This window comes from Methylorubrum subtropicum (genome assembly GCF_038442325.1).
Classification (GTDB): domain Bacteria; phylum Pseudomonadota; class Alphaproteobacteria; order Rhizobiales; family Beijerinckiaceae; genus Methylobacterium; species Methylobacterium subtropicum.
Genome location: NZ_JBBXMW010000008.1, coordinates 1 through 55,994, shown reverse-complemented (window position 1 = coordinate 55,994; position 55,994 = coordinate 1). Strand labels below are relative to the sequence as shown.

The 55,994-nt window shown below is 70.4% G+C and carries 48 protein-coding genes and 1 pseudogene (1 of these 49 running past the window's edge); 28 read left to right on the top strand and 21 right to left on the bottom strand.

What is annotated here, in order from left to right; all coding sequences use genetic code 11:
- From AAHG03_RS12905 to speB, 3 genes are all read left to right on the top strand, one after another.
- A protein-coding gene (locus AAHG03_RS12905) for a putative bifunctional diguanylate cyclase/phosphodiesterase (RefSeq protein ID WP_412759744.1) crosses the window boundary here: on the top strand, positions 1-1,674 show its 3' portion. The gene continues 297 nt to the left of window position 1, outside the view; only the last 1,674 of its 1,971 coding nucleotides appear in the window; its start codon lies off the left edge, out of view; it ends in the stop codon at positions 1,672-1,674.
- Between the two features lie 105 nt (positions 1,675-1,779).
- The gene (locus AAHG03_RS12900) at positions 1,780-2,085 is read left to right on the top strand and encodes a hypothetical protein (protein ID WP_342151072.1); all 306 of its coding nucleotides are present in this window, start codon (positions 1,780-1,782) and stop codon (positions 2,083-2,085) included.
- Between the two features lie 103 nt (positions 2,086-2,188).
- Complete coding sequence (gene speB, locus AAHG03_RS12895) at positions 2,189-3,190, top strand: agmatinase (RefSeq protein WP_342151071.1); 1,002 nt, start codon at positions 2,189-2,191, stop codon at positions 3,188-3,190.
- A gap of 245 nt (positions 3,191-3,435) precedes the next feature.
- On the opposite strand, the gene AAHG03_RS12890 is transcribed toward speB, so the two are convergent.
- The 4 genes from AAHG03_RS12890 to AAHG03_RS12875 form a co-directional block, all read right to left on the bottom strand.
- Positions 3,436-4,617, bottom strand: a complete 1,182-nt coding sequence (locus tag AAHG03_RS12890) for a GGDEF domain-containing protein (RefSeq protein WP_342151070.1) — start codon at positions 4,615-4,617, stop codon at positions 3,436-3,438.
- Between the two features lie 202 nt (positions 4,618-4,819).
- A complete protein-coding gene (locus AAHG03_RS12885) occupies positions 4,820-5,938 on the bottom strand; it encodes an HD-GYP domain-containing protein (RefSeq protein WP_342151069.1) in 1,119 nt (372 codons plus the stop codon).
- A gap of 206 nt (positions 5,939-6,144) precedes the next feature.
- Positions 6,145-9,285: an efflux RND transporter permease subunit gene (locus AAHG03_RS12880; protein ID WP_342151068.1), complete on the bottom strand. Its 3,141-nt coding sequence runs from the start codon at positions 9,283-9,285 to the stop codon at positions 6,145-6,147.
- An 11-nt stretch (positions 9,286-9,296) separates the two neighbouring features.
- Positions 9,297-10,490 carry an efflux RND transporter periplasmic adaptor subunit gene (locus AAHG03_RS12875; RefSeq protein WP_342151067.1) on the bottom strand — a complete coding sequence of 398 codons (1,194 nt, stop codon included), beginning with the start codon at positions 10,488-10,490 and terminating at the stop codon, positions 9,297-9,299.
- A 193-nt stretch (positions 10,491-10,683) separates the two neighbouring features.
- Between AAHG03_RS12875 and AAHG03_RS12870 the strand changes: the two genes are divergently transcribed.
- Positions 10,684-10,866 (top strand): hypothetical protein, encoded by a 183-nt coding sequence (locus AAHG03_RS12870; protein ID WP_183570028.1) that lies wholly within the window; start codon positions 10,684-10,686, stop codon positions 10,864-10,866.
- A gap of 164 nt (positions 10,867-11,030) precedes the next feature.
- On the opposite strand, the gene mazG is transcribed toward AAHG03_RS12870, so the two are convergent.
- On the bottom strand, positions 11,031-11,861 hold the full coding sequence (mazG, locus tag AAHG03_RS12865) for a nucleoside triphosphate pyrophosphohydrolase (protein WP_342151066.1): 831 nt from the start codon (positions 11,859-11,861) through the stop codon (positions 11,031-11,033).
- A gap of 719 nt (positions 11,862-12,580) precedes the next feature.
- Here mazG and AAHG03_RS12860 point away from each other — a divergent pair.
- The 3 genes from AAHG03_RS12860 (at position 12,581) to AAHG03_RS12850 (ending at position 15,566) form a co-directional block, all read left to right on the top strand.
- Positions 12,581-13,666: a replication protein RepA gene (locus AAHG03_RS12860; RefSeq protein WP_342151065.1), complete on the top strand. Its 1,086-nt coding sequence runs from the start codon at positions 12,581-12,583 to the stop codon at positions 13,664-13,666.
- Positions 13,667-14,166: 500 nt separating this feature from the next.
- A complete protein-coding gene (locus AAHG03_RS12855) occupies positions 14,167-14,721 on the top strand; it encodes a winged helix-turn-helix domain-containing protein (RefSeq protein WP_342151064.1) in 555 nt (184 codons plus the stop codon).
- Between the two features lie 227 nt (positions 14,722-14,948).
- Positions 14,949-15,566 carry a BRCT domain-containing protein gene (locus AAHG03_RS12850; RefSeq protein WP_342151063.1) on the top strand — a complete coding sequence of 206 codons (618 nt, stop codon included), beginning with the start codon at positions 14,949-14,951 and terminating at the stop codon, positions 15,564-15,566.
- 54 nt (positions 15,567-15,620) lie between these two features.
- Here the strand turns inward: AAHG03_RS12850 and AAHG03_RS12845 are convergent, their stop codons facing one another.
- On the bottom strand, positions 15,621-16,919 hold the full coding sequence (locus tag AAHG03_RS12845; RefSeq protein ID WP_342151062.1) for a patatin-like phospholipase family protein: 1,299 nt from the start codon (positions 16,917-16,919) through the stop codon (positions 15,621-15,623).
- A 458-nt stretch (positions 16,920-17,377) separates the two neighbouring features.
- Between AAHG03_RS12845 and AAHG03_RS12840 the strand changes: the two genes are divergently transcribed.
- Positions 17,378-18,427 (top strand): HpcH/HpaI aldolase/citrate lyase family protein, encoded by a 1,050-nt coding sequence (locus AAHG03_RS12840; protein WP_342151061.1) that lies wholly within the window; start codon positions 17,378-17,380, stop codon positions 18,425-18,427.
- Positions 18,428-18,487: 60 nt separating this feature from the next.
- Positions 18,488-18,829 (top strand): heat shock protein HspQ, encoded by a 342-nt coding sequence (gene hspQ / locus AAHG03_RS12835; RefSeq protein ID WP_342151231.1) that lies wholly within the window; start codon positions 18,488-18,490, stop codon positions 18,827-18,829.
- 118 nt (positions 18,830-18,947) lie between these two features.
- Here hspQ and AAHG03_RS12830 read toward each other — a convergent pair whose 3' ends face one another.
- From AAHG03_RS12830 to AAHG03_RS12810, 5 genes are all read right to left on the bottom strand, one after another.
- On the bottom strand, positions 18,948-19,352 hold the full coding sequence (locus AAHG03_RS12830; RefSeq protein WP_342151060.1) for a DoxX family protein: 405 nt from the start codon (positions 19,350-19,352) through the stop codon (positions 18,948-18,950).
- Positions 19,353-19,355: 3 nt separating this feature from the next.
- Entirely contained in the window at positions 19,356-19,532 is a 177-nt protein-coding gene (locus AAHG03_RS12825; RefSeq protein ID WP_342151059.1) for a hypothetical protein, read from the bottom strand.
- Between the two features lie 55 nt (positions 19,533-19,587).
- Positions 19,588-20,934, bottom strand: coding sequence for a 30S ribosomal protein S12 methylthiotransferase RimO (gene rimO, locus AAHG03_RS12820; RefSeq protein WP_342151058.1), 1,347 nt, complete (start codon positions 20,932-20,934; stop codon positions 19,588-19,590).
- A 120-nt stretch (positions 20,935-21,054) separates the two neighbouring features.
- Positions 21,055-21,336 carry a type II toxin-antitoxin system YafQ family toxin gene (locus tag AAHG03_RS12815; protein ID WP_342151057.1) on the bottom strand — a complete coding sequence of 94 codons (282 nt, stop codon included), beginning with the start codon at positions 21,334-21,336 and terminating at the stop codon, positions 21,055-21,057.
- Positions 21,323-21,586 (bottom strand): type II toxin-antitoxin system RelB/DinJ family antitoxin, encoded by a 264-nt coding sequence (locus AAHG03_RS12810; RefSeq protein WP_342151056.1) that lies wholly within the window; start codon positions 21,584-21,586, stop codon positions 21,323-21,325. Before AAHG03_RS12810 ends, AAHG03_RS12815 begins: the two co-directional genes overlap by 14 nt.
- A 305-nt stretch (positions 21,587-21,891) precedes the next feature.
- Here AAHG03_RS12810 and pabB point away from each other — a divergent pair, with 305 nt between their 5' ends.
- From pabB to AAHG03_RS12795, 3 genes are read left to right on the top strand one after another with little or no spacing between them, the layout of a single operon-like run.
- Positions 21,892-23,277, top strand: coding sequence for an aminodeoxychorismate synthase component I (pabB, locus tag AAHG03_RS12805; protein WP_342151055.1), 1,386 nt, complete (start codon positions 21,892-21,894; stop codon positions 23,275-23,277).
- Positions 23,274-23,888 (top strand): anthranilate synthase component II, encoded by a 615-nt coding sequence (locus tag AAHG03_RS12800; RefSeq protein WP_342151054.1) that lies wholly within the window; start codon positions 23,274-23,276, stop codon positions 23,886-23,888. The genes pabB and AAHG03_RS12800 overlap by 4 nt, the downstream gene beginning before the upstream one ends.
- Positions 23,875-24,732: an aminotransferase class IV gene (locus AAHG03_RS12795; RefSeq protein ID WP_342151053.1), complete on the top strand. Its 858-nt coding sequence runs from the start codon at positions 23,875-23,877 to the stop codon at positions 24,730-24,732. Before AAHG03_RS12800 ends, AAHG03_RS12795 begins: the two co-directional genes overlap by 14 nt.
- A 195-nt stretch (positions 24,733-24,927) precedes the next feature.
- Here AAHG03_RS12795 and pncA read toward each other — a convergent pair whose 3' ends face one another.
- The 4 genes from pncA to AAHG03_RS12775 all read right to left on the bottom strand — a co-directional run bounded on the left by pncA (position 24,928) and on the right by AAHG03_RS12775 (position 27,146).
- The gene (pncA, locus tag AAHG03_RS12790; protein ID WP_412759743.1) at positions 24,928-25,548 is read right to left on the bottom strand and encodes a bifunctional nicotinamidase/pyrazinamidase; all 621 of its coding nucleotides are present in this window, start codon (positions 25,546-25,548) and stop codon (positions 24,928-24,930) included.
- A 61-nt stretch (positions 25,549-25,609) separates the two neighbouring features.
- Positions 25,610-26,584 (bottom strand): quinone oxidoreductase family protein, encoded by a 975-nt coding sequence (locus AAHG03_RS12785; RefSeq protein ID WP_342151052.1) that lies wholly within the window; start codon positions 26,582-26,584, stop codon positions 25,610-25,612.
- Positions 26,585-26,694: 110 nt separating this feature from the next.
- The gene (locus AAHG03_RS12780) at positions 26,695-26,940 is read right to left on the bottom strand and encodes a hypothetical protein (protein ID WP_342151051.1); all 246 of its coding nucleotides are present in this window, start codon (positions 26,938-26,940) and stop codon (positions 26,695-26,697) included.
- Positions 26,937-27,146, bottom strand: coding sequence for a hypothetical protein (locus tag AAHG03_RS12775; protein ID WP_342151050.1), 210 nt, complete (start codon positions 27,144-27,146; stop codon positions 26,937-26,939). The genes AAHG03_RS12780 and AAHG03_RS12775 overlap by 4 nt, the downstream gene beginning before the upstream one ends.
- A gap of 254 nt (positions 27,147-27,400) precedes the next feature.
- Between AAHG03_RS12775 and AAHG03_RS12770 the strand changes: the two genes are divergently transcribed.
- Positions 27,401-28,630 (top strand): UbiH/UbiF family hydroxylase, encoded by a 1,230-nt coding sequence (locus tag AAHG03_RS12770; protein ID WP_342151049.1) that lies wholly within the window; start codon positions 27,401-27,403, stop codon positions 28,628-28,630.
- A 491-nt stretch (positions 28,631-29,121) separates the two neighbouring features.
- Here AAHG03_RS12770 and AAHG03_RS12765 read toward each other — a convergent pair whose 3' ends face one another.
- On the bottom strand, positions 29,122-29,574 hold the full coding sequence (locus tag AAHG03_RS12765; protein ID WP_342151048.1) for a DUF488 domain-containing protein: 453 nt from the start codon (positions 29,572-29,574) through the stop codon (positions 29,122-29,124).
- A 199-nt stretch (positions 29,575-29,773) separates the two neighbouring features.
- On the opposite strand from AAHG03_RS12765, the gene AAHG03_RS12760 reads away from it, so the two are divergent.
- From AAHG03_RS12760 to AAHG03_RS12740, 5 genes are all read left to right on the top strand, one after another.
- Positions 29,774-30,625 (top strand): glycoside hydrolase family 25 protein, encoded by an 852-nt coding sequence (locus tag AAHG03_RS12760; RefSeq protein ID WP_342151047.1) that lies wholly within the window; start codon positions 29,774-29,776, stop codon positions 30,623-30,625.
- A gap of 224 nt (positions 30,626-30,849) precedes the next feature.
- Positions 30,850-31,611: a Crp/Fnr family transcriptional regulator gene (locus AAHG03_RS12755; RefSeq protein ID WP_342151046.1), complete on the top strand. Its 762-nt coding sequence runs from the start codon at positions 30,850-30,852 to the stop codon at positions 31,609-31,611.
- Positions 31,612-31,765: 154 nt separating this feature from the next.
- A complete protein-coding gene (locus AAHG03_RS12750; protein ID WP_342151045.1) occupies positions 31,766-34,561 on the top strand; it encodes a PAS domain S-box protein in 2,796 nt (931 codons plus the stop codon).
- Between the two features lie 103 nt (positions 34,562-34,664).
- Entirely contained in the window at positions 34,665-35,051 is a 387-nt protein-coding gene (locus tag AAHG03_RS12745; RefSeq protein WP_342151044.1) for a response regulator, read from the top strand.
- The gene (locus tag AAHG03_RS12740; protein ID WP_342151043.1) at positions 35,048-35,548 is read left to right on the top strand and encodes a GNAT family N-acetyltransferase; all 501 of its coding nucleotides are present in this window, start codon (positions 35,048-35,050) and stop codon (positions 35,546-35,548) included. Before AAHG03_RS12745 ends, AAHG03_RS12740 begins: the two co-directional genes overlap by 4 nt.
- Before the next feature lie 186 nt (positions 35,549-35,734).
- On the opposite strand, the gene AAHG03_RS12735 is transcribed toward AAHG03_RS12740, so the two are convergent.
- A complete protein-coding gene (locus AAHG03_RS12735) occupies positions 35,735-38,869 on the bottom strand; it encodes an efflux RND transporter permease subunit (RefSeq protein ID WP_342151042.1) in 3,135 nt (1,044 codons plus the stop codon).
- A gap of 132 nt (positions 38,870-39,001) precedes the next feature.
- Here AAHG03_RS12735 and AAHG03_RS12730 point away from each other — a divergent pair, with 132 nt between their 5' ends.
- Both AAHG03_RS12730 and AAHG03_RS12725 read left to right on the top strand, forming a co-directional pair.
- Positions 39,002-40,207: an efflux RND transporter periplasmic adaptor subunit gene (locus AAHG03_RS12730; RefSeq protein ID WP_342151041.1), complete on the top strand. Its 1,206-nt coding sequence runs from the start codon at positions 39,002-39,004 to the stop codon at positions 40,205-40,207.
- Positions 40,208-40,317: 110 nt separating this feature from the next.
- Positions 40,318-40,545: a hypothetical protein gene (locus tag AAHG03_RS12725; RefSeq protein ID WP_342151040.1), complete on the top strand. Its 228-nt coding sequence runs from the start codon at positions 40,318-40,320 to the stop codon at positions 40,543-40,545.
- A gap of 12 nt (positions 40,546-40,557) precedes the next feature.
- On the opposite strand, the gene AAHG03_RS12720 is transcribed toward AAHG03_RS12725, so the two are convergent.
- A complete protein-coding gene (locus tag AAHG03_RS12720; RefSeq protein ID WP_342151039.1) occupies positions 40,558-42,564 on the bottom strand; it encodes a calcium-binding protein in 2,007 nt (668 codons plus the stop codon).
- Positions 42,565-42,650: 86 nt separating this feature from the next.
- Positions 42,651-44,699 (bottom strand): methyl-accepting chemotaxis protein, encoded by a 2,049-nt coding sequence (locus tag AAHG03_RS12715; protein ID WP_342151229.1) that lies wholly within the window; start codon positions 44,697-44,699, stop codon positions 42,651-42,653.
- A 342-nt stretch (positions 44,700-45,041) separates the two neighbouring features.
- Between AAHG03_RS12715 and AAHG03_RS12710 the strand changes: the two genes are divergently transcribed.
- The 5 genes from AAHG03_RS12710 (at position 45,042) to AAHG03_RS12690 (ending at position 52,150) form a co-directional block, all read left to right on the top strand.
- The gene (locus AAHG03_RS12710) at positions 45,042-45,494 is read left to right on the top strand and encodes a cupin domain-containing protein (protein ID WP_342151038.1); all 453 of its coding nucleotides are present in this window, start codon (positions 45,042-45,044) and stop codon (positions 45,492-45,494) included.
- A gap of 188 nt (positions 45,495-45,682) precedes the next feature.
- The gene (locus AAHG03_RS12705; protein ID WP_342151037.1) at positions 45,683-47,005 is read left to right on the top strand and encodes a S8/S53 family peptidase; all 1,323 of its coding nucleotides are present in this window, start codon (positions 45,683-45,685) and stop codon (positions 47,003-47,005) included.
- An 8-nt stretch (positions 47,006-47,013) separates the two neighbouring features.
- Positions 47,014-47,274, top strand: coding sequence for a hypothetical protein (locus tag AAHG03_RS12700; protein ID WP_342151036.1), 261 nt, complete (start codon positions 47,014-47,016; stop codon positions 47,272-47,274).
- 325 nt (positions 47,275-47,599) lie between these two features.
- On the top strand, positions 47,600-50,671 hold the full coding sequence (gene uvrA / locus AAHG03_RS12695) for an excinuclease ABC subunit UvrA (protein WP_342151035.1): 3,072 nt from the start codon (positions 47,600-47,602) through the stop codon (positions 50,669-50,671).
- Between the two features lie 501 nt (positions 50,672-51,172).
- Positions 51,173-52,150: a transporter family protein gene (locus AAHG03_RS12690; protein ID WP_342151034.1), complete on the top strand. Its 978-nt coding sequence runs from the start codon at positions 51,173-51,175 to the stop codon at positions 52,148-52,150.
- Between the two features lie 186 nt (positions 52,151-52,336).
- On the opposite strand, the gene AAHG03_RS12685 is transcribed toward AAHG03_RS12690, so the two are convergent.
- Positions 52,337-53,071 (bottom strand): anti-sigma factor, encoded by a 735-nt coding sequence (locus tag AAHG03_RS12685; RefSeq protein WP_342151033.1) that lies wholly within the window; start codon positions 53,069-53,071, stop codon positions 52,337-52,339.
- The gene (locus AAHG03_RS12680) at positions 53,068-53,676 is read right to left on the bottom strand and encodes an RNA polymerase sigma factor (protein WP_342151032.1); all 609 of its coding nucleotides are present in this window, start codon (positions 53,674-53,676) and stop codon (positions 53,068-53,070) included. The genes AAHG03_RS12685 and AAHG03_RS12680 overlap by 4 nt, the downstream gene beginning before the upstream one ends.
- Positions 53,677-54,105: 429 nt before the next feature.
- On the opposite strand from AAHG03_RS12680, the gene AAHG03_RS12675 reads away from it, so the two are divergent.
- The 3 genes and pseudogenes from AAHG03_RS12675 to AAHG03_RS12665 all read left to right on the top strand — a co-directional run.
- Entirely contained in the window at positions 54,106-55,080 is a 975-nt protein-coding gene (locus tag AAHG03_RS12675) for a S1C family serine protease (protein ID WP_342151031.1), read from the top strand.
- A 159-nt stretch (positions 55,081-55,239) separates the two neighbouring features.
- Positions 55,240-55,467, top strand: a complete 228-nt coding sequence (locus tag AAHG03_RS12670) for a hypothetical protein (protein WP_342151030.1) — start codon at positions 55,240-55,242, stop codon at positions 55,465-55,467.
- Positions 55,468-55,883: 416 nt separating this feature from the next.
- Positions 55,884-55,994, top strand: a pseudogene (locus AAHG03_RS12665) (ISAs1 family transposase); the annotation flags it as partial.

Below are 55,994 nucleotides of genomic sequence, written 5' to 3'. Positions count from 1 at the left end.
CACCTGCGCCTGACGACCGCACTGTCCCTCGTCTTCGCGGTCGGCTTCGTCGGCTGGGCGATCGCGCTCTCCGCCTTCGGCGGCCCCTACGAGCAGGGGCACGTGGCGATCTTCATCGCCATCACGGTGATCGGCTGCATCTTCTGCCTGACCCACCTGCCGGTCGCCGCCTTCGGCGTGACGCTGATCGTGACGGGGGCGTTCCTGATCCATTGCCTGACGAGCCACAACGGCGTGTTCATCGCCATCGCCCTCAACACGACCTTCGTGACGGTCGTGATGGTGCGCATCCTCGCCAACAACTTCCGCGCCTTCGTCACCCTCACCCGCGCGCAGTTCGAGGCGCAGCGCCTCGCCGAGGAGAACGCGCGGCTGGCGCTGAGCGACAGCCTGACCGGGCTGCCCAACCGCCGCGCCTTCTTCAGCGAGCTGGAGGCCCTGACTGAGGGCGAGGCCCCGTTCGCGCTGGCGATCTTCGATCTCGACCGCTTCAAGCCGATCAACGACACCTACGGCCACAAGGCCGGCGACCGGGTGCTGCAGGAGACCGGGCGGCGGCTCGCCCGCTTCGCCGATTCCGGGGTGAGCGTGGCGCGGCTCGGCGGCGACGAGTTCGGCGCGCTCATCCGCCTCCCGGCGGACGGTGCCGACGTCACGGCGGTCTGCGACCGGATCTGCGCGGCGCTACGGGCGCCGATCCGGCTCGGGGAGACCCTGGTGACGGCGGGCTGCTCGGCCGGGCTCGCGGTCTATCCCGAGGCCGGCCGCGGGGCGCCCGAGCTGTTCGACCGGGCCGACTACGCCCTCTACCATTCCAAGCTCAACCGGCGCGGCCACACCACCGCGTTCTCGCAGGAGCACGAGAACGCCATCCGCACCGAGCGCGCCATCGAGGCGGCGCTGCACAGCCCCGACCTCGCCCGCGAGATCGAGGTGCAGGTCCAGCCGATCCTCGACCTGCGCACCAACCGCGTCGTCATGGTCGAGGGGCTGGCCCGCTGGACCCATCCGACGCTCGGCCGGATCGCGCCCGACCGCTTCATCGCGGCGGCCGAGCGCTGCGGCGCGATCCACCGGCTGACGACGACGCTGCTGCGCCGGGCGCTCAGCGACGCCGCCCGCCTGCCGCCGGGGATCGGCCTGTCGTTCAACCTGTCCTCGCACGACCTCGCCTCCGCCGAGACCGTCATCGCCATCATGGAGATCGTGCGCGAGAGCGGGTTCGATCCGCGCCGCCTGACGCTGGAGCTGACCGAGACGGCGCTGATGCGCGACTTCGAGCGGGCCTGCGACGCCATCACCCTGCTGCGGGCGCTCGGCATCCGGATCGCGCTCGACGATTTCGGGACGGGCTATTCGAGCCTCAGCTACGTCCACCGCCTGCCGCTGGACAAGGTGAAGATCGACCGCAGCTTCATGGCCGACCTGCATGCGCCGCGCGGCGAGCGCATCGTCGCCACCATCCTGGATTTCTGCCGCAACCTCGACCTGCCCTGCATCGTCGAGGGCGTCGAGACCGAGGGCCAGCTCGCGATCCTGCGCCGCCTCGGCTGCCGCTCGGTCCAGGGCTACCTGATCGGCCGGCCCATGCGGATGACCGCGCTGCTGCAGCGCCTGCCCGAGATCGAGGCCGGCGCGGCGGAGGAGCGGCCTGCCCCGCGGCTGATCGCTTGAAGGGTTCTCCCCGCCAGCGGCAATCCGACGCCGCCGCCTTGCCGCCGCCGACCCTGCGTCCAGTTCCGGGCCCTCACGAACCCGTGAGCCAACAGGAGCGAGACCATGGCCAAGGCCGACCGGCACAGCATGGGGCCCGGCACGCAGGGCAAGGGCGACGGCAGCGGCGCCATGACCGAGCTGCCCGAGGGCGTGCTCGGCGAAAACGACGTGCTGAGCAACCGCGGCAAGTCCCGCCACACCGACGAGCGCGGCCTCGACAGCCGCAACATCCAGACCGAGCAGTATCACGACCATGTCGGCGCCCGGCAGACGGACGCGGATTCCGATGCCGCGAACACGAGCAGCGCGTCGGGCCCGATGACGGACGGCTCGGGGGAGGAGAGCAGCCTGCGCAAGCAGGGCGGCTGAGCGGGCGAGGGCGGGGGGCGCTTGGCCCCCTGCCCCGTTCCGGCGCGGCTTGCGGCCGGGCGCCCGTGGCGGCTTGATGGACCGCGCACGAAGGAGGCGCGGCATGGCGGCGAAGGCGGACGACACGCGGGCGGAGCGACGGGCGCGGTTCCGCCCGGCCTCGGGCATGGAGACGCCGCGCTTCTCCGGGCTGTCGAGCTTCATGCGGCTGCCGGTGCTGGCGCCCGAGGCGGCACCGGGCGCGGTCGAGATCGGGCTGGTCGGCATCCCGTTCGACGGCACCACCACCAACCGGCCCGGCGCCCGGCTGGGCCCGCGGGCCGTGCGCGAGGCCTCGACCGGCACGCGGGCGCTCAACCACGCCACCGGCGTCGCGCCCTACGCGCTGGCGGCGTGCGCCGACCTCGGCGACGTGCCGGTCAACCCCGTGGACGCCGCCGAGACCGACCGGCGCATCGAGGCGTTCTACCGGCCGTTGGCCGAGGCCGGCATCGTGCCGCTCTCGGTCGGCGGCGACCATTTCGTCAGCTTCCCCGTGCTGCGGGCGCTGGGGGCGGCGCGCCCGCTCGGGCTGATCCACATCGACGCCCACAGCGACACCGACGACAGCCAGTACGGCGGTTCGCGGCTGACCCACGGCACCCCGTTCCGCCGCGCGGTGGAGGCCGGCGTACTCGACCCGAGACGCTGCGTGCAGATCGGCATCCGCGGCAGCATGGATGCGGCGGACGAGCGCGATTGGGCGAAGAGCCAGGGCATCCGCATCGTCGAGATGGAGGAGGTCTGCGCCCGCGGCCTGCCGGAGGTGGCGGCGGAAGCCCGCGCCGTCGTCGGCGACGCGCCGACCTATCTCAGCTTCGACATCGACGCCCTCGATCCCGCCTTCGCCCCCGGCACCGGCACGCCGGAGATCGGCGGCTTCACCACGCGGGAGGCCCTGCACCTGCTGCGGGCCTTCCGCGGCCTCGACCTCGTCGGCGCCGACCTCGTCGAGGTCGCGCCGCCGCTCGATGCCGGCGGGATCACGGCGCTGGCCGGCGCGGGGATTTTGTTCGAGATTCTTTGTCTGCTGGCGGAGCGGGTCGCGGCGCGGGCGGCGACCTGAATCGGCTCGGTCCCCGCTGCATCCCCTCGCCCCGCACGCGGGGAGAGGGCTTCGGCGACCTCGTCGGCGCCGAAGCGAGGCGGCAGCCGAAGGTGAGGGGGCGGTTCAGGACCAGCCCTGTCCGTCGAGTCCCCCTCACCCCCGCTTCCGCTTGTCGCGCCGACGACGAGGTCGTCGCGACCCTCTCCCCGCGTGCGGGGAGAGGGGGTTCAACGGCACCCGAGAGTGCCGATTCGGAGACCGATTCAGGCCCGCCGCCGCTCCGCCTCCGACGGCTCGTCCAAAACATCCGCCGCCTTGCGCGAGGCGACGCTGCAGCGGCCCTTGCCGAGCGACTTGGCGCGGTAGAGGGCGGAATCGGCCGCGCGCATCAGGGCGGCGAGGCCGGTGCCGTGCTCGGGCGCCGTGGCGATGCCGACGCTGACGCCGACCGCCAGCGCCTGCCCTTCCGGCCCGATCGGGTGCGGCGCGGCGATGCGCGCGATCAGCCGCTCGCCGAGATCGATCAGGGCGCCGCGCGCCTGGCCGGGGCAGAGCACCACGAACTCGTCGCCGCCGATCCGGGCCGCCGCTGCGTCGGGGCCGGCTTCCTCGGCGATGCGCTCGGCGACGCTGCGCAGCAGCCGGTCGCCCATCGCGTGGCCGTGGGTGTCGTTGATCGCCTTGAAGCCGTCGAGGTCGAGATAGAGCAGGCCGGGCGCCCGATGCCCGTGGCGCTCGAACGCGGCGTTCAGCCCGGCCCGGTTGGCGAGCCCGGTCAGCCCGTCGTGGAGTGCCAGCGCCGCGTTCTCCCGCTCGGCACGCATGGTGGCGACCAGCATCCCGTTGAGCCGGTAGGCCGCCCGCGTCATCGCCAGGAGGTAGCCCGGAATCTGCACGAAGGTGACGGCGAGCAGCGGCTCGCCCGACAACGCGGCCCCGAGGCAGCAGGGCCCCAGCGTCAGCGCGATCATCACGGCGGTGAGCCGCGGGGCGGAGAAGTTGCGGAAGCACGTGCCGCCGACCATCGCCGCCGAGGACAGGCAGGCGAGCGTCGCCGCCACCCAGTCGCCCGAGACGAGGCTGACGAAGGTGCCGTAGCCGAGGCTGCCGGCCCAGGCGACGGCGAGCATGAGGTTGAGGTCGGTCGGCGTCGGGCGGCCCGCCCGCGCGGCGCGGTCGGCGACGATCAGCACGGCGAGCCGGCCGAGGCAGATCGCGACCTCCAGGGCGAGCCAGGCCAGGATCGGCGGCGTCGGCAGGCGGGCGGCGATCACCGCGGCGACCAGAATGGTGTTGGCCACGCCGCCGACGAAGATCGGCAGCGTGCCGTAGAGGTTGGCGATCAGGGCGAGCCGGATCGGCTCGGGCACATCGGCGCCGGGCTCGGCGAGCCAGCGCGCGATCCGGGTTCGCGGCGGGGAATAGACCTTTTGGGTGTCGCGCATGGAAGGCCCGGACGGTGCTCGGCTCGGGCTTCCCGGCAAACGGCCGGCCCCGTGTCGATCCTAGGTCGGGGTCGTTACGAAAAGGTATTTTGCAAGGTTGGGCGGCGGCATGACCGGCACAGAGCTGCCGCTTCACGCACGACGCGAAGCAAAGGCCCCGTGAGTCGGTCCCGGTTGCCGACGAAGACGGGGTCTGATCTGGTCAGCCGCCGGCGGCGATGGCGAGGCTCGGAGCCCCGGTCGCGGCGCGCTCGACCACGGGGCGGTAGGCCCGCAGCAGGTCGGGGTCGAGCTGCCCGGCCTGTTCTTCCATGATCGCGAAGGCCTGCGCGTGGGTCATCGCCGGCCGGTAGACCCGGCGCTCGGTCAGGGCCGAATGCACGTCGCAGATCGCCACCAGCCGCACGAGGTCGCCGATCCGCGGCGCGGTCAGGCCCTCGGGATAGCCCGAGCCGTCGAGGCGCTCGTGGTGGTGGCGCACCACGTCGAGGATTTCCGGCGCGTAGGCCGCCTCGCGGCCGAGCAGGTCGGCGCCGAGGTCGGCGTGGGTCTGCATCACCCGCGTCTCCTCCGGAGTCAGCGGGCCGGGTTTTTCGAGGATCGCGCGGGGGATCAGCGCCTTGCCGACATCGTGCAGCAGGGCGGCGCGGGCCAGCCGCCGCCGGTCGGCCCCGGACAGGCCGAGTTCGGCGGCGAACGCCGCGGCGAAGCCCGCCACGCTCAAGGAGTGCTGGTAGACCGAGATATCGTGGCGCCAGACGAGGTCGAGCCAGCCGCGGATGCCGACCTCGGACACGGTGTCGAGCACGATCTCGGTGCCCTCCTCCGCCACGGCCGGGCTCGGCGGCCGGTTGGCGGCCGCCGCGTCGAACAGCCGGGTGACGAGGCGCGTGGCGGTCCCGACCCGCGCCCGCGGCCCGCCGACGGAAGCCCCCGGATTCGCGCGGGCCTGCGCCTCCTCGACGAGGCGCAGCAGCGTCGGCACGATGCCCGCGGAGCGGGGATCGATCATCGCGGCGGCGCCGAACAGGCGCCGGGCCGCCGCGTCCTGCACGGCGTTGCCGCGGGCGAGATAGAGGCAGGGCACCGCCCGCGCGCGGATCAGGCCGGCGAGCCGCCCGATCCAGGCGGCGCTCTCGGCCTCGGCCCGGTCGGCGGCCATGTCGATGACGAAGGCGACCGGATGCCCGCCCGGCAGCGCGGCGCCGGGCTCGATCGTCCGGCAGGGCTGGACCAGGGCGATGCCCGACGCCAGACGCTCGGCCCGCTCCCGGCGATCCGAGACGAGGCAGACGTATCGGTCCTGTGAATCGACCTTCATGGTTCATCCGTCCGCCGCGCACCCTCCGACTCGGGCAAGCGGCAGCGGTGAGTCTGTAATCAATGTGTTGAGAAAAACTTGGTGTTTTCTACGTAAGTCGCCCCCGAATGCATTCGCGCGGATCGGGGGAGCCGCGCGCCGATACAACCTTGACGGCACGTTCTCGCGATTCGGCCTTTATTTTAGACATCTCGGGACCGCCGCCGCTACTCGGCGGCGACGCGTCGCCCGAACGAAGCGGGCTCGTTGGCCGGCGGGTGCGGACGGTAGGGCTCCGCCTCCGGGCCGGGCTCGTCGGTGGCGCCGACGAAGCGGCCGAACAGGCGCACGAACAGCCGCGAGAGGTCGTCGACCAAGAGATAGATCGCCGGCACGAACACCAGCGACAGCACCGTCGAGACGATGAGCCCGCCGATCACCGCCACCGCCATCGGCGCGCGGAACTCGCCGCCGATGCCGAGCGCCATCGCGGACGGCACCATGCCGGCCGCCATGGCGATGGTGGTCATGACGATGGGCCGCGCCCGCTTGCGGCCCGCGTCCACGATGGCGGTGACGCGATCCACGCCGCGGGCGGTCTCCTCCACGGCGAAGTCCACCAGCATGATCGCGTTCTTCGTCACCACGCCCATCAGCATCAGGATGCCGATGACGACGGGCATCGAGATCGGCATGTGGAAGATGAGGAGCCCGAGGATCGCCCCGCCGATGGAGAGCGGCAGCGAGAACAGGATGGTCAGCGGCTGGAGGAAGTTGCCGAACAGCAGCACCAGCACCCCGAACACCATCATCAGCCCGGCGCCCATGGCGAGCGCGAAGCCCTCGAACACCTCGCCCATCACCTCGGCGTCGCCCGTCTGCTTGATGGTCACGCCGTCCGGCAGGTGGGTCGCGGCGGGCAAAGCCATCACCTGCTCGATGATGGTGCCCAGCGCGTCCGAGCCCTGGAGGTCGCCCTCGATGGCGACGCGCACCGTGCGGTCGTAGCGTTCGATCGCGGTCGGGCCCCGCCCGAGCTTGAGGTCGGCGACCGTGGCGAGCGGCACCGCGGCGCCCGCCTTCACCGGCACCTTCAGGGTCTCGATCTCGGGCAGTTGCCCGCGCAAGGTCTCGGGCAGCATCACCCGGATCGGGATCTGCCGGTCCTTCGCGTTGAACTTGGCGAGGTTGGCCGCGATGTCGCCGATGGTGCCGACGCGGACCGTCTCGGCGATGAGGTCGGTCGAGACGCCGAGATCGGCCGCGACGCCGGGCTTCGGGGTGATGCGGATCTCGGTGCGGTCGAGGGGGGCCGTCGACATCACGTTGACGAGGTGGGGCACGCCCATGGCCTCGCGCTGGAGCCGGGCGGCGACCTCGGCCACCACGTCCTTGTCCGGCCCCGACACGATCAGGGCGAATTCGCGCTGCCCGCCCTCCTGCAGCGACCAGAAGCGGATGTCCGGCACCTGTCGCAGGATGTCGGAGATCTTCAGATCGATCTGCTTCTGGGTGAGGTGGCGGGTGTTCTTCGGCGTGAGGTTGATGGTGAGGCTCGCCAGCCTGACCTCCTTCTTGCCCGGCAGCTGGCGCCCGCCATCGACGAAGACGGACTTCACCTCGGGCATGGCCCGGATCGTCGCAACGATGCCGTCGGAGACTTTTCTGGTGTCGTCGAGCCGGGCGCCGGGGGGCAGTTCCACCACGAACATGGTGCGCGCCGCATCCTCCGCCGGCAGGAAGCCCGCGGGCAGGAGCTTGGTGGACATGATCGAGCCGGCGAAACAGGCGAGGCCGAGCACCAGCGTCACGTATTTGTGGCGCACCGACCATGCCACGATCCGGCCGTAGAGCCGCATCACCGGCCCCTCGCGCTCGTCCTCGGGGCCGTGGTCGCGCAGGAAGTAGGCGGCCAAGAGCGGGGTGATGAGCCGCGCGACCAGCAGCGACATGAACACGGCCGCCGCGATGGTGAGCCCGAACTGCTTGAAGTACTGGCCGGCGATGCCCGGCATGAACGAGACGGGGGCGAAGATCGCGATGATGGTCGCGGTGATGGCGATGACCGCGAGCCCGATCTCGTCGGCGGCCTCCAGCGCCGCCCGGTAGGGCGACTTACCCATCCGCATGTGGCGGACGATGTTCTCGATCTCGACGATGGCGTCGTCGACGAGGATGCCGGTCACCAGCGTGATGGCGAGCAGGCTGACCGCGTTGAGCGAGAAGCCGAGCGCGCTCATCACCCAGAAGGTCGGCAGCACCGAGAGCGGGAGCGCGATGGCGGCGATCAGCGTGGCGCGCCAGTCGCGCAGGAACAGGAACACCACGATCACGGCGAGCGCGGCCCCTTCGAGCAGGCCCATCATCGCCGAGTGGTAGTTGCCCACCGTGTTGACCACGCTGGTGTCGATCAGGTCGAAGCGCACGCCCGGGTTCGCCGCATGCAGCTCCTCGATGCGCTTGGCGACCGCGACCGAGACCTCGGCGTCGCTCGCCCCCATGGCCCGCGAGATCGCGAAGCCCACCACCGGCTCGCCGTTGAAGCGGGCGAAGGTGCGCGGCTCCTCGGCCGAATCCATCAGGGTCGCGAGTTCGTCGAGCCGCACCTTGCGCCCGCCCGGCACGACGATGGAGGTGGCCCCCAAGGTCTCCAGGCTGGCCGAGCCGCCCAGCGTCCGGATCGACTGCTCGGAGCCGGCCAGTTCCCCGCGTCCACCGGCCATGTCGGCCGATGTCAGGCGCAGTTGACGGTTCACGTCCGCCGCGGTGATGCCCAGCGCGAGCAGCCGGTCGGGCTTCAAGGTCACGCGAATCTCGCGGGCGACGCCGCCCAGCCGCTCGACGCCGCCGACGCCCTTCACCCCCTGGATCTGGCGCGCCACCACGTCGTCGACGAACCACGACAGGTCCTCCGGCGTCATGGCGGGCGCGGAGGCGCCGTAGATCATGATCGGCAGGCCGGCGATCTCGACGCGGCTGATGATCGGCTCGTCGATGGTGCGCGGCAGGTTGATGCGGATCTTCGAGACCGCATCCTTCACGTCGTTGACGGCGCGGTCCTGGTTCGTCTCCAGCCGGAACTCGATCGTCGTGACCGACGAGCCCTCCGAGATGGTCGAGAGGATGTGCTTGACGCCCTTCACGCCGGCCACCGAATCCTCGACCCACTTCGTCACCTGGGTCTGCAGTTCGGAGGGCGCGGCGCCCGATTGGGTGATCGTCACCGAGACGATCGGGATGTCGATGTTGGGAAACCGCGTGATCGGCAAGCTCCGGAAGCTGACGAGGCCGAGCACCATCAGCACGAGGAACAGGACGAGCGAGGGGATCGGCTTGCGGATCGCCCAGGCCGAGATGTTGAGGCGCATGGCGGACCTCCTCAGCGGGCCGCGGCGGTCGCGGGCAGGACCGGGCGCACCCGGTCGCCGTCGCGCAGGAACGAGCCGGCCCGCGCGACGACGGTCTCGCCCGCGTTCACGCCGGAGCGAATCTCCGTGAACCCCTCGGCCGAGAGCCCGGTCTCGACCCGGCGGGCGGCAACGCGGCCCTCGGTCACCGCCAGCACCGTGGCGGTCCCATCGGCGGCGTAGAGCACCGCGGCGAGCGGCACCGCGACGCCGGAGCGCCGCGCCACCTCGACCCGGCCGCGGGCGAAGGCGCCGATATGCAGTGCAGGATCGGGCTGCAGCCGGATGCGGACCTTACCCAGCCGCGTCGCGCGATCGACCTCCGGATAGACGCGGCGTACCGCGCCGGGGATCGCGCGCCCGTCCTCCAGTTCGAGCCTGGCCGGATCGCCGGGATTGAGCCGGGGCAGGGCGGTCTCCGGCACCTCCCCTTCGAGTTCGATCTCGCCCCGCGCGATCAGCCGGAACAGCGGCTCGCCGACCGCGCTCGCGGTGGCGCCGACGCGGGCCGTGCGGCGGCTGACGATGCCGGCCTCGGGTGCGCGGATCTCGGTGCGGGCGCGCCGCAACGCGATCTCTCGGCTTTGAGCCTTCGCCGCCGCGAGGTCGGCCTGGGCGAGCGCGAGGCCCGCGCGGGCCGCATCGAGCCGCCCGTTGGCGCCTTCCGCCGCCGAGACCCGCTGCTCCAGGGTGACCGCGGTGGCGTTGCCGGTTTTGACCAGCGACTGCGCCCGCTCCAGCGCTTGCCGCGCCTCGACCTGCGCCGCCTCGGCCTGGACGATCTGGCTCTTCGCCTGCAGGATCGCCGCCTCGGCCTTGGCGGTCGCGGCGGCGTTGGCGGCTTCCTGCGTCTCGATCATCTCGAGCGACAGGCGGGCCAGCACCGCGCCCTTCTCGACCCGGTCGCCCTCCTCCACCGCGAGTTCGACGATGCGCAGGCCCTCGACCTCGGGGGCGACCAAGATCTCGTCGCGGGGCACCAGCGTGCCGGTGACGATCGCCCGCTCGACGATCTCCCGCCGCTTGGCCGGCACCACGCTGACGGCCGGCAGCAAAGCGGCCGGGTCCGGCACGGCGGCGGCGGGCGGCGCCGGCTCGGCGCGCAGGGCCGCGGGCGCGAAGCACAGGCAGGCCGCGACCGGCAGGGCGAGGAGGCGGGCGGACATGGGGCTTCGCTTCGACGGAGGAGGGGCAAGGGCCGCCCTCCCCTTGTCCACGAGGGCAGGCGATTTGATGGCGCGCCCCAACGTCGCAGTGCAACCGCGGCCGCGCTCGCGGGTTGTCCCGTCACAGGATTCGCCGCGCCTCCTGGTGAAGCGCGGGCCGAACCGCCGACCCCTTCCCGACGAGGTTCCCGGCATGAGCATCTTCCAGATCCGCCAGAAGACCAGCGGCGCCGTCCTCTGGACCGGCAGCGCCGACGACGAGCGCACCGCCCTGGACGCCATGGCCCGCGAGGCCGGCTACGCCGACTACGCCGCCCTCCCCGACGGCCTGCGCAGCGCCGGCTTCGAAACCGCCAAGCTCGACCTGATCTCCTAAGTCCGGGGATCCAAGGGCCTCAGGCCCTTGGTGGGGTGTCGGGGCAAGGCCCCGACGATCGCAGGGCTCTGCCCTGCACCCGCGAAAGGACTCGTCCTTTCGAAACCCATGACGGGGTCGAAGACCCAATGAAGAGCGCCGGGGCGGGTACGCCCCGGCGCTCTTCATGCTTCCGCGCGCTTCACGGCCTGCCACGCGGCTTCCATGGTGGCGAGGTCGCTCGCCTCCAGGCCGCCGTCGAGGCGGGCCGCCATGGCGGCGAAGCGCCGCTCGAACTTGCGCGTGCCCCGGCGCAGCGCCTCCTCCGGATCGACGCCCGCGTGGCGGGCGAGGTTGGCCACCGAGAACAGCAGGTCGCCGATCTCCTCGGCCACCGCCTCCGCGTCGCCCGCGCACAAGCTCTCCTCGACCTCGTCGGTCTCCTCGCGCACCTTGGCGAGCACTTGGCCTGCGTCCGGCCAGTCGAAGCCCGTGGCGGCCGCCCGCCGCGAGACCTTGTCGGCCCGCGCCAGCGCCGGCAGCGCCCGCGGCACGTCGGCGAACGGGCCGGGCTCCGCCTTCGCTTTGCCGGAGGCCGCCTTGGCCGCCCGCTCCTGCGCCTTGATCCGGGCCCAGGCCGCCTCGATCGCCGCCGGATCGTCCGGCCGCTCGCCGGGCTGCAGGAACGCGCCGTCCGCGTCGAACACGTGCGGATGGCGCCGGATCAGCTTGGCACAGATCGCCTCGACCACGTCGTCGAAGCCGAAGGCGCCGGCCTCTTCCGCGAGGCGGGCCTGGAACACGACCTGCAGCAAGAGGTCGCCGAGTTCGTCGCGCAGATCGTCGGCATCGCCGCGCTCGACCGCGTCGGCGACCTCGTAGGCCTCCTCGATCGTGTAGGGCACGATGCTCTCCGGCGTCTGCGCGAGGTCCCACGCGCAGCCCCGTTCGGGATCGCGCAGACGCGCCATCAGCCCCCGCAGCCTGTCGATCGCCGCCCCGTCCCGCTCCGCCATCCGCCCGGCCTCCGGCTGTACTTTCGGAGTCGCTCATAGCCGCTCCCGCGCCGCTGCGGCAGCATCCCACGGCGGGGACAAACCGGGGCGAATCCCGTCCGGGCCTGTGCAAAATTCCTTTCATTCCTTTTGAAAATCAGAGTGTCCGGTCTGTTCGGTTTGCCGAACGCTGCTCCAACTCCCTTAGGAAAGCTATCTGTAAAGGATTCTTCGAGAGTCAGTTCGGCAAGTTATAGGGGGCGCCGAATTCCCCTGTCCGGCCCGTGGCTTGGACCCTGTTCGCGCATCGAACTCTGCGTGGATGCGCATCGAACTCTGCGTGGACCCGCATGGGATTCTGCGCGCGGCGAACGGGGAATCGCATCGGATTCTGCGTGGGTACGCACGGGATTCGGCGTGGATCGCGGGGCTCGCCGGTGGATCGTGGGGACAAGGCGGGCCGCGGGGGCGTATCGAACTCTGCGTGGGCCGGTTTGCCCCCGTATCGAACTCTGCGCGGTCACTTCTCGCCTCGCCTGTGCAGAGCGGGCCGGGGATGCGTGAATTGCCGGGAAAACTCGTTCGACGCCTGGGACTCCGCGGAGCCGAATCGCGACAGGGTGGTTGGCGGCAGAAGCGCGGATCGAAGCTCGGCCGCGGTGGAACCTCAGGATTGTCGAACCCGTGATCTCCCCTTCCCTTCTCACCCGCGTTCCGGCGGCGGGGCTTTAGGCGCCGGCATGTCCGGGCTCGACGCCAAGATCGATCAGATCCGCGACGCGGACCTGCGCGCCGAGCTGGAGGCGGCGCGCGGCGGCTTCCTGTTCGCGCCGATCGTCGAGCATCTGCTCTACCGCCAGCGCGAGCGCGACGCCGAACGGGCCGCCGCCGGCGCCCAGGCCGAGCGCCGCGAGGCCATGGGCCGCGACCGCCGCCGCCGCGAGGCCGTGCGCGAGGTCATCGAGAACGAGCCGACCGCGCCGGAAAACCTCCAGCATCTGCACTCGGTGCTGGCGCTGTGCGGCCTGCCCTACCGCGATCCCGGCGGGGCCCGCGAATTCGTGCGGGAATACGGCCGCAACTCGCTCAGCCTCATGGCCGGGCGCTTAAAAAACCCGGTGACCGGCGAGATGGAGCCGCAGGGCCTCCCCTACGGCCCCAAGGCGCGACTGGTGCTGCTGCATCTCTGCACCGAGGCGGTGCGCCAGCGCAGCCCCACCATCGAGGTCGCCGACAGCCTCTCAGGCTTCATGAAGGCGATGGGCTTCGCCGTCACCGGCGGCGAGCGCGGCACCATCGGCGCCTTCAAGGACCAGCTCAATCGGCTTGCCGCCTGCTCGATGCAGATCGGCCTGTGGGACGGCGAGGGCCAGGCCTCGACCCTCAACGTGCCCCCCTTCCGCGCCCTCGAACTCTGGCGCCGCGGCGACGACGGCCTCGTCTGGCAGAAAACGGTCTCGTTCCATCAGGACTTCTACGACAGCCTGATCCGCCACGCGCTCCCGGTCGATATCCGCGCCGCCCGCGCCTTCTCCGGCTCGGCGCGCAAGCTCGATCTGCTGTTCTGGACCGGCTATCGGCTCCGCGCCCTCCAGCGCCCCTTGCGCCTCACCTGGGAGAACCTGCACCGCCAGTTCGGGGCCGAGAACGCCAGCCTGCGCAGCTTCCGCCAGGCCTTCAAGGCCGACCTCGCCGGCCTCTTGGAAGTGTTTCCGAAGCTCCGCATCGACCTCGACGAGGGCGGCCTCCTCCTCCACCCGGCCGACCCCGGCAGCCTGCTGGTCCCGCCGAAGGCGGCCCGCACGGCCAAGGCCGCGCGGGGGTGAGCGGGTGTTCCGTTTCTTCAAGGAATGGAACAAATGATATCCCGTAATGGAATATTACATCATTTATTTGCTTTCGCGGAATACGAGGGAATAAGGAATATTCCTACCCCACCTCGCCTCCATAGCGCCTGCGTCGTTCCATCGAAACATTCCGTCATTGCGAGGCGGAGCCGAAGCAATCCAGGGCTCCGCATCGTCCGGAAGAGGCGCACCGTCGATGACGGGACGGCCGTCGCCGTCTCGCCCCATTCTGCGATGTTCGCGCCCTGGATCGCTTCGGCACCGCCTCGCGATGACGGCGGGAAGCGGAAGGCATGGCGGAAGGTGGATAAGGATTGCGCGGCGTTTCACGGAACACGGAATGCTAGGAAATCCGGAAATTCCAATTCTGACGGAATGAAGCGGAATCCAACGATCCCTACATTCCATTCCGTTCCGTCCTGGGTTATCTTCCAATCCTCGCCCCGTTCCGTATCGGGGTCCGTCGGAGCATTCGGAACATGGGGCTGTCGGAAGCGCAGGCCGAGGCGAGGTTGGCGGAGCTGCGCCGCCGCCGCGACGCCATCGAGCGGGAGATCGCCGACCTCGTCCTCTATCTCGATCTCGGCCGCCGCCTTGCGGGGCAGGGGGACGCGGCGGATTTCGCAGAGGCGGACGACGCCCCGCCCCCTCCTGTCCCGCCTCGTCCCGCCGCTGAGCCGACTCGAGCCGCTTTTCCCGAGCCCTCGGCCGCACCGTGGGCGCCAGGACCGCCCTCCCCGCCCCCGGCGGCTCCCCGGACGGAATCCGAGCCCGGCGGCCTGTCGGAGACGGTGCAGGCGCGCCGCTACGGCCGGGCCCTGATCGAGGCGGCGCTCGCCACCCTGGAGGAGGCCGGCCGCCCGCTCCACGCCGGCGAGATCTGGGCGCGTCTGGTCGACCAGGGCTTCGCGCTCCCGGGCGCCGATCCGGTGGCGGCGCTCAACACGCGCCTCTGGAAGCGTTGCGGCCCCGGCGGCCCGCTGCGCCGCCTGGGCGACGCCGTTTACGCCCCGGCCGAGGCGGAGGAGGGGTGAGGGGCGTCCCCTCCCCGCTCGATGAAAGGGCGGCGTCCGGGCCGCCGCAGGTCGGCATCCGATTCTCCCGTGCAGGCATTCGGATGCCGCTCATCGGAGTCGATGCATCCCGTTTCTTGAAGATGCTTGAAGCCGAAAATCGATCGTGTATTGTTGTTGTATTGAATGCGTCGGCCTGATTCGGTCGAGATCGTATTGCGTGATGTGAGTTTCGAGGAGTTGAGTCGATGAAGGATACGGCGGTTCTCAATCGCATCTGCGCCGAGCGGATCGATGATCGTCAAATCGCCGAGGTGATAGGTATCGCCCACGGGATCATCGCGGACGGAGTTATTAACCAATCCGAGGTCGAGTATCTTCAGAAGTATCTGAGTACGCGTGAGCACGTCACCCGCAATCCCGTCGTCCGTCTTCTCAAGGATCGGGTGGATTGCGTTCTCGCCGACGGTATCGTCGATGCCGACGAGGCGACCGACCTGATGGCGACGCTGACAGCCTTCGCGGGCGGCGACTTCGAGTTGGGGGAGGCCACCAAGGCGACGAGCCTGCCGCTGTGTGCGCCGGCCCCGGTGATGGCGTTCCGCAATGCGCCGATCTGCTTCACCGGGACCTTCGCATTCGGCACGCGCAGCACCTGCGAGGATGCGGTCCGCACCCTCGGCGCCAGTCCCGGAAGCCTCACGATGAAGACCCGCTATCTCGTGATCGGGGCCTACGCGACGGACAACTGGTCGCAATCTGCCTTCGGCCGGAAGATCGAGCAGGCTGTCGCTTGGCGAAAGGCGGGCAAGCCCATCCACATTGTCGGCGAGGCGCACTGGGTCGAGCAGATGCGCGCCCACTGACGCGCTCGCGCCCGGCCGGGCGCGCGAAAGCCGTCCGGGGCTCTTTTTTCTGCGTCACCGTCCGGCGACGGCCCCCACCGAGCCCGAACCCTCCGCATGCCCGCCGTCGTGGCGGGGCGTCTCGGCGAACGCGGTGCCGGTGCGGCCCAGCGCTTGGCCGTGGGCGAACAGGGCCTGCATGTAGGGCCGGTCGAACGGGCGCTCCGAGGTCTGGGTGAAGCGCTTGTCGATCAGCGCCACCTGCAGGTCGAGGCCGGTGCGCTGGGCGTAGGAGCGGGTCAGCGCCAGCGCCGCGCGGGTCTGCGCCTTGATCGCCGCCGACATGGTCCGGCCGAGCACCGACAGCACCGAGCGCCCCGCCATCTGGAAGTCCGGCTCCAGCCGGTTGTTGACCACGAGGTAGATGCGCGAGGCCGGCAGGATCAGCCGGGTCTCGCCCGCCACGGCCGCCGCGGGGGCGAGGAAGAACGGGCCCATGGCGCCGCCGTCGTCGTGCATCTCCTCGAACTTTTTGTCCCCGGCGCTCGCCGGGATCAGCACCGGCGGGAACACGCCGGGCACCGCGGTCGAGGCCAGCACGATCTCGCGGAACAGCTTGAGGGCGCGGGCGTCGCCTTGAGCGTTCAGCGTCGCGATCGCGCCCATGTCCCACAGGGTCGGGCGCTCGCTGTCGACCTGGGTGGTGGCGATGAACAGGCGCCGGCCCTTGGCGTGCTCGGCCGCCACCGCCTTGAGCAGCGCGGGCGTCACCGCGCGGTCGATCCGCTCCTTCAGCGGCCACGTGTCGGTCAGCGAATCCCGCGTGCCGCCGAACTCGAACACGTCGGCGGCCGAGATCTCGGTGTAGTTCTGCTTGAGCGCGCCGTCGGCCTGGGGCCCGACAAAGGCGAAGGGGGCGATCAGCGCGCCGGTCGAGACGCCGGTGACGACGCCGAAGACCGGCCGGTCGCCGCGCTCGCTCCAGCCCGTCAGCAAGCCGGCGGCAAAAGCGCCGTTCTCCCCGCCCCCCGACAGCACCAGCCAGGGATCGGAGGCCCGGTCGGCCGTCTCGATCAGCGCCTTGAAGGCGGTCGCGTCGTCGCCCGCGATGCGCACGGACGCCGGCAGACCCTCGGGCCGGGCGATGGCGGCCTGCGCGGCGGTGTAGTCCGGCCGCTCCTCGGAGGATTTCTCGGCAGGCTTTTCGGCCTGCATCTTCTCCGCCTGCATCCGCTTGGCGGCCGGTCGCTCGGCCGCCAGGGCCGGCGAACCCAGCGCCATGGCGGTGCCGAGCAGGGTCAGCACGAGCCCCCGGCGCATCCGCCCGGCGGCCGGCAGGCCCGGTTCGTTCGAAATCGTGATCCGTTCCGGCATCGACGCACGTCCCTTGACGGTGTTCGATCTGCGTGGACCCCCGATGCATCCGCTCACCGGATGTCCCCCGCCGGCCGCGCGCGACCGGCAGGAGTTTTCGTGAATCCACACGCCCGCCTCGGCCGGAAAACACGGCCCGGCCCGGAGCGTTCCAGGCCGCCTTGCTTTGCCGGACCAGCAATCCTCGCCAATCTGATGCGGACGGGACCCGGACGCGGTGCGCGGGCACACCCGAATCCTTGGCCGAATCTTGCCCTGCCCCGCCGATCATCTTCGCGAACACGGTTTCGCGCAATGCTCGAATGCGTTCCGCGCAACGGTTGTCCGCGCCTGTTCTGTTTTTCGCTGGCTCACCCCTGCGGCCCCTCGCCGCCCTCCGCCCAAAGCCCGGCTTTACGCCGGGGGCCGGGGTGCTCTAACCCGTTCTCCAGACGCCAGAACCGGAGCGAAGACATCCGATGAAACTGCCCCGCCGCTTCTTCCAGCCGCTCGCCGCCGGCGCGCCCGAGCCGTTCCGCGAGCTGCCGATCAAGCTCGAGCGGATGATCCACTTCGTGCCGCCCCACAACGACAAGGTCCGCGCCCGCGTGCCGGAGCTGGCCAAGACCGTCGATGTCGTGCTCGGCAACCTGGAGGATGCGGTCCCCGCCGACCAGAAGGAGGCCGCGCGCAAAGGCTTCGTCGAGATGGCCAAGGCCACCGATTTCGCGGCCTCCGGCACCGGCCTGTGGACACGCATCAATGCCCTGAACTCGCCCTGGATCCTCGACGACCTGTTCACGCTTGTGGCCGAAGTCGGCGACAAGCTCGACGTGGTGATGGTGCCCAAGGTCGAGGGCCCGTGGGACATCCACTACATCGACCAGCTGCTGGCCCAGCTCGAGGCGCGGCATAACGTCAAGAAGCCGATCCTCGTCCACGCCATCCTCGAGACGGCCGAGGGTGTCGCCAACGTCGATGCCATCGCCTGCGCGAGCCCCCGCATGCACGGCATGAGCCTCGGGCCCGCCGACCTCGCGGCCTCGCGCGGCATGAAGACCACCCGCGTCGGCGGCGGCCACCCGGACTACAAGGTGCTGTCCGATCCCAAAGGCGACGCCGAGCGTTCGTCCGCCCAGCAGGATCTGTGGCACTACACCATCGCGAAGATGGTCGATGCCTGCATGGCCAACGGCATCAAGGCGTTCTACGGCCCGTTCGGCGACTTCTCGGATTCGGCGGCCTGCGAGGTCCAGTTCCGCAACGCCTTCCTGATGGGCTGCGCCGGCGCCTGGACGCTGCATCCGAGCCAGGTGGCGCTCGCCAAGACCGTGTTCGCCCCCGATCCGGACGAGGTGAACTTCGCCTCCCGCATCGTCGAGGCCATGCCCGACGGCACCGGCGCGGTGATGATCGACGGCAAGATGCAGGACGACGCCACGTGGAAGCAGGCCAAGGTCATCGTCGACCTCGCCCGGCTCGTGGCCGACAAGGACCCGGACCTCGCCAAGGTCTACAATCTGCCCTGATCGTCGCGCATGGTGGCCTCGCATTGGCAGGGAGCGGGCGCGAGGCCTATCTTGTCGGGCATGACCCAGCAGACCAGCATGAGAACCGCCAAATTCGGCCTCGGTGCGGTGGTCCGGCACCGGATCTACCCGTTCCGGGGCGTGGTGTTCGACGTCGATCCGGAATTCGCCAACACCGAGGAATGGTGGCTGGCGATTCCGGAAGAGGTCCGGCCGCGCAAGGACCAGCCGTTCTACCACCTGCTCGCCGAGAACGCGGACAGCGAGTACGTCGCCTACGTCTCCGAGCAGAACCTCGTGCCCGACACCTCCGGCGAGGCCCTGCGCCACGCCGGCATCAACGAGGTGTTCGAGCGCGCCCCCGACGGCGGCTACCGCATGCGGCTCAGCCACGCGAACTGAGTCCGGGTTCCCAAAGGGATCATCCCTTTGGCGGGGTGCGGGGCGGAGCCCCGCTTCCCTTCAAACCAGGGCTCCGCCCTGGACCCGCGAAAGGACTTGTCCTTTCGAAACCGGGACTTCAGCCGCGCTTGCGGAACGGCCAGTCGATCACGCGCGTCGTGTAGAGCGCCCACCAGACCATCACCGGCTGAAACGCCAGCCGGGGGCCGTGGTACCACCACGTGTCGGGGATCGGCGGGACCGAAATCCCCTCGACCGCGTGCTTGATGTTGGCCGGAAACACGCAGACCGCGTAGAGCGCCAGCCCGATCCCCGCCGCCCGGCGCAGACCCGGCCACGGCAGCATCAGCGCAAGGGCCGTCGCGATCTCGCACAGGCCGGTGGCGATCACCACGAGACGCGGCTGCGGCACCCAAGCCGGCATGATCGGCAGGAAGCTCTCGGGCGCGGCGAGGTGGACCACGCCGATGAAGCCGTAGAGGCCGATCAGGCCGAAGCGCAGCCAGCGGCGGTCGTCCGTCATGGTTCAGGCGGAGCGGTCGGAATCCGGGCGCTCGCGCGTCTCGCCCGAGGGCGTGTTGCCGCGGGCGGCCTCCTCGGCCTCGGTGCCGGCCCGCTCCATCGGCCCTTCCTGCGACTTGACCCGGCCCGTCACCGGGTCCTTCGGCGAGACCGCGGCCTCTTTGTCCTGCTCGTCCGCCATGCTCGGCCTCCCGGTTGTCTCGGCGGGGCAACGCCGCGGCGGGCCGGCCGGTTCGTCAGACCGCGATGCCGTGCAGGTCGTGCGCCTCGGCCCGCTCGATCTTCACCGTGACGATGTCGCCCGGCCGCACCGGGCGGCGGGAGGCGACGTGGACCGTGCCGTCGATCTCCGGCGCGTCCGCCTTCGAACGTCCGCGCGCCACGGTCGGGCCGACCTCGTCGATGATGACCGGGATGCGCTTGCCCACCTTCGCCCGCTGCAGCCGCAGCGACACGACCTCCTGCGCCGCCATGAACCGGCGCTTGCGCTCGGCCTTCACCTCGGGCGGCACGGCGGCGCCGAGTTCGTTGGCGGCGGCGCCCTTGACCGGCTCGTACTCGAAGCAGCCGACCCGCTCCAGACGAGCCTCCTTGATCCACTCCAACAGCTCCTCGAACTCCGCGTCCGTCTCGCCGGGGAAGCCGACGATGAAGGTCGAGCGGATCGCGAGATCGGGGCAGATCTCGCGCCAGCGCCGGATGCGGTCGAGTTGGCGTTCCTGATTGCCGGGCCGGCGCATCCGCTTGAGCACCGACGGGCTCGCGTGCTGTAGCGGCATGTCGAGATACGGCAGCACCTTCCCCTCGGCCATCAGCGGGATGACCTCGTCCACGTGCGGATAGGGGTAGACGTAGTGCAGCCGCACCCAAGCGCCGAGTTCGCCGAGTTCCTTGGCCAGATCATAGAAGCGGGCGCGCACCTCGCGGTCCTGCCAGCGGCTCGGGCTGTATCGGGTGTCGAGGCCGTAGGCGCTCGTGTCCTGCGAGACGACGAGCAACTCCTTCACGCCGGCTTTGACCAGCTTCTCGGCCTCGCGCAGCACGTCCGCCGCCGGGCGGCTGACCAGATCGCCGCGAAGCGACGGGATGATGCAGAAGCTGCAGCGGTTGTTGCACCCTTCCGAAATCTTCAGATAGGCGTAGTGGCGCGGCGTCAGCTTGACGCCCTGCGGCGGGATCAGGTCGAGGAACGGATCGTGCGCCGGCGGCACCGCCTCGTGCACGGCGGCCACCACCGATTCGTAGGCTTGGGGGCCGGTGACCGCGAGCAGGTTCGGATATTTCTCGCGGATTTCGTCGGGCTGCGCGCCCATGCAGCCGGTCACGATCACCCGGCCGTTCTCGGCCATGGCCTCGCCGATCGCCGACAGCGACTCCGCCTTGGCCGAATCGAGGAAGCCGCAGGTGTTGACGATGACGACGTCCGCCCCGTCGTGGCGGCGGCTCAACTCGTAGCCCTCGGCGCGTAGATGCGTGAGGATGCGCTCGGAATCGACGAGCGCCTTGGGGCAGCCCAGCGACACGAACGAGATCCGCGGCGCGGCGGCGCTCTTGGTGTCCGAGGGAGAGGCGGTGGCGGTCATGACGGCTCGTCGTGGGCGGCGCCCCTTTTGCGGAAGAGGGCCGCGTGCGCTTTAAGCGAAGGGCGGTGAAGCCGCCGATATAGCCGCATTGGGGCGCGGTTGCGAGCGGAGCCGTTGTTTCTAGAAACCCAGTCCGGCATGCGAGCCGAGGCGCACGAGCTGAAGCGTCTCCGTGCCGACCAGCCGGTAGATCAGCACGAGGTCCGGCTTCACGTGGCAATCGCGGTGATCGTGCCAGTTGCCGGTCAGCGCGTGGTCGCGCAGGCGCGGGGCGAGCGGGCGATCCGCCGCGAGATCCGCGATCACCGCCGTCAGGTCGGTCGGGAGCGTGGTCCGGTGTCGTCCCTTCATCTCCCGCTTGTAGTCGCGCTTGAACTGCGTGGTCCGCTCAATCGTCCGCATCGAGGTCGGCCATCAGCGCCTCGACGCTGGTGAAGCGTGGCAGGTCGCCGGCGCGGGCCTCGCGCATGGCCGCGACCGTGGTCTCGTTGGGCACCAGCGGCTCGAACGGCAGCGCCTTCTCCCGCGCGACGCGCACGAGCATCATCCGCACCGCGTCGGAGACGGTCAGGCCCATCGCCTTGAGGACGGCGGTGGCCTCCTCCTTGGTCTCGGCATCGATCCGGGCCTGGATCAGGGGTTTTGTCGGCATCGCATCCTCGATTGCACGACAGTGTCGTGCAGCCTCCTAAGATACGCAAGCGGCCATCCCGCAGGCGCGGCGACCCGACGCCGCTCCGCGGCTCGTTGTTGCGATGCTCTGTACTTTGAAAGCCGTTGTATTGTAGTGTTTTGGGAGTCGCTCTTCATGCCCTGGGTGAAGAGCAGGTGAAGCCTCCGCATACCCCTCCCGCAGGCCCGAACCCTGCGAGGCGATTGACGGCGCGGGGCCGGACGCCCTTGGGTAGGGCGAGGCGCTGCGGCGACCGACGCCGAGACACGACACCCTAGAAGACGATGGTCTGGACCCGCCCGATTCCCTTCCTCGACCCGGTCGCGGCGGCCGCCCGCCTCGCCCGGCTGCCGGGGCTCGCCTTCCTCGACAGCGCCATGCCGCACGACACGCTGGGCCGTGTCTCGGTGCTCGCCGCCGACCCGTTCGGGCGCTTCCGGTACCGCGACGGGCAGGCGAGCCTCGACGGGCAGCCGGTGCCGGGCGCGCCGCTCGACGCCCTGCGGGCCTGCCTCGCGCCCTACCGGCTCGCGCCCCGGCCCGACCTGCCGGCCTTTCCCGGCGCGGCGATCGGCTACTTCGCCTACGATCTCGGCGCGAGCCTGGAGCGGGTCGTGCCGCCCGCCCGCCGGGCGGGGCTGACCGACGACATCGCGTTCAACCTCTACGATACATTGCTCGCGATCGATCACGCCAGCGGCACCGGCCTGCTGATCGCCACCGGCTTCCCGGAGACCGACCCCGAGGCCCGCGAGGCGCGCGCAAGAACCCGGCTCGACGCCTTCGCCGCTTTGCTCGCCGAGCCTGCGGAAACGCCGCCCGAATGGACCCCGATCAAGCTCGCGTGGCGCACGAACCTTTCGCGGCAAGCCTATGAAAAAGCTGTCGAAACCGTCAGGGACTATATCCGCGCGGGCGACATCTACCAGGCCAACATCGCCCAGCGCTTCGTCGCCGACCTGCCGCCCGGCTTCGACCCCTTCGCCTTCTACCGGCGCCTGCGCGCCACCAACCCGGCGACCTTCGGGGCCTATCTCGATTTCGACGATCTCACGATCGCCTCGTCCTCGCCGGAGCGCTTCCTGAAGTTGCAGGGCCGCGCGGTCGAGACCCGGCCGATCAAGGGCACGGTGCGGCGCGATCCCGATCCGGCCCGCGACGCCGAGGTGGCCGCCGCGCTCCAAGCCAACCCGAAGGAGCGGGCCGAGAACATCATGATCGTGGACCTGCTGCGCAACGACCTGTCGCGGGTCTGCGCGCCTGGCAGCGTCCGGGTGCCGGTCCTGTGCGGGCTGGAATCCTATGCCGGCATCCACCATCTCGTCTCGGTGGTCATCGGCACCTTGCGCGAGGACGCCGACGCCCTCGACCTCATCCAAAAAACGTTTCCGGGCGGCTCGATCACCGGCGCGCCGAAGCTCAGGGCCATGGACATCATCACCGAGATCGAGGGCGACGCACGCGAGCTCTATTGCGGGGCGATCGGCGCGCTCGGCTTCGACGGCTCGCTCGACACCTCGATCGCGATCCGCACCGTGTTCATGGACGCTGGCCAAGCCGTGCTTCAGGCGGGCGGGGGCGTGACGCTGCTGTCCGATCCGGCCTCCGAATACGAGGAGACGCTGACCAAGGCCGCCCGGGTCTTCGCCGCGTTCGAGGAGGCGCCGTGATCCTCGTCATCGACAATTACGACTCGTTCGTCTTCAACGTCGTGCGCTACTTCGAGGAGCTGGGCGAGACGGTCCGGGTCGTGCGCAACGACGCGCTGGACGTCCCCGGCATCCGCGCCCTGAACCCGGAGGCGGTGGTGATCTCGCCGGGGCCCTGCACCCCGGCGGAGGCGGGGGTGAGTCTTCCTGCGATCCGCGAACTCTCGGGCGAGCTGCCGATCCTCGGCGTGTGCCTCGGCCATCAGGCGATCGGCGCGGCCTTCGGCGGCCGGGTCGAGCGGGCGGGGCGCCCGCTGCACGGACAGGCCACGCCGATCCGCCACGGCGGCGCGGGGCTGTTCGACGGCCTGCCGCAGCCGATGCAGGTCGGGCGCTACCACTCGCTGATCGTGACGCCGACCCCGGAGATGGAGTGCCAGCTCAGCGTCGATGCGGTCTCGTCGGAAGGCGAGGTGATGGCGCTGTCGCACCGGGCACACCCGACCTGGGGCATCCAGTTCCATCCGGAATCGGTGCTGACCGAGAACGGCCACGCGCTGTTTTCCAACTTCCTGAAGGGCGCCCGCGCGTGGCGCGGCGCCGCGCAGAGGGTGCCCGATGCTGTGGGCTGACGGGCGCCTCGTCGAGGGCGGGACGCTTCCCTTCGACATGGGCGACCGCGGGCTGCTGCTCGGCGACGGCGTGTTCGACACCGCGCTCGCGGTTCAGGGCCGGATCGCGTTCGAGGCCGCCCATATCGACCGCCTCGTCGCCGCGGCCGCCACCCTCGGCTTCCCGGCCGACCCGGACGCGATCCGACAGGCGATGCGGGAACTGGCCGACACCCTGCCGCTCGCGGCGATCCGCACCACGCTGACCCGCGGCTCCGGCCCGCGCGGCCTCGCCCCGCCGAAAGAGCCCGCGCCGTTCCTGTTCGCCAGCGCCGCCCCGGCGCGGGCGGGCCTGTTCTTCGCACCCCTGCGGCTCCTGCCGACGGGAATCGCCCGCAACGAGACCTCCCCGGCCTCCCGGCTCAAGACGCTCGGCTATCTCGACGCGGTGCTCGCCGCCCGCGCCGCGACGGCGGCGGGGTTCGACGAGGCGCTTTTTTTGAATTCGCAAGGCCGCGTGGCCTGCGCCGGCACCGGCAATTTTTTCGTCATTTTCGGGGACGTGCTGGTGACGCCGTCCGCGGAGGAGGGCGTGCTACCGGGCATCGTCCGGGGCGAGATTCTCTCGATCATCGCGCCGGCTCTGGGACTGACGGTCGAGGAGCGCCCGCTCCCGCCCGCGGAGCTGGGCCGGGCGGAGGCCGTTTTCGTCACCAACTCCCTGCGCTTGATCGCACCCGTGGCGGCGATCGGCGACACGACTTACGACAGCGCCGGGCATGCGACCGTTCAGAGGCTGTGGGCCGCGTTGCGTGAGGCGGTGGCGGCTTCGTGCGGTGCCGCGCCGGATGCCTTGAACTCGTGATCCGGGGATGACGGAATCACAGGATCGCGGGACGCCGTGATCCCTTCATCCCACCCCTCCCCCTCATCCTGAGGTGCCCACGTCAGTGGGCCTCGAAGGAGGGCTCCAGAAGTCGCGCGATCCCTGGAGCCCTCCTTCGAGGCTACGCTTCGCTCCGCACCTCAGGATGAGGGGAAGGGATGGGAGACGCGTCGTTCAGCCGAACGCCGCACTCGTCACCCGCGCCACCCCGGCCCGCTCCATCTCGGCCCAGGCCCGCTCCGTGCCGTTGCGGTCGATGCCGCGGACCGCGTCTTCGATGACGGTCACGGTGAAGCCGGCGGCGCGGGCGTCGAGGGCGGTCCAGCGGATGCAGTAATCGGTGGCGAGGCCGGCGAGGAACAGGTGGGCGAGGCCGCGCTCGGCTAAGTAGCCGGCGAGCCCGGTGCGAGTGTGCCGGTCGGCTTCGAGGAAGGCGGAGTAGCTGTCGACCGCCGGGTGATAGCCTTTGCGGATCACCAGTTCGGCCCGCTCCGCGTCGAGGCCTGGGGCGAGGGCGGCGCCGGGCGTGCCCTGCACGCAATGGTCCGGCCAGAGCACCTGTTCGCCGTAGGGCATCGCGATCGTGTCGAACGGCCGGCGGCCCGGATGGCGCGAGGCGAAGGAGGCGTGGCCGGGCGGGTGCCAGTCCTGGGTCAGCACGACGTGCGGGAAGATTCTTGTCAGTTGGTTGACCGGCCCTGTGACGGCATCGCCGTCGGGCACGGCGAGCGCCCCGCCGGGCAGAAAATCGTTCTGCACGTCCACGACAAGCAGAACGTCGGTGTCATTGATCATTATGCCAAGTCCAAGGGTCCCGAGGGACAAGTCCCTCGGCGGGTCCGGGCAGAGCCCGGAATCAAGGCGTCATGATCGTGGCGCCCGTGGTCTGCCGATCCGCCAGATCGCGGTGCACCTGCGCGGCGTTCGCGAGCTTGGCGCGGGAATGGATCGGGATCTTCACCGCGCCGCTCGCCACCACCTCGAACAATTCGGCGGCGTTGGCGTCGAGCTGTTCGCGGGTGGCGATGTGGGTGAAGAGGGTGGGGCGGGTGGCGTAGAGGGAGCCCTTGGCGGCCAGGAGGCCGATGTCGAAGGCCTCGATCGGGCCGGAGGCCGAGCCGAAGCTGGCGAAGACGCCGCGGGGGCTCAGGCAATCGAGCGAGGCCGGGAAGGTCGCCTTGCCGACGCCGTCATAGACCACCGGCACGCCCTTGCCCCCGGTGATTTCCTTCACGCGGGCGGCGAAATCCTCGTCGCGGTAGAGGATGACGTGGTCGCAGCCGTGCTCCTTCGCCAGTTCCGCCTTCTCGGGCGTGCCGACGGTGCCGATGACGGTGGCGCCGAGATGCTTGGCCCATTGCGTGGCGATGAGGCCGACGCCGCCGGCGGCGGCATGGAACAGGATCGTGTCGCCGGGCTGCACCCGGTAGGTCAGGCGCAGGAGGTAATGGGCGGTGAGGCCTTTGAGCATCATCGCGGCGGCGGTCTCGTCGGGAACCGCGTCGGGCACGTGGACGACGCCCTTGGCGTCCACCACCACTTCCTCGGCATAGGTGCCGACGGCGCCGGCATAGGCGACGCGCTCGCCGACGCGGAAATCGGTGACGCCCTCGCCGAGCGCGTCGACCACGCCCGCGCCCTCCTTGCCGAGGGTGAAGGGGAGGGAGGCGGCCTTGTAGAGGCCGGAGCGGAAGTAGATGTCGATGAAGTTGACGCCGATGGCGGTCTGGCGGACGCGGATCTGGCCGGGGCCGGGCTCCGGCGTCGGGATGTCCTCGTAGACCATCGCCTCGGGGCCGCCGTACTGGTGCACCCGGATCGCCTTCGGCATTGCGCTCACTCCGTCCCTGTCGCCCGTCCTCTTACGGGCGGGAGATATCGGGCGCGGCGCCGGGGGCAAGCACTTTCACGTTGGATCGGGCGGTATTTCCCCGCCCTGCCCTATTCCCCCTCGACCGCGACGCGCATGCCGATGCCCGACAGGCAGCGGTGGATGCGCTCGGCGATCTCCGGCGTCAGTTGGTGGACGTGGACGTGCATCGTCGCGGTGTCCTCGGGCCGCACGATCACGCGGTAGCGCAGGCCCTCGTCGCGCATCTGGCGCAGCAGGTTGGTGCTGGCCGTGGTCATCGCCGCGATGTGCTGGTCGATCAGCTCGGGCCGCATGCCGGACTGTGTCCCGCTCATCCGCGCCCTCCCCGACTCGCCGCCGCGCCGCGCCGGATTTCGGCGTGGCCCCCGCTCGCCGGATTGTCGGCGCGGGCCGGGCCCGCCTGCCGGACCGGCGGAAACAGGCGCGACAGGCCCTGCGCCACGCCCGCGAGGACGGGATCGTAGGGAGAGCCGAAATCGCCCGAGGCGGCCTCGGGCCGGGTGGTGATGAATTTCCGCACGAACGCCCCCTCAGACGTGTCTTGCGCCAATCGACGATGCGTCGCCCCTGGCGCCCAACCGGTGCGACCGAGCCGAACCAACATTTGTTTGGCAATGCACGTGGGACGATTTGGTTTCATTTCGTCGCGTCGTCTTGTCGCCGCCGCGTCGGCGCCCAGCCCGCGCCGCGCGGCGGGCGCCGCCCTTGACCCGGCCCCGGCGCAACCTCTGTAGGAGACGAGAACCCCTTGCCGCCTTGAGGAGCCCTTTCGCCGTGACGGTCCCGGTCCCGCCCTCCCCCGCTCCCGCCCTCCCGCCCCGCTTCGAGGTCGCGGTGGTCGGCGCCGGGGCGGTGGGGCTCGCCGCGGCGCTGGCGCTCGCCCGCGACGGCGTGGCCACCGCCCTCGTCGGGCGCCACGCGCCGGTCGCCGACGGGCGCACCGTGGCGCTGCTCGACGGCTCGGTGCGGCTGCTGACGGCGCTCGGCGCCTGGAGCGAGATCGCCCCGCACGCCGCGCCGCTCGCCGAGATGCACCTCGTGGACGATACCGGCAGCCTTTTTCGGCCGCCGCCCGCCCGGTTCTCGGCGGGCGAGATCGGCCTGCCTGCCTTCGGCTGGAACGTCGAGAGCGCCCGCCTGGTCGAGACCCTGCGGCGGCAGGCGCGCGCCACCCCCGGCCTGACCCTGTTCGAGGCGGATTCCGCCGGGATGCAGCTCACCGAGGGCGCGGCGATCCTGTCCCTGGCCGATGGGCGGAGTCTGGCGGCGCAGCTCGTCGTCGCCGCCGACGGGGGCCGCTCACCCCTGCGGCAGGCGGCGGGCATCCGCACCCGCGAATGGTCGTATCCGCAGGCGGCGCTGACGACGCTGCTGGCCCACGAGCGGCCCCACCGCGACGTCTCCACCGAGTTCCACACCCGCAACGGTCCGTTCACCCTGGTGCCGCTGCCGGGCGGGCAGCGCTCCAGCCTCGTCTGGGTCACGGGCGAGCGGGCGGCCAAGCGCCTGTCCGGCCTCGACGACGCCGCGCTCGGGGCGGCGGTGGAGCATCAGGCCCGCTCGATGCTCGGCGCCATGCGGATCGACGGGCCGCGCGGCCTCGTGCCGATGCGGGGGCTGTCGGTCGCGAGCCCCGTCGCCGAGCGCCTCGCCCTGATCGGCGAGGCCGCCCACGTCTTCCCGCCGATCGGGGCGCAGGGGCTCAATCTCGGCCTGCGCGACGCCGCGGCGCTCCGCGACACGGTGCTGTCCGCCCGCGAGGCCGGGCGCGATCCGGGCGAGGCGGCCTCGCTCGCGGGCTTCGCCCGCGGTCGCGGCCTCGACGCCCGCCTGCGCGGGGCGGCGGTGGACATGCTCAACCGCTCGCTGCTGACCGACCTCGTGCCGGTCGATGCCCTGCGGGGCTTGGGCCTCGTCGTCCTCTCCTCCATCGCCCCGCTGCGCCGCCTCGTCATGCGCGAGGGTGTGCAGCCGCGGCTCGGGGCGCCCCGGTTGATGCGGTAAAATGTTTGCTTGATCGCGAGTGCGATCCTCGTGACTGGACGACGCGGCTTTTGTATGAATCGAATTTGCTTCGGGCAGGGCTACGTGCTTGGAAATATTGGATGAATTGCATGTCGATCGTAAGGACTTTGGATGAGGTGCGTACCAGAGGAGGGGCTGCCGGAGAAGATTCGTTCACTATGAGAAGAATTGCCATATTACAGAGACGGGATGGGCTTTATTCGGTATTGTTTCAATGTTATTTGATATCTGAATATGAGGGCGATATAATTTCTGAGGGATGGGTGGATAGTTTCACTGATGGAAGCTATGAAACTATGGAGATCGCAGAATTCGAAGGCGTGAAGAAGTTTAAGCGTATGTATAAAGTAAAATATTGGAATTATAATTAATACGATTATGCCAATCCCTCTGGCAACGCACGATTTGGGATTGATCAAAATTCATTGAGGAGAATTTTGCTTTTAGGCGACCTTTCAATCAGTGCATCATCATAGGAAATTGCCATACAGATCGACCGTCTCGAACCCCCGTTCCGCCAGCCGCTCGGCCAGCACCCTGCGGTGGCAGCGGGCGGGGTCGCGTTCGAAGCAGAGCAGGCAGGTGGGGGCGCGGGCGGCCAGCTCCGCCAGCGCGTCGAGGGCGAGCCCGCCGTCGGCGGTGTCGAGCACCTCCTCGCAGTAGATCTTGCGCATCAGCCCGGCATCGTGGGCGCGGGCGGCCTCGCGGCCGGATTTCGGGGTGCCGAGGCTGCGAAAATGCTCGTAGCCGAGGCCCGTCTCCTCAAGGCCGGCCTTCAGCGCGCCCTTCGAGAAGCCGCGCTTGCGCGAATTGGCCACCGCCCGCACGTCGGCGAGCACGGCGACGCCCGCGTCCTTGAGCGCGGCCTGCAGCCGCTCGGGCGCGAGCCCTTCGTATCCGATGGTAAACAGAGTGTTGCGCATGGGACACTCGCCCGAAACCCGAGACCTGTGAGGGAATTAGCGCGCGGCCCCGTGGCGCCGAGACCCGGCTTAGTCCGGCCTATGTGCCCGGTTTGCAACGGCTTCCGGAAATCCGCCGCAATGCTGGCAAAGCTCTGTTAACCGCCCGCGGGGCATCGAATACCCATTGAATTCGCACGCGGGAAGTGGCGGGCCATCGATGTCGCAGGACACCGGGTATACCTCTCAACGCCCTGCGGCTCCGCGCGCTTGGCTGAAGCGGGGGCTGGCCGCCGCGCTGCTGTCCGGGCTCGCGGCCTGCGCCTCGCAGAGCGACTTCTACCCCACCAAGGGCGACGTGAAGCCCCATCCGGGCGTGGCGAAAGCCAAGAATCACCCGATCCAGGGCATCGACATCTCGAAGTGGCAGGGCCCGATCGACTGGGCCTCGGTGAAGGGCGCGGGCACGCAGTTCGCCTTCATCAAGGCGACCGAGGGCGGCGACCACGTCGACGAGCGTTTTCGCGAAAATTGGGACGGGGCGGGCCGGGCCGGCGTGCCGCGGGGCGCCTACCACTTCGTGTTCTGGTGCCGCTCGGCCGAGGACCAGATGGCGTGGTTCAAGCGCAACGTCCCGAACGATCCGACCGCCCTGCCCCCGGTGCTCGACGTGGAGTGGAACGGCCACTCGGCCAAGTGCCCGAAGAAGCTGCCCAAGGCCCAGGCGCTCGCCATGACCAAGTACATGCTCGAGGAGATGGAGCGCTACACCGGCAAGCGGCCGATCATCTACACCGACATCACCTTCCACAAGGACGTGCTGGAGGACGAGCTGCCCGATTACCCGCACTGGGTCCGCTCCACCGCGGCCGAGCCGGAGCAGCGCTACGCCAACCGTAAGTGGATGCTGTGGCAGTTCACCTCGACCGGGCGCGTGCCCGGCGTGCGCGGCGACGTGGACCGCAACGCCTTCTACGGCAGCCCGAAGGAATGGGCCTCGTTCCTCGCCACCGATTGCGACCCGCGCGACCACCGCCACCTCGCCCCGCAGGGGCTGTGCAGCGCCAAGTAGGGCGGCGTATCGGGCCAAGCGCCGGGCCAAGAGCCGGTGGATAGGCGCGAGGGGCGATAACCTATGTTATCGCCTCGTCGGCGCTTGATCTGTCGAGTATGAGAAGAAGCGGTTCGGCACGGGTTTTTCCGCTGTCCGGCGATCCTATCGTCTACTTGTAGACAGACGTCGCGGCGGGGCTCGCGCTAGGAGCGCCGCACCATCCGACGGACCTGAGCTACCCCATGCCTTCGGCCCTGGAGCGCTGCTTCGAAGGCAACCTCCTCCTCAAATCCTTGCGGTCCGAGGACCGCGCGCTGCTGCTGCCGCATCTGGAGCGGATCGAGTACGCGCGCGGCGCGACGCTGTTCGCCGCGGGCCGCGAGGTCGACTTCATCAGCTTCCCCCTCGACCAGACGGTGGTGACGCTGCTGATCTCGATGATCGACGGGCGCAGCGCCGAGACCGCCACGATCGGCCGCGAGGGCGCGGTCGGCGGCGTCGTCAGCAACGGCGGCCTGCCGGCCTCGACGCACGCCACGATCCAGATCGGCGGCCCGGTGCTGCGGATGGATTCCATGCGGCTGCAAGAGGCCAAGCGCCGCTCGGAGAGTTTGCGCAACCTGTTCACCCGCTACTCCGACTGCCTGCTGGCGCAGGTGCTCCAGTCCGTCGCCTGCAACGCGCTCCATCCGATCGAGGAGCGCTGCCTGCGCTGGCTGCTGACGCTGCAGGACCGGCTGGAGAGCGACGTGCTGCCGATCACCCAGGAATCGCTCGCCGCGATGCTGGGGGTTCAGCGCACCTATCTCACCCGCATCCTGCGGATGCTGCAGCAGCAGGGGCTGATCGAGGTCGGGCGCGGGCGCATCACCATCGTGGACCGGGCCGAGACCGAGGCGGTGGCCTGCGAGTGCCATGCCTGCGTCAAGCGTCACTTCGAGATGGTGCTGGGTGCGGTCTATGGTCCGAATGGCCGCCTTGTCGCGATCGATCCGCCGACCTAAACGCTCTTTCACGAGAGGGTGCCGCCGTCCGCTGGCGGCGCTGCCTTCGATGGCGCCGAGCCCGCGGGGACGGGATGCAGGGGGCGACACGACGCCATGACCGACAGCCGACCCGCCCGTGCCCAACGCGTCTGCGCCCAACCTGTCTGTGCCGATGAGCCGACCGTCTGACGCCGGCGCGGCCGGAAGCGCGGCCGAAGGTGCGCCAAAGATCGCGACCGGGGTCGCCGAGCGGCGCGCCGCGCTCGCCCGCTACGGCATCCTCGACACGCAGCCCGAGCAGGATTTCGACGACGCGGTCGCGCTCGCCGCGCAGCTCTGCGCCGCGCCCACCGCGCTCGTCAGCCTCGTCACCGAGGACCGGCAATGGTTCAAGGCGCGGCTCGGGTTCGATGAGCCCGAGACCGGGCTCGACCGCTCGGTCTGCTCGCACACGCTCGGCTTGACCGACGTCCTCGTCATCCCGGATCTCACCGCGGACGACCGCACCCGCCGGAACCCGCTCGTCACGGCGCCGGCCGGCATGCGCTTCTACGCGGGCGCCCCGCTGATCACGCCGGAGGGCGTCGCCATCGGCGCCCTGTGCGTGCTCGACACGGTGCCCCGGCCCGCGGGCCTGAGCCCGGCGCAAGTCGCGGGGCTCGCCGCGCTCGCCCGCTCGGTGATGACCAAGTTCGCCCTGCGCCGGGCCGCGCTCGCCCGCCGGGCGGAGATCGCCGCGCTGGCCGAGAGCGAACTGCGCCTGCGGCTCGCCGTGGAGGCGACCGGCATCGGCACCTTCGATTACGACCTCACCTCCGGCGTGCTGCGGTGGGACGGGCGCACCCGCGCCCTGTTCGGCGTCGGCCCGGACGAGCCGGTGAGCTACGAGGGCAGTTTCCTGCCCCGCCTCCACCCGGAGGACCGGGCGCGGACCGACGCGGCGGTGCGGGCCGCCCTCGATCCCGAGGGGCCCGGCCGGTTCGATTGCGAGTACCGCACGATCGCGCGGGACGGCACCCTGCTGCATCGGCTGGCCGCCCGCGGCGCCCTGGTGCGCGAGGGCGCCGACACGCTGCGCTTCGTCGGCACGGTGCGCGACGTGACCGCCGAGCGCGCGGCGCAGGGCGCGCTCAGCGCCACCGAGGAGCGGCTGCGGCTGGCCACGCGCGCCACCAACGACGCGATCTGGGACTGGGACCTCGTCACCGACCACGTGCTGTGGAACGAGGCGCTGGAGGCGGCCTATGGCTGGGCGCCCGAGCGCGTCGAACCCACCGGCGGCTGGTGGCTGGCGCGCATCCACCCCGACGACCGGGCGCGGGTCGAGGACGACATCCGCGCGGTGATCGACGGGACCGGCGACGACTGGCGCCACGAATACCGCTTCCGCCGGGCCGACGGCTCCTATGCCGAGGTGTTCGACCGCGGCTCGATGGTGCGCGACGCCCGCGGCGAACCGCTGCGGATGATCGGCGCCATGCTGGACCTGACCGAGCGCAACCGCGTCTCCGGCCAGCTCCGCGCCGTGTTCGAGGGCGCCAATGTCGGCATCGTCCAGATCGATCCGCGCACGCTGGTCGCCCTGGAGGTCAACGCCAAGCTCTGCGCGATCTGGGGCGCGGAGGAATCCGACATCGTCGGCCATTCGGTGGCCAAGTGGACGCCGCCGGAGGACGCGGCCGAGCGCGACCGCCTGCACCATCGGTTGGCGGCGGGCGAGATCATGCGCGAGACCCTGGAGAAGCGCTACCGCCGCAAGGACGGGCGCCTGATCTGGGGCCGGGTCAACCTCGTCTCGCAGGTGATCGGCGACGCGCTGCTGACGACCGCGATGATCGAGGACATCACCGAGGAGAAGCGGATCGAGGCGCGCCAGCGGGCGCTGATCGACCTCGGCGACCGCCTGCGCGACGCCCCCGACGCCGCCGCGGTCTCGGGCGTCGCCGCCGAGATCCTGGGGCGCACCCTCGGCCTGTCGCGGGCGGGTTACACCGTGATCGATACCGGCGCGGGCCGCTTCCGGATCGAGCGCGACTGGACCGACGGGATGGCGGCGAGCCTCGCCGGGACCCATCCGCTCGACCTGTTCGCCGCGACGGTGGCGCGCCTGCGCCGGGGCGAGGTTCTGGTCGTTGCCGACATCGCCGCCGATCCGGGCCTCGCCCCGGACGGGGGCAGCTACGCCGCGCATGCCATCCGCGCCCAGATCAAGGTGCCGCTGCTGCGCCGGGGCGAACTCGTCGGCCTGCTGTTCGCCCACGCCGCCCTGCCCCGCGCCTGGGAGCCGGCGGAGGTCGGCTTCGTGCGCGAGGTGGCCGACCGGGTCTGGGCGGCGCTCGGCCGGCTCCAGGCCGAGGAGCAGCAGCGCGTGCTCAACCGCGAGCTGAGCCACCGCCTCAAGAACACCCTGACCATGGCCCAGGCCATCGCCTCGCAGACCCTGCGCAACGTCACCGATGTCGGCTCGGTCAAGGAGGCGCTCGTCGCCCGCCTTGTGGCGCTCGGCAAGGCGCACGACATCCTGCTCTCGGGGGAGGGCGACGAGGGCGCCGGGCTGGAGGCGGTGCTGGCCGGCGCGCTCGCGATCCACGACGACGGCGAGCCCGACCGCATCCGCCTGTCGGGGCCTGCGATCGAGGTCGGCCCGAAGGCCGCGCTGTCGCTCTCGCTGATGATCCACGAACTCGCCACCAACGCCGCCAAGTACGGCGCCTTCTCGGTGCCGGGCGGGCGCGTCGGCGTGGAATGGACCATCGACGGGAGCGGGCCCGACGCCGTGGTCCGGATGGTCTGGTCCGAGCGCGGCGGCCCGCCGGTCACGGTGCCCACGCGAAAGGGGTTCGGCTCGCGGCTGATCGAGCGCGGCCTGTCGGGTGCCGTCGGCGGCGCGACCCAGACCGACTACGCCCCCGACGGCGTGGTCTGCCGCATCACCGCCCCGCTCGCGGGACTCTTGGAGAAAGAGTAGTTTCTCCTCTGCCGCAGGGGTGGGGCGGCAATTTTGCGCGGGAACGGGGGCAACGAACCGCGCTCTCGCCGTTTGTCGGAGGGAACCGGCCCGAGGAACCCCGATGGACGCGCCCGCCTTCCCCGCCCGAGACGGCGCGCGCCCGCTCGCCCTGGTCGTCGAGGGCGACGCGATCCAGCGGATCGGCACGGTGGATTGCGTGGCCGAGGCCGGCTTCGAGGTGATCGAGGCCTGGAACGGGACGACGGCGTTGCGTCAGATCGAGCGCCATCCCGAGCTTTGCTTCATCGTGATCGACGCCGACCTGCCCGACCCGGACGGGCGCTTCGCCCTGATCCACGCCGTCGCCCGCCTGCGGCCCGGCCTGACCCTGATGGCGGTCTCCGCCGGCCCGGCCCCGGAGCCGGGCGCCCTGCCCTGCGACGCGCGCTTCTCGGCCAAGCCCCTCGGGGCGGTGCTGGCCAGGCAGGTGTGGGCGGGCTTGGCGTGACGCCGTCGGCGCAGTGGCGACCGCTCCTGACCGAGGACATGGCGCAGGTCGATCGGATCGCCGCCCTGATCCACGCCGGCCTGCCGGAGCGGCCCGCGGTGCTGGCGGAAAAACGCGCTTTGGCGCCCGCGACCTGCCTGAAGCTGGTGCTCGCCGAGAAAACCGTCGGATACGGGCTCGCGCATCCGTGGATGCTCGCCGACATCCCGCCCCTCGACGGGTTCCTGACCGCGCTGCCGCCCTCGCCGGACTGCCTCTACGTCCACGACGTCGCGATCCTGTCCGAGGCGCGCGGCCAGCAGGCCGCGGCCCGGTACATCGCCGGCCTCACGGCGCAGGCGCGGAGCCGCGGGATCGGGCATCTCGCCTGCGTCTCGGTCTACGGCACCGTCGGCCTGTGGTCGGGCCTCGGCTTCGCCGTGCAGAACGATCCGGGCTTGCGGGACAAGCTCGCGAGCTACGGCGAGAGCGCGCGGTACATGACGGCCGAGGTTTGAGCGCGGGCCAAAGCCCCGCTCATCCCACCCAACCCCCTCATCCTGAGGTGCCGCGAAGCGGCCTCGAAGGAGGGCTCCAGTTCGCTCAGCGATCCCTGGAGCCCTCCTTCGAGGCTTCCGCTTCGCTCCAGCACCTCAGGATGAGGGGGTTGGGTGGGATGGCGCGGTCAAAAAGATCCCAAAAAATCACTCCGCCGGGACCGCCTGACCCTCCGCCTTGCCCTTCGCATCCCCCCGCAGCCGCTCGGCGGCGATGTAGAAGACCGGCGTCACGAACAGGGTCAGGACGGTGGCGACGACGAGGCCGCCGATCACCACCGTGCCCATCGACAGGCGGGCGTTGGCCCCCGCCCCGCTGGCGATGGCGAGCGGCACCGCGCCGAGGATGAAGGCGAAGGAGGTCATCAGGATCGGGCGCATGCGCATCCGCGTGGCGTGCTTGGCGGCTTCCAGCGCGTCCTCGCCCTTGGCCCGCAATTCCTCGGCGAAGGAGACGAGCAGGATCGAGTTCTTGGCCGCCAATCCGACGAGCAGCAGCAGCCCGATCTGCCCGAACACGTCGAGCGGCATGTCGCGCAGCGCCAGGAACCCGACCGCGCCGAAGATGGCGAGCGGGGTGGCGAGCAGGATCACGAGCGGCAGGCGCACCGATTCGTACTGCCCGGCGAGGAAGCAGAAGATCATGAACACGCCGAGGCCGAAGATCAGCGGCGCGAAGCTGCCAGCGATCTTTTCCTGATAGGCGACCTCGGTCCACTCGATGGAGAAGTTGCGCGGCAGCTCCGAGGACAAGCGCTCGACCTCCTCCAGGATGGTGCCGGAGGACGAGGTCGGCTCGATGGTGATCGCCACCTCGATCGCCGGATAGGTGTTGTAGGATAGGACCGCGGTCGGCCCCGTCGTGAACTTCGCCTGCACCAGCGAGCCGAGGCGCACCGGCTGGCCTTCGGCGTTGAGCACGGTCAGGGCCTCGAGATCCTGAAACACGCGCCGGCCCGAGGCCTCGCTCTGGACGTAGACCTGATAGACGAAGCCGAAGCGGTTGAAGAGGTTGACGAAGCTCGATCCGACATAGGTGCCGAGCGCCTCGAACAGCCGCGAGAGCGGCACGCCGAGCTGCTCGGCCTTGGCCCGGTCGATGTCGAGGCGGATCTGCGGCACGCCCCATTCGGTGGTCGGCGTCGCCCCGCTGACGCCCGGCAGCGCCTTGATCTTCTCGATGAATTCGTTCGCGGTCTTGGCCAATCCCAGGCCGCCGTTGCCTGAGCGGTCCTGAATCTCCAGCGTCAGGCCGCCGCGGCTGCCGAGGCCGGGGAGCGGCGAGGGGTTGGCGATGCGCACCTGTCCATCGGGATCGTGCTTGAACCGCTCTTCCATGTCGCGGATCAGGTCGTTGACGGTGGTCGTGCGCTCGTCCCAGGGCTTCATCACCGGGATGTTGAAGCCGTAGAACGGGGCCACCGTGTCGGCGAGGAACGAGCGGCCGGACACGCCGATGGTGTGATCGACATCGTCGCGCGCGCGCAAGACCTCGCCGAAGCGGGCGTTCATCGCCTCGGTGCGCTGGACCGAGGCGCCGAGCGGCATCGCCACCTCGGCGTAGAGGTAGCCCTGGTCCTCCTCCGGCACGAAGCCGGTGGGGCGCTGCATCAGGAGCAGCACGGTGGCCCCGGCAAACAGCGCGAACACGGCGAGCGTCAGCACGACCCGGCGCGACAGGAAGCCGATCGAGGCGACGACGAAGCCCGCCGAGCGGTCGAGCGCGGTGTTGAACCAGTCGAGCGGGCGCTGCCACCACGGGCGGCGATGGTCAGGCTCGTGCGGGCGCAGCAGCAGGCCGCAGAGCGCGGGCGTCAGCGTCAGCGAGACGATGGCCGAGATCAGCACCGAGATCGCGATGGTGAGGGCGAACTGGTTGTAGAGCTGGCCCGTCAGCCCCGGGATGAAGGCGACCGGCACGAACAGGGCGGCGAGCACCAGCGTCGTGGCGATGACCGGCCCGCCGACCTCGTTGACGGCGGCGCGCGCGGCGGGCTTCGGCTCTTGGCCCTCCGACATCAGCCGCTCGGTGTTCTCGACGACGATGATGGCGTCGTCCACCACCAGCCCCACCGCCAGCACGAGGCCGAGCAGGCTCAGCGTGTTGAACGAGAAGCCGAGCAAAGCCATCGGCCCGAACGTGCCGATCAGCGCCACCGGCACGGCGATGGTCGGGATCAGCGTCGCGCGCCAGTTCTGGAGGAACAGGTAGGTGACGACGGTGACGATCAGGATCGCCTCGACCAGCGTGCGCACCACCTCGTAGATCGCCTCCTTGACGAACTCGGTGGAATCGAGCGCGATCTTGTAATGCAGCCCCGGGGGAAAGCGCTTGGCGAGGTCCGCCATGGTCTCGCGCGTCCCGTTCATCACGTCGACAGCGTTGGCGTCGGGGTTCTGGAAGATGCCGAGCGTGGCCGCCTGCTTGCCGTCGAAGTTCGAGGTGACGCCGTACTGCTCGGAGCCGAGTTCGACGCGGGCCACATCCGAGACCCGCACCACCGAGCCGTCGGCGTTGGCCCGCAGGACGATGTTGCCGAACTCCTCAGGCTTCACCAGCCGGCCCTTGGTGACGAGCTGCAACTCGAAGGGCGTGGCTCGGTCCATCGGCAGCTTGCCGAGCGAGCCCGTCGTCACCTGCGCGTTCTGCGCCTGGATCGCCGCGAGCACCGTCTCGGTCGCCATGCCGAGCGCTTCCATCTTGGTCGGGTCGAGCCAGACCCGCATGGCGTAGCGCATGTTCGAGAAGTTGAGGATGCGGCCCATGCCGGTGACGCGCCGCAGCGGCTTGATCACCTGCGTCTCGGCGTAGTTGGCCAGAAAAAGCTCGTCGAAGCCGGTGCCCTCGTCGGCGTAGAGCACGACGTTGCCGAGCCGCTGGCGCGAGGATTTCTGGATTTCGAGGCCCTGGTCGCGCACCGCCTGCGGCAGCTTCGCCTCGGCGCGGCTGGAGCGGGTCAGCACCTCGGCGGCGGCCGCGTCGAGGTTCGAGCCGACCTCGAAGGTGGCGTCCACCGAGACGCTGCCGTCGGCCGACGAGGTCGATTGGATGTAGATGAGGTTGGGCGCCCCGTTGATCTCCTGCTCCAGCGGGATCGCGATCGACTCGTAGGCCTGCTGGGCGGAGGCGCCGGGATAGGTCGCCTGGATGTTGACGACGGGGGGCGCGATCTCCGGATATTGCGCGATCGGCAGGGTCAGCCCGGCGACGATGCCGATCGTCGTGATGATGATCGAGATCACGCTCGCGAGGATCGGCCGGTCGACGAACGTGGCGAACATGGGCCGGGGCCGTCTCCAGGATTTTTGAGCGGGGTCGCGAACGGTCCGCGTGCAACGTCTTGCGCCCCAGCGTGTTCCCCCACCTGCCGCGCCGCCCCGCCAGGACGGGCCGCCGGCACCGGGAGACACTTCGTGCGGTCAGGCGTCGGCTTCGTCATCACCGGCATCGTCATCGGGGCGATGGGGATCGCGGGCGGCGCGTGGTGGGGCATGGGCCGGCCGATCCCCGGCTTCCTCGCCCATCACCTCAAGGTGGATCAGCGCACCAAGGCCCAGGCTAGGCAAGAGCCGGCGCTCGCCGTGAAGGTGGTGCCCGCGGCGCAGGCCGAGGTGCCGGTCGCGTTCGAGTATACCGGCACGATCCTCTCGCCCCGCGACGCCGAGTTGCAGGCGCGGGTGACCGGCATCGTGGTGGAGCGCGCCTTCGAGCCCGGCGGCCACGTGAAGAAGGGGCAGGTGCTGTTCCGCATCGATCCGCGCCCCTTCGAGGTGGCGCTGCAATCGGCGACCGCCTTGCGCGACCAAGCGAAGGCCACGGTCGACTTCGCCCAGGCCGAGGTGAACCGCACCGAGCAGCTCGCCGACAAGGGCTTCGCCACCGAGCAGCGCGCCCAGCAGAACCAGTCGAACCTCGCCACCGCGATCGCCAAGCTCAACGAGGCGGAAGCGGCCATCGCCCGGCAGAAGCTCAACCTCGACTACGCGGTGATCCGCGCGCCGATCGACGGGCGCTCGTCGCTCTCGCTCACCAATGTCGGCGACATGGTGATCGAGAACCAGACCCGGCTCGTCTCGGTGGTGCAGGTGAACCCGATCGACGTGCAGATGGCGCTCTCCTCCGAGGACGCCGAGGCCGTGCGGGTGGCGCTCAGTGAGAAGCGGGCCAAGGTCCAGCTCCTCGACGTGCGGCGCGAGCCGGAGCGCGAGGCCACGATCTACCGCCTCGACAACCGCTTCGATCCCCGCACCGGCCGCCGCCTGATCCAGGCGTGGCTCGACAACGCCGACGAGCGCTACCTGCCCGGCCGTTTCGTGCGCGCCCGCATCGAGGTCGGGCGCCAGCAGCGGCTCCTAGTGCCGACCATCGCGCTCTCGGCCCAGCTCGACCAGCAGGTGGTCTGGACCGTGGACGACCGGAACAATGTCCACATGACCGCGATCGAGACGGGCGATGCCTACGGCGACGCCACCGCGGTGCTGAAAGGTCTCAAGCCCGGCACCAGGGTTGTGGTCGATCATTTCCAGAGCCTGCGCCAGAACCTCAAGGTCGCGCCGCAGACCGCCGAGCCGGTGAAATCCGCCGACAACACCCCCGCCTCCGGCGAGGCGCGGCACTGAGCGTTGTCTTGGTGAGCCGGCCCGGCTCTTGCTGCACGGCGCGTGTGCCGGCGCACGGGCTCGGGCGGCGGCCGGGGCGTTGAAGCGAAGATGCGAGCGAGACGGAGACGATGACGCTTCTCACCATGCCCACCGTGCAGGCCCTCGTGTTCGTGCTGGGCTGCGCCCTGATCCACGCCGCCCGCGCCCACGCCGCGGCGCTTGCCCGCGTGCTGACCGAGGCGGCGCTCCTGCTCGCCGTGCTCCTGCTCGTCAGCGCCGCCATCAACTCGGCGGTCGAAGCCACCCTCGGCGGCAGCGGCCCCTACGACGCCATCGTGGCGCTCGACGCGTCCTGACCGGGGTTTTGCTCACACCACGAAGAAGTCGGCGTGCGTGAGCGCCGCCTTGTTGTCGAGCACCGCGAACTTCACCGCCGCCGCCTTGCCCGAACCGTCCGCGTCGTAGAACAGGCTTCCGCTGCGGCTGTCGTAGAGGATGTGGTCGTCGGCATCGACCTTGGCCTTCGCGATGTCCTTGAACTCGCCGGCCTTCAGCTCGCCCGGCGCCAGCGCCGAAAACAGGCTCTTCGCGAGGCGGATCGTGTCCTCGGGGGCGAAATCGGTGATGCGATCGACGTTGCCGGCCCCGAGCTTCGTGGCGAACACGAAGGTGTCGGCGCCGCGACCGCCCGTCAGCACGTCGGCGCCGAGGCCGCCGTCGAGGACGTTGGCGCCGGAATTCCCCACCAGCGACTGGCCGAATTCGTTGCCGGTCAGCGAGAGGCCGGCCGAGCCGGTCAGGCGCAGGCTCTCGATCTCCTGGCCCCCCCTGAGGGCGTAGCTGACCGAGGCCAGCACCGTGTCCGTCCCACCCCGGACCGCCTCGATCACCAAGTCGCGGGCGTTGTCGACGACGTAGGTGTCGTGGCCCGCCCCGCCCCGCATCTCGTCGGCGCCGGCCCCGCCGTCGAGCACGTTGGCGCCGGCATTGCCAACGAGCTTGTTGCCGAATTCGTTGCCGGTGAGCTTGAGGGCGGCCCGGCCGGCGGCGTCGGCCGTCTGCAGGGTCTCGATCTGCTGTCCGGCGGCGAGGCGGTAGCTCACCGTGGTGACCACCGTGTCGCGGCCCCCGCCGACCGCCTCGATCACACGGTCGGAGGCGTGATCGACGCGGTACACGTCGTTGCCCGCGCCGCCCTCCATGATGTCGGCGCCGCCCTTGCCGTCGAGGACGTTGTTGCCGCCGTTGCCGATCAGGTGGTTGGCGAGCGCGTTGCCGGTGGCGTTGATCGCCCCCTTCCCTGAGAGGGTCAGCATCTCGACGTTGGCGGCGAGCGTATGGGACACGGAGGCGACGACCCGGTCGGTGCCCTGGCCGGCGTTCTCGCGGATCACGTCGCGGGCATCGTCGACGATGTAGGTGTCGTTGCCGGCCCCGCCCGCCATCGTATCGGCGCCGAGGCCGCCGTCGAGCCTGTTGTTGCCGGCATTGCCCGTGAGCGTGTTGGCGAGCCGGTTACCGGTGAGGTCGATGTGGCCCGTCCCGAGCAGGCGGGCGCTCTGGACGATGTCGGAGGGGAGCGTCATCGACACGAACGAGAAGGTCGCGACCGGCAGGCCCGTGGGCGCCTTCGTCGCCGCCTTGCCGAGATCGACGGCGTGGCGCACCGACGAATCGTCGCCGCGGTCGTGGACGCGGCCGCCGAGCTTCGAGCGATCCGCGGTGCCGAAATAGTCGTTCTGTGACAGTACCTTGCCGTCGTTCGCCAGCGCGATGGCGATCGTCCGCGGATCGAGGAAGGCGTTGCCGGTCGAGGTCACGCCGCGCTGGGCGCCGCTGCCGAGGACCGACAGGGCCGCCCCCGGCCCGCCCGGATGGTAGGCCCCGTCATAGGAGAAGGTGCGGTCGAAGACGTTGCCCGCGACCGTGAGGGCGCCGTACTCGGCGCCGTCGGCGGTCCGGGCCGCGATCCCGCCGCTGTCGAGGAACAGGTTCTTGCTGATCGTCGTGTGGCCGCCGCGGGGGTAATAGGCGTCGATCGCGGCGTACATATTGCTGACGACGGAGTTGGTCAGGCTCAGCGAGCCGTAGCCCACGCCGCTGACGCTGCCCGCGTCGAGCTGCGCGTGGTCGATCACCGTCCGCCCGGTGATGCCGGCGTCGTTGCTCGTCACGAAGTGGGTGTCACTGAGGAAGATCGGCGCGGCGGCCGTGCCCTTGGCCGACAGCGTGCCGTAGGTCGCGATGCTGTGGCCGCCGCCCTCGATCCGGGCGCCGGGCGCGATCGTCAGGGTCACGCCCCTGGCGATCTGGACGTCGTCCGTCAGCGTCCGCGCGCCCGGCCCCCACACCGTGTTCGTCCGGATGATGATCATGCGCACTCACGAAATGGCGTCGGTCGAAAAGGAAACCCGGCCCGATCGTATCGGGCCGGGCTCTCGTTCGGCTTAACGCGTCGGCCTCACGCCGCCCGCACCTGCTCCAGGAACCCGCCGACCTCCTGCCGGAGCGCCGCCGCCTGCCGGGCGAGGTCGCTGGCCGCGCCGAGCACCTGGGACGAGCCGGCGCTGGTGCCGGTGGCGGCCTGGGCCACGCCCGCGATGGTGTCCGACACCGTGCGGACGCCGTGCGAGGTCTCGACCGTGGTGCGGGCGATCTCGGCGGTGGCCGCGCCCTGCTGCTCGACCGCGGCGGCGATGTCGCCGGAGATGCGCGCCAACTCGCGGATGGAGCGGCCGATCCCGCCGATGCCGGCGACCGAGGCCTCGCCCGAGGCGGCGATCTCGGCGACGCGCCCGGCGATCTCCTCGGTCGCCCGCGCGGTCTGGCCGGCCAGTTCCTTCACCTCGGAGGCGACGACCGCGAAGCCCCGCCCGGCCTCGCCCGCGCGGGCCGCCTCGATGGTGGCGTTCAGGGCCAGAAGATTGGTCTGGCCGGCGATGTCCGAGATCAGCCCGACGATCCGGGCGATGCCGTTCGCGGCACCCGCCAGCCGCTCGACCTCGGCGGCGGTGCGCGCCGCGTCGGCCTCGGCGCTCGCGGCGGCGTCCGCCGAGGCGACGACCTGGGTGCCGATCTCGCGGATCGAGGCCGACAGCTCCTCGGTCGCCGCCGCGATCGAGTCGGAGGCGAGCGCCGCCTTCTCGGAAGCCGCCGCCGCCGAGCCGCTCAAGGTCGAGGTGTCGCCCGCATTCGTGCTCATGGCGCGGGCGGCGCCCTCCAATTGCTGCGCGGCGGACGAGACCGCGGCGACGATGCCGCCGACCCGCGCCTCGAAGCCGTCGGCCACGCCCATCATCGCGGCGCGGCGGCGGGCCGCCTCCTCCCCGGCGCTGCGCTCGCGCTCGGTGCGGGTGCGGGCGCGCTCGGCGACGCTGTCGCGGAACTCGGCGGCTGCGGCGGCGATGGCGCGCAGCTCGTTCGGGCCCTTCACCGGCACCGCGACCGTGGTGTCGCCCTGCCCGATCGCGGTGAGGGCGCGGGCCATGCGGCCCAACGGTTTGGCGATGGCCGAGCCGAGGGCGAAGGCGAGCGCCACCGAGAGCCCCAGCATCGCCAGCATCCCGGCGGACCAGACCGCCACCGCCCGCTCGGCGCGGGCGCGGGCGGCGCCGGCCTCGCCAGCGAGCGCGGCGGTGAGCCGGTCCTCGATGGCCTTCAGCCCGTCGATGCGCTGGGTCGCGAGCCGGAACCAGCCCTTGGCGTCGGTAAAAGTCGGCGCCTGCCCCGGCAGCGTGCCGAGCGCGATCCCGCGGATGCGGGCGACCTCGCGGGCGGGCTCCGCGGCTTCGGCCGCCTCGAAGGCGGAGACATCCGCCGCCGGGCTCGCGGCCCGGAACAGCCGTTCGTAGGTGCTCTGATCGGCCGAGAGGCCGGCAAGCCGCCGGTAGCCCGGCAGATCGAGTTGGCCCGCGGCGAACACGGCGGAGGCCGCCGCCCGCTCCTGGCCCGCCACCTCCTTGAGCGACAGGAAGGCGGAGTAGGCCGCGATCCGCGCCCCCACCGCCGGGTCGGCGGCGATCTGGCCGACCTCGCGCACGAGGGTCAGCGCCTCGCCGATCACCCCGGTATAGAGGGCGAGGTTGGCCGGGACCGTGGCCTCCAGCCGATCGACCGCGCCGCGATGCGCCTCGATCCGCCCGAGCGCGGTGCGCAGCGCCTCGGCCTTGCGGGTGAAGTCGCCGCCGCCCTCGGCCGCGCCGATCGCCGTGCTCAGCTCCGCGCGGGCCGCATCGGTGAGCTTGCGCTGGGCGGCGAGTTCGGTGCCGAACTGCGCGCCCTTCGAGCCGAGGAACAGCGACGAGGCGCCGCGCTCCTTCTGTGCCTCGTGCACCATCGCGCTGATCCGGGCCGAGAGGCCGACCAGCGTCTCCATCCGGGCCATCGCCCGCCCCTCCCCGACCCGCTCGTACACCGCGAATCCGGCCGTCCCGGCGAAGGCGAGGCACGGGATCAGCGCCACGGCGACGATGCGCCCGCGCAGCGAACCGAGAACCCGCCCGCCGAGCATTGTCGCGCCGGGGCTGCGAAGAGCGGAAGGTGTTTCGAGCGAGGAAGCGGACATCGACGGGCCGGACTTGCGAGAGATCTATCACCGTTGTGATGTCTCTCGGTAAAGAAATGCTTGTTTTGCCGATTTCCGCTGAAGACGGAACGATTTGCCTGCCGGATGTGCCGAAAGACGCAAAAATGGGCAATTTAGAATGCCTCAGGCCGTACATCCCATCATTCGATAACTTGCCGGAGGCGAAGAACGTCGTTCCCGGCTCACGCCGCCCGGCTCATCCGGCACGGAACCCGGCGGGACCGGCCGTCTTGAACCGCGCAAGGCGGCGCGCGACGGGAGACCCGCATGGCGGCATCGGAAGAAATCGGCGACGGCAGCGGACGCTTCGACCTCCACGCCATCGCCCGCGGCCTGCCCGGCACGGCCGCGACGCTGCTGGTCGATGCCTACCTGTCCGACCGCCCGGCGGCGAGCGTGCGGGTTTTTCGGGTCTACCGCCCGACCCCGCCGCACTACCACGCCACCTGCGACGAGGTGCTGGTCTGCCTCTCGGGCCGCGGCACCTTCTGGATGGGCGAGCCCGCCACCGAGGCCGCGTTCGGCCCCGGCCACCTGCTGCTGTTCGACCGCAACATTGTCCACGCGCTGCCGCAGATTCTGGAGGAGCCGCTGGTGTTCCTCTCGGTCGACACCCCGCGCCGGGAGCCCACCGACATCGTGTTCGTGAACCCGGAGGACGGGACGCCCGCGAGCTTCATGGCGCGCAACGCGAAATCCTCAGACGGCTGCTCATCATAGCTATTTCTGTTGCAGGTTTGCCGAGAATTGGCCGCAATCAGATCGTTTCTCGCATTATTTTTAAATATCATCACAAGTGTCACGAACTTGAAGAATTTGTTTGTATTTTATGATCATGCAATGAATTTGACGCGCGCCTGATGTTGTGTAATCGTAAGATTATTGATTTATCGATTCGGGAGAGGCCGATGCGTGTTTCCTGTATTGTGACCTTGCCGGCTCAGGCGGCGTTGCGGACTTCGGCGGCGGCCGCCTTTACGGCCAACCCGCTCGGCTTCGCGATGGATACGAAGCCGGACAAGGCGGGCCTCATCATCGACCCCACGTTTTCTCCCCTGCCGATTCCCAGTGCCCAGGCCGGGGGCATCGCCCTCGAGGCTGCGGGGCCGCAACAGGCCCCCGTCTTCGTGGGGCGCGGCACCATCGATGTCGATCGCATCCACGAAATCGCTGCGGAGGAAGACGGGGTGGGCATCTTCGCCGACCCCGAGATCGGCACGTTCACGGTCTGCAGCGGCAACCCGCCGGTCGGAGCCACCGCCGACGTCGCGCGCAAGCTCGACACGGCGCAACTGCTGGCGAAGAAGCTCGACGGCAAGGGCGTGGCCCTGGCGATCATGGATACGGGCATCAACCTGGCTCACCTGAAGGGCCGCGGGCTGAAGCCGAAGCTGAGCCGGAAATACGGATGGGCGCCGCCGGGTTCGGCTTGGACGCCCGGCTCCTATCCCGTCGATCACGGCACGATGTGCGCCTACGACGCGCTGATCGCCGCGCCGAAGGCGACCCTGCTCGACTTCCCGATCCTCCGATCGACCACGCCGGGCGGCAGCGTGATGTCCGGCTTCCTCAGCGACGCCATCCTGGCCTATTCCTACCTGCTGAGCCGCCTTCAGAACCCCAGCTGGCCGTTCCGGGCCCTCGTCGTCAACAACAGCTGGGGCATGTACCATCCGAGCTGGGACTTTCCGGCCGGGCATCCCGGCCGTTACGCCGACAATCCCAATCACCCGTTCAACCTGATCGTCGGAACCCTGGCCCGCGCCGGAGCCGACATCCTCTTCGCCGCCGGCAATTGCGGCGCGGATTGTCCCGACGGCCAGTGCAAAGGCGTGGTCACCGACACGATCACGGGCGCCAACGCCCATCCGGACGTCCTGACGCTCGCCGGATGCGACATCGACGACCAGCGGGTCGGATACTCGTCGCAGGGACCGGGGATCGCCGGGATGGCGCCGGACAAGCCCGACGTGACGGCCTACACGCACTTCCTCGGCTCCGAGGCGTACGGGGCGGGGAGCCCCGACAGCGGCACCTCGACCGCCTGCCCCGTCGCGGCGGGCTGCGTGGCCGCCCTGCGCACCCGTCTCGCCCCGGCCAAAGAGCCGCCGGCCTCGCTGTTCGCGACGATCCGAGCCCAGGCGCTCGGCAAGCCGGGGCCGGGCTGGAACGCGGATTACGGGACGGGTATTATCCGGCCGGTACCGGTGGCGACGGTCTACGGCTTATAGGTTCGATCATGGCAGAGGCCGACATGGTGCTCATGACCGTCGCGATCCCCGGACCCAGGCCGGGGATCGTCCAGGCGGCCAAGGCGATGGGAGTCCGTCGGGATGCCCTCGACAAGGGCTTCGGTGTCGTTCCGGTCGATCCCGAGCGGCATCTCTACGCCGTGCAGGTTCGTGCATCCGAGATGCCGCCGGCCGCGCCGACCGACGAGAGCTACCGCGGCCCCTTCTCCAATCCGCGGATCACTCCCTTCGGTCCGCCGGAGGAGTGATCGCCCGCCTGCTTGCGGGCGCGACCTGTCCATCACGGTGGCCGAGCGACCGGTTTGGCTGCGCCTCCGTTCCGCCCTGCCGGTGCAGGGGCGCCGTGCTGAGAGCATCGGCCCGAAAGGTGGGAACCGGCTTTCGGGAAAAGCCGAGCGTGCTCTGGACGCCTATCGCGTGATCGGCGTTGCCGTCGTACCCGTTCCGTTCTAGTGGTTTCGCGCCGCCCGGAACCCATCTGCGTTCCCGTAACCTGTTCCTGCGTGGCACGACCTTCGCCCGGCCGCACCCGGCGCCGTCACCGCGGCTCGACCGTCAGAGAATCCTTCGCCCATGGCCAAAGCCAAAGCCCGCAAAGCCGAGACCGCGGCCGGCAAGGAAGAAACGGCCGACGCCCGCCTCGCCGCACTGTTCGACGCCGCGCCGCCGGCGGCGCGCGACACCCGCGTGATTGCGGTACGCGGCGCGCGCGAGCACAATCTCAAGAACGTCGATCTGACGATCCCCCGCGACCGGCTGGTGGTGTTCACCGGGCTGTCGGGCTCGGGCAAGTCGTCGCTCGCCTTCGACACGATCTACGCCGAAGGCCAGCGCCGCTACGTCGAATCGCTCTCGGCCTATGCCCGCCAGTTCCTCGAGATGATGGCCAAGCCCGATGTCGATCAGATCGACGGGCTCTCGCCCGCGATCTCCATCGAGCAGAAGACGACGTCGAAGAACCCGCGCTCGACGGTCGGCACCGTCACCGAGATCTACGACTACATGCGTCTGCTGTGGGCGCGGGTCGGCATCCCGTATTCGCCCGCCACCGGCGAGCCGATCGAGAGCCAGACCGTCTCGCAGATGGTCGATCGCGTGCTGGAGCTGCCGGAGAAGACCCGGCTCTACCTACTCGCCCCGGTCGTGCGCGGGCGTAAGGGCGAGTACCGCAAGGAGATCGCCGAGTTCCAGAAGAAGGGGTTCCAGCGCCTGCGGATCGACGGCGAGTACTACCCGATCGACGACGTGCCGAAGCTCGACAAGAAGCTCAAGCACGACATCGACGTGGTGGTGGACCGCATCGTCGTGCGCGCCGACATCGCCAGCCGCCTCGCCGACTCGTTCGAGACGGCGCTGGAACTCGCCGACGGCATCGCCGACATCGAGTTCGCCGACACGCCCGAGGGCGAGACGCCCAAGAAAATCACGTTCTCGTCGCGCTTCGCCTGTCCGGTGTCCGGGTTCACGATCCCCGAGATCGAGCCGCGGCTGTTCTCGTTCAACAACCCGTTCGGCGCCTGCCCGACCTGCGGCGGCATCGGCCACGAGATGCGGATCGATCCCGAGATCGTCATCTCGGACCCCGCCCTGTCGCTGAAGCGCGGCGCGGTGGGGCCGTGGGCGAAGTCCACCTCGCCCTATTACGACCAGACGCTGGATGCGCTCTCGCGCCATTTCGGCTTCAAGACGACGGTCGCGTGGTCGGCGCTGCCGGCCTCGGCCAAACAGGCGATCCTCTACGGCACCGGCACGGAATCGGTGCGGTTCGACTATCATGACGGCCTGCGCTCCTACTCGGTCAACAAGCCGTTCGAGGGCGTCATCCCGAACCTGGAGCGGCGCTACAAGGAGACCGAGAGCGACGCGAGCCGCGAGGAGATCGGCCGCTTCATGAGCGCCACGCCCTGCGAGGCCTGCGGCGGCAAGCGGCTCAAGCCCGAGGCGCTGGCGGTGAAGATCGACCGCCAGGATATCGGACAGGTGACGGCACTGTCGGTGCGCGACGCCCACCGCTGGTTCTCGGAAATCTCCGAAAAACTGAGCGACAAGCAGAACGAGATCGCGGTCCGCATCCTGAAGGAGATCCGCGACCGGCTGACCTTCCTCGTCGATGTCGGCCTGGAATACCTCACGCTGGCCCGCGGCTCCGGCTCGCTGTCGGGCGGCGAGAGCCAGCGCATCCGGCTCGCCTCGCAGATCGGCTCGGGGCTGACCGGCGTGCTTTACGTCCTCGACGAGCCCTCGATCGGCCTGCACCAGCGCGACAACGAGCGCCTGCTCGGCACGCTCAAGCGCCTGCGGGATCTCGGCAATTCGGTGATCGTGGTCGAGCACGACGAGGACGCGATCCTGCAGGCCGACTACGTGGTCGATGTCGGCCCCGGTGCCGGCATCCACGGCGGGCAGATCATCGCCCAGGGCACGCCGCAGGAACTCCTGAAGGACCCGGCCTCGCTCACCGCAAAATACCTGACCGGCGAACTCTCGGTGCGCACCCCCAAGGTCAGGCGCGATCCCGGCCGCGGCACGCTCACCGTCGTCGGCGCGCGCGGCAACAACCTCAAGGACGTGACCGCAAAGATCCCGCTCGGCACCTTCACCTGCATTGCCGGTGTGTCGGGCGGCGGCAAGTCGACCCTCATCATCGACACGCTCTACAAGGCGGCGGCCAAGCGCCTGAACGGCGCGCTGGAGCATCCGGCCCCCCACGATTCGATCGAGGGGCTGGAGCATCTCGACAAGGTCATCGACATCGACCAGTCGCCGATCGGCCGCACGCCGCGCTCGAACCCGGCGACCTATACGGGGGCCTTCACCCCGATCCGCGACTGGTTCGCGGGGCTGCCCGAGGCCAAGGCCCGCGGCTATCAGGCCGGGCGGTTCTCGTTCAACGTGAAGGGCGGGCGCTGCGAGGCCTGCTCGGGCGACGGCGTCATCAAGATCGAGATGCACTTCCTGCCCGACGTCTACGTCACCTGCGACGTGTGCAAGGGCAAGCGCTACGACCGCGAGACGCTGGAGGTGCGCTACCGCAACAAGTCCATCGCCGACGTGCTCGACATGACGGTGGAGGAGGCGGCCGACCTCTTCAAAGCCGTCCCCACGATTCGCGAGAAGATGGAGACGCTGGCCCGCGTCGGCCTGCACTACGTGCGCGTCGGCCAGCAGGCCACCACGCTGTCGGGCGGCGAGGCGCAGCGGGTGAAGCTCTCGAAGGAGCTGTCGAAGCGGGCCACGGGGCGCACCCTCTACATCCTCGACGAGCCGACCACCGGCCTGCACTTCCATGACGTCGCCAAGCTCATGGAGGTGCTGCACGAGCTGGTGGACCAGGGCAACACCGTGGTGGTGATCGAGCACAACCTGGAGGTGATCAAGACCGCCGACTGGGTGATCGACATGGGCCCCGAGGGCGGCGACGGCGGCGGGCGCGTGGTGGCGCAGGGCACGCCGGAGCAGATCGCCGCGAGCACAGCCAGCCATACCGGCCGCTTCCTGCGCGAGGTGCTGGCCCGCCGCCCCGCCGCACCGGCCAAGAAGCCCGCCACGAAGGCGCCCGCCAAATCATCCGCCAAGGCGGTGCCCGAAAAGGCATCGGCGCGGCGCGGGCCGGGCGCCGGACGGGGCCGCCAGGCGGCCGAGTAGCCGCCGGACCGGGGCGGCGCGCCCGACGATTCGCCGCCCGATTCCCCGCGCCCGCCGGGCCGCCGGGCCTCGACCCGTTTGCTGCGCCGCGAAAAATCCGGCGCGCCTTGCGCAATCGCCCCGGCCCGCCTGCCGAAGCTGCCCGCGCGCGCCCCACGTCCAACGGCCTGATCGAGCTAGGCTATTTGCGCGCCCTTCGCCTCTGGTCGCCGTCTGCGGCAGCGCGGTTCCCCAGTAAGACATCGTTAAGGAATCCGTTGCCCCGCAGCGAAAATGCGGCTTTTGCGCAACGGTGTGACCCGAACTGCCGAGATTGCGGGCAATCCCCTGTCATTCGGGGCCGGTCTGTAGAATAGTTCCCGTCGTCGAGACTTGAGGTGCGGCCGTAAGGGGGCGTCGGCATCGGGCCGGTTCGGTCCCGCTCCGGAGAGGGCGGGGGGCGATCCGGGGATGCGGGGGCTACGGGGCGGACGCCTGAAATCCTTGGGAAGGAACGAGAAAATGATGAAGAACTGGCTCGCCGCCGGCGCTGTCGCGCTGACGGTCGGAATGACGACGACCGTTGCGCAGGCCCAGACCACCACGGTCCCCGGCGAGCAGGTCGGCCTCGCGGTCGGCGCCCCGCTGCCGGAAGGCATCTACGCCATCAACACCTTCACCTACGGCGGCCGTGACCAGGGCGCCCTGGACGTCGGCGTGAACATCCCGATCCTCGTGTGGGCGACCCCGTGGGTTCCGATGGGCGGCCGTCTCGAGTTCGTCGTCGCCCCCCCGACCGTGTTCGCCTTCGGCAAGAACAGCGGCCCGGGCGGCATCCGTGACTTCTCGGTCAACGTCGGCACCTTCGTCGGTGGTATCTGGGCGTTCGACCTCGGCGGCAACTTCGGCGTCAGCTTGCTCGGCGGTGTCTACCTCAACGAGCTGAACGGCGACCGCGGCGTGGCCCGCTTCAACAGCGGCGCCGTGGCCGTCAACCCGGTCCTGCCGTTCCTGGCCTCCAACACCTACCGCTTCGGCGTCGCCGGCAGCTACACCGGCGACGGCTGGAACGCCACCGCCAACCTGACCTACAACTTCTACGACTCGCCGGCGACCTTCTCCGGCAACAACACCTTCGGGACCCGTGGCCCGTTCAACATCTCCGACGCCCTCAACCTCGACCTGACCGCGACCAAGAAGTTCGGCAAGTTCGAGATCGGCGCCATCGGTTACGGCACGGTCAACCTCGACCCGAACCTGCTGAACCGCGTCGGCGATCTCGGCTCGGGCCGCATCGGTCGCGGTGGTCGCTTCCTCCTCGGCGGCCTCATCGGCTACGACTTCGGCGCGTTCACCACGCAGTTCTACGTGGCCCGCACCGTCGCCCGCACCGCGGACTCCTTCGACTCGACCGAAGGCTGGTTCCGCATCGTGGCCCCGCTCTACACCCCGCCGGCCCCGGTGGCCGTCGCCCCGGCCCCGCTGGTGCGCAAGTACTGATCCGAACCGGGGACGCCGCACGGCGTCCCCACGCCCGAACGGGCAAGACCGTCCGGCCGCAAGGCCGGGCGGTTTTTTTCGTTTTAGACCCTCTGTGCAACGGACGCGGTCAGGGCAAGGCACCTCGCGCATCGCTTGAGGATACGGCGCTAGGCTGCTGACTTGATTGATAAAACTAGAAAAGAATCACTCCGGGATCAGCTTGCCCGAGTAGATCACCGGTCCCGTCGGCTGGCCCGTGGGCGAGCCGCCGGGCGGCTCGACCGAGACCGCAAGGGTGGCGCCCTCAAGCGTCCCGGCCTCCGGGGGGAGGGCGAGGCGGGACGGCGCGGTGCCGACGAGGCCGAGCGGCCGGGGCGCGGCGCCCGCGTCGATGGACCAGAGTTCCAAGCTGCGGCCCTCGGGCGTCCGGGCGGCGAGGGGGCGCACCCGCACGGTGCCCTCGGTGGCATCGACGCTGACGACCAGCGCCGGCAGGTCGCCGCCGCTCGTCACCACGGCGACCGAGCGCCCGCCCGGCGGCGTCGGTCGCAACGATCCCGTCAAGGCCAGGGCGAGGCCGGCGGCGGCGAGCCCCGCCGCCCCCGCCGCCACGGTGGCGCGGCGCCAGAACCGGACTTTTCGGACGAGGTCGCGCAGGCGATCGTCGTTGGCGGCAGAGGGAAGCGCCGCCCCCTGCCCCGCCCCGCCGGACGGCAGGGCCGCGGCGATGCGCCCCCACAGCTCGGGGCTCGGCGCGACCGGGGGCACCGCCCGCGCCAGGGGGGCAAGCCGCCGCTCCCAGGCCTGCAACGCCGCCTCGGTCGCCGGATCGACCGTGCGCTCCAGCTCGAACGCCGCCCGCTCGCCCGCATCGAGGGTGCCGAGCACGTATTCGGCCGCGCGCATCCCGCGCGCGTCGTCGCTCTCCCGCTCGGTCATGCGCCCGGCTCCAGGCAGGATTTCAGGGCGGCGAGCGTCCGGTGCAGCCAGGTCTTCACGGTGTTGACCGGGCGGCCGTAGCGCGCGGCCAGCTCGTCGCGCGACCAGCCCTCGCAATAGGCCAGCACCACGCAGTCGCGCTGGGTCGGGTCGAGCCGCGACAGGCACGCCACCAGGGCGTCGCGGTCGAGGATCGCATCCTCGCCGCCGCCCGGTGCGGCGAGCCGCTCCCAATACGCGTCGCCGGCCTCGCCCGAGGGCATCGTGACCTCGCTCTTACGGCGCATCCCGTCGATGGCCCGGTGGCGCGCGATGGCGCACAGCCAGGGCAGCGGCGCCCCCGCCGCGGGCGCATACGATCCGGCCGCGTGCCAGATCCGCAGATACACGTCCTGAAGCACGTCCTCGGCCAAGCTCCGATCGCGCTGGATACGCAGGATCAGGCCGAGAAGTTTCGCTGCCGTGCGCGCGTAGAGCGCCTTCAGCGCCGCCTCGTCCCGCCCGGCGATTCTTTGGAGGAGGGCCGCGAGGATCGCGTCCTCGCCGCCGGCCCCGTCACGCGGCGCCACGGCCCGGTCCCTCTCGATCGGCGATGGGTCAGGCATGCGGGCGGGCTCGGGATCGTCCGTCTGGCGGGAGCATTGCGGGCAATCTATCGGAGGGCGACGGCGCGCGCCATCGACCGGATGGGGCCATCCCACGCCATCGCGCGCACCCTCGACGCCATCGCTCGCGAGAGGGATGTCTGCATGGCCGGGCGCGAAGAGCGCCCCGTGCAGTGGCCTCGGCGAAGCCGAGGCGTCTACCTTACTGTGCCGCATCGTCTTTTTCCAAAAGCCGGAAACCACCTTTCGGGACGATGCTCTAACGGAGCGAGAAGCCTAAGGCCGCGGGGAGGCGGCCGCCGGCGTTTGAGGCCAAGCATGAACCAGGGTGATCGCTGCAAGCGATCGCCCGCGCGTCAGGCGGCTGTCGGCGGCGACCCGGTCGCCTATCTTGTTCGGGGCAACGGGACGTCGCGGGAGAGGGAGCGCATGGCCGCGCACGGCGAATTCAGGATCCCGGCCGCCCAGCAGCCGAAAGCGGGCGACTACACCTACGATCTCGAACGGGCGCTGACCTCGGTGGTGTCGCTGTCCTCGCGCGTGCCGGCGGAGGCCTTCACCGCCGAGACGCTCGGCACCGAGCGGGCCGGCAACGGCGTGGTGATCCGCGAGGACGGCCTCGTGCTCACCATCGGCTACCTCGTGATCGAGGCCGAGAGCGTGTGGCTCACCACCCATGACGGGCGCTTCGTGCCCGCCCACGTCGTCGGCTACGACGCGGTGACCGGCTTCGGCCTCGTCCAGGCGCTCGGCGATCTCGGCCTGCCCGCCCTGCGGCTCGGCTCCTCGGCCACGCTACGGATCGGGGATCGCGCCGTGATCGCGGGGGCGGGCGGGCGCGGGCACAGCCTCGCGGTCGAGCTGGTCGGGCGCCAGGAATTTGCGGGCTACTGGGAGTACGTCCTCGACGAGGCGCTGTTCACCGCCCCCTCCCATCCGCAATGGGGCGGCACGGCGCTGATCGGGCCGGGGGGCGACCTCCTCGGCATCGGCTCGCTCCAACTCCAGCAGGGCGGCCAATCGGGCGCGCGGGCGATCAACATGGTGGTGCCGATCGAACTCCTGCCGCCGATCCTCGCCGACCTCGAGACCCGCGGCCGGGCCGACCGCCGGCCCCGGCCCTGGCTCGGCCTCTACGCCACCGAGACCGAGGACGGCGTGGTCGTGATGGGCCTGACCGACACGGGACCGGCGGAGGCCGCGGACCTGCGCCCCGGCGACGTGCTGGCGGAGGTGGCGGGCGAGCCGGTGGCGGATCTGGCGGGGTTCTTCCGGCAGGTCTGGGCGCTGGGCGAGGCCGGCGTGCGCGTGCCGCTGACGGTCAACCGCGACGGCCGCCCGCTGCGCCTCTCGCTGAACTCGGTCGATCGCGAGCGCTTCCTCGTGGGGCCCAAGTTACATTGAAGCCTGCCTGGGCGGTTCCGACGCAGGCCGCCCGGTACCCGCTCCGCTTGCGCCGATGTTAAGAGCGTTTACACTTGATTCATCGCTGGCACGGTCTTCCCGGGCGCCAGCGGCTGAGAGACCTCCGCGCTCCCGCCTGAACGGACATGGAGCTCCTCTTTGCCCCTCTTCGTCGGCCCCCCGATCTGCCTGGAACTGCCCGCCGCCTACCGCGTGCTCGTGCTGAGCGCGAGCGGACACATCCTCTTGAGCGAAGCGATCTCGGCGAAGGACGACGGCGAGGCCGTGGCCCAGGCGCGCCGCCGCGTCGGCGCGGCCAATGTCGAGTTGTGGGACGGCGTGCGCTTCATGGAGCACTTCCCGCCCCTGCTCGAACCGGCGATCTGACCGGCCTTCCGTCGTCACCGTGCGCGCCGCGTCGGCCCGGCGCCCCGACGGTGCTGCAGGGCGTGCGGTTCGATCCGGTCACCACTGAGCCAAGGTCCGAAGGTGGCGACCGGCCTCAGCCGACGCGTCACAAAGTCTCGAAAAATCAAGAACTAAGCGGCGACCGTAAAAGGCGACGCAAGTCCCTCCCCCCTCTGCGGGGGAGGGTGTCCGCGGAGCGGACGGGGGAGGGGCAGCGCGACGGCTCTGCTTGGCCGCCGTCGACCCGTCATCTCCGGAAACGGGGTTCCCCTCTCCCGACCCCCTTCGGGGCCCACCCTCCCCCTTGCGGCAGGGCTATCGCATATGACTTTTCGGCGCGTCGATCCGCGTTGAAGGCCATGCGTTGACGCCTCCTTATAGACAGGAGGTGATCGATGCTGGAAGTGCAGGGTTTGTTTTCGGCGGTGCCGGACCCGCGCGCCGCCAACGCGCGCCATCCCCTGGACGAGGTTCTGCTGGTCGCCCTGGCGGCCACGCTGTGCGGC

Coding starts and splice junctions, on each gene's coding strand:
- AAHG03_RS12900 (WP_342151072.1), top strand. CDS start 1,780: ATGGCCAAGGCCGACCGGCACAGCATGGGGCCCGGCACGCAGGGCAAG.
- speB (WP_342151071.1), top strand. CDS start 2,189: ATGGCGGCGAAGGCGGACGACACGCGGGCGGAGCGACGGGCGCGGTTC.
- AAHG03_RS12890 (WP_342151070.1), bottom strand. CDS start 4,617: ATGCGCGACACCCAAAAGGTCTATTCCCCGCCGCGAACCCGGATCGCG.
- AAHG03_RS12885 (WP_342151069.1), bottom strand. CDS start 5,938: ATGAAGGTCGATTCACAGGACCGATACGTCTGCCTCGTCTCGGATCGC.
- AAHG03_RS12880 (WP_342151068.1), bottom strand. CDS start 9,285: ATGCGCCTCAACATCTCGGCCTGGGCGATCCGCAAGCCGATCCCCTCG.
- AAHG03_RS12875 (WP_342151067.1), bottom strand. CDS start 10,490: ATGTCCGCCCGCCTCCTCGCCCTGCCGGTCGCGGCCTGCCTGTGCTTC.
- AAHG03_RS12870 (WP_183570028.1), top strand. CDS start 10,684: ATGAGCATCTTCCAGATCCGCCAGAAGACCAGCGGCGCCGTCCTCTGG.
- mazG (WP_342151066.1), bottom strand. CDS start 11,861: ATGGCGGAGCGGGACGGGGCGGCGATCGACAGGCTGCGGGGGCTGATG.
- AAHG03_RS12860 (WP_342151065.1), top strand. CDS start 12,581: ATGTCCGGGCTCGACGCCAAGATCGATCAGATCCGCGACGCGGACCTG.
- AAHG03_RS12855 (WP_342151064.1), top strand. CDS start 14,167: ATGGGGCTGTCGGAAGCGCAGGCCGAGGCGAGGTTGGCGGAGCTGCGC.
- AAHG03_RS12850 (WP_342151063.1), top strand. CDS start 14,949: ATGAAGGATACGGCGGTTCTCAATCGCATCTGCGCCGAGCGGATCGAT.
- AAHG03_RS12845 (WP_342151062.1), bottom strand. CDS start 16,919: ATGCCGGAACGGATCACGATTTCGAACGAACCGGGCCTGCCGGCCGCC.
- AAHG03_RS12840 (WP_342151061.1), top strand. CDS start 17,378: ATGAAACTGCCCCGCCGCTTCTTCCAGCCGCTCGCCGCCGGCGCGCCC.
- hspQ (WP_342151231.1), top strand. CDS start 18,488: ATGACCCAGCAGACCAGCATGAGAACCGCCAAATTCGGCCTCGGTGCG.
- AAHG03_RS12830 (WP_342151060.1), bottom strand. CDS start 19,352: ATGACGGACGACCGCCGCTGGCTGCGCTTCGGCCTGATCGGCCTCTAC.
- AAHG03_RS12825 (WP_342151059.1), bottom strand. CDS start 19,532: ATGGCGGACGAGCAGGACAAAGAGGCCGCGGTCTCGCCGAAGGACCCG.
- rimO (WP_342151058.1), bottom strand. CDS start 20,934: ATGACCGCCACCGCCTCTCCCTCGGACACCAAGAGCGCCGCCGCGCCG.
- AAHG03_RS12815 (WP_342151057.1), bottom strand. CDS start 21,336: ATGCGGACGATTGAGCGGACCACGCAGTTCAAGCGCGACTACAAGCGG.
- AAHG03_RS12810 (WP_342151056.1), bottom strand. CDS start 21,586: ATGCCGACAAAACCCCTGATCCAGGCCCGGATCGATGCCGAGACCAAG.
- pabB (WP_342151055.1), top strand. CDS start 21,892: ATGGTCTGGACCCGCCCGATTCCCTTCCTCGACCCGGTCGCGGCGGCC.
- AAHG03_RS12795 (WP_342151053.1), top strand. CDS start 23,875: ATGCTGTGGGCTGACGGGCGCCTCGTCGAGGGCGGGACGCTTCCCTTC.
- pncA (WP_412759743.1), bottom strand. CDS start 25,548: ATGATCAATGACACCGACGTTCTGCTTGTCGTGGACGTGCAGAACGAT.
- AAHG03_RS12785 (WP_342151052.1), bottom strand. CDS start 26,584: ATGCCGAAGGCGATCCGGGTGCACCAGTACGGCGGCCCCGAGGCGATG.
- AAHG03_RS12780 (WP_342151051.1), bottom strand. CDS start 26,940: ATGAGCGGGACACAGTCCGGCATGCGGCCCGAGCTGATCGACCAGCAC.
- AAHG03_RS12765 (WP_342151048.1), bottom strand. CDS start 29,574: ATGCGCAACACTCTGTTTACCATCGGATACGAAGGGCTCGCGCCCGAG.
- AAHG03_RS12760 (WP_342151047.1), top strand. CDS start 29,774: ATGTCGCAGGACACCGGGTATACCTCTCAACGCCCTGCGGCTCCGCGC.
- AAHG03_RS12755 (WP_342151046.1), top strand. CDS start 30,850: ATGCCTTCGGCCCTGGAGCGCTGCTTCGAAGGCAACCTCCTCCTCAAA.
- AAHG03_RS12750 (WP_342151045.1), top strand. CDS start 31,766: ATGAGCCGACCGTCTGACGCCGGCGCGGCCGGAAGCGCGGCCGAAGGT.
- AAHG03_RS12745 (WP_342151044.1), top strand. CDS start 34,665: ATGGACGCGCCCGCCTTCCCCGCCCGAGACGGCGCGCGCCCGCTCGCC.
- AAHG03_RS12735 (WP_342151042.1), bottom strand. CDS start 38,869: ATGTTCGCCACGTTCGTCGACCGGCCGATCCTCGCGAGCGTGATCTCG.
- AAHG03_RS12725 (WP_342151040.1), top strand. CDS start 40,318: ATGACGCTTCTCACCATGCCCACCGTGCAGGCCCTCGTGTTCGTGCTG.
- AAHG03_RS12720 (WP_342151039.1), bottom strand. CDS start 42,564: ATGATCATCATCCGGACGAACACGGTGTGGGGGCCGGGCGCGCGGACG.
- AAHG03_RS12715 (WP_342151229.1), bottom strand. CDS start 44,699: ATGCTCGGCGGGCGGGTTCTCGGTTCGCTGCGCGGGCGCATCGTCGCC.
- AAHG03_RS12710 (WP_342151038.1), top strand. CDS start 45,042: ATGGCGGCATCGGAAGAAATCGGCGACGGCAGCGGACGCTTCGACCTC.
- AAHG03_RS12705 (WP_342151037.1), top strand. CDS start 45,683: ATGCGTGTTTCCTGTATTGTGACCTTGCCGGCTCAGGCGGCGTTGCGG.
- AAHG03_RS12700 (WP_342151036.1), top strand. CDS start 47,014: ATGGCAGAGGCCGACATGGTGCTCATGACCGTCGCGATCCCCGGACCC.
- uvrA (WP_342151035.1), top strand. CDS start 47,600: ATGGCCAAAGCCAAAGCCCGCAAAGCCGAGACCGCGGCCGGCAAGGAA.
- AAHG03_RS12690 (WP_342151034.1), top strand. CDS start 51,173: ATGATGAAGAACTGGCTCGCCGCCGGCGCTGTCGCGCTGACGGTCGGA.
- AAHG03_RS12685 (WP_342151033.1), bottom strand. CDS start 53,071: ATGACCGAGCGGGAGAGCGACGACGCGCGCGGGATGCGCGCGGCCGAA.
- AAHG03_RS12680 (WP_342151032.1), bottom strand. CDS start 53,676: ATGCCTGACCCATCGCCGATCGAGAGGGACCGGGCCGTGGCGCCGCGT.
- AAHG03_RS12675 (WP_342151031.1), top strand. CDS start 54,106: ATGGCCGCGCACGGCGAATTCAGGATCCCGGCCGCCCAGCAGCCGAAA.